The sequence below is a fragment of the Mycolicibacter sp. MU0083 genome, assembly GCF_963378075.1.
GTDB lineage: Bacteria > Actinomycetota > Actinomycetes > Mycobacteriales > Mycobacteriaceae > Mycobacterium > Mycobacterium kokjensenii.
This window is the reverse complement of record NZ_OY726394.1, coordinates 687886-743945: the sequence shown is the minus strand read 5'-3', so window position 1 is coordinate 743945 and position 56060 is coordinate 687886. Positions and strand designations below refer to the sequence as shown.

The 56060-nt window shown below is 68.6% G+C and carries 59 protein-coding genes (2 of these 59 only partly in view); 15 read left to right on the top strand and 44 right to left on the bottom strand.

What is annotated here, in order from left to right; translation table 11 throughout:
- Positions 1-195 carry the 5' portion of an enoyl-CoA hydratase/isomerase family protein gene (locus tag RCP38_RS03495; RefSeq protein ID WP_308475633.1) on the bottom strand. The gene continues 762 nt to the left of window position 1, outside the view, so only the first 195 of its 957 coding nucleotides appear in the window; the start codon lies at positions 193-195; its stop codon lies beyond the left edge, outside the window.
- Positions 196-300: 105 nt separating this feature from the next.
- Here RCP38_RS03495 and RCP38_RS03490 point away from each other — a divergent pair, with 105 nt between their 5' ends.
- Together RCP38_RS03490 and RCP38_RS03485 are read left to right on the top strand one after the other, a co-directional pair.
- Positions 301-1818 carry a class I adenylate-forming enzyme family protein gene (locus RCP38_RS03490; RefSeq protein WP_308475632.1) on the top strand — a complete coding sequence of 506 codons (1518 nt, stop codon included), beginning with the start codon at positions 301-303 and terminating at the stop codon, positions 1816-1818.
- Positions 1815-2117 (top strand): hypothetical protein, encoded by a 303-nt coding sequence (locus RCP38_RS03485; protein ID WP_308475631.1) that lies wholly within the window; start codon positions 1815-1817, stop codon positions 2115-2117. The genes RCP38_RS03490 and RCP38_RS03485 overlap by 4 nt, the downstream gene beginning before the upstream one ends.
- 6 nt (positions 2118-2123) lie before the next feature.
- Here the strand turns inward: RCP38_RS03485 and RCP38_RS03480 are convergent, their stop codons facing one another.
- From RCP38_RS03480 to RCP38_RS03405, 16 genes are all read right to left on the bottom strand, one after another.
- On the bottom strand, positions 2124-2786 hold the full coding sequence (locus RCP38_RS03480; protein ID WP_308475630.1) for a fatty-acid--CoA ligase: 663 nt from the start codon (positions 2784-2786) through the stop codon (positions 2124-2126).
- A gap of 26 nt (positions 2787-2812) precedes the next feature.
- Positions 2813-3328 (bottom strand): hypothetical protein, encoded by a 516-nt coding sequence (locus RCP38_RS03475; RefSeq protein ID WP_308477040.1) that lies wholly within the window; start codon positions 3326-3328, stop codon positions 2813-2815.
- Between the two features lie 20 nt (positions 3329-3348).
- Positions 3349-3963, bottom strand: a complete 615-nt coding sequence (locus RCP38_RS03470; RefSeq protein ID WP_308475629.1) for a TetR/AcrR family transcriptional regulator — start codon at positions 3961-3963, stop codon at positions 3349-3351.
- A gap of 104 nt (positions 3964-4067) precedes the next feature.
- A complete protein-coding gene (locus RCP38_RS03465) occupies positions 4068-5216 on the bottom strand; it encodes an acyl-CoA dehydrogenase family protein (protein WP_308475628.1) in 1149 nt (382 codons plus the stop codon).
- Between the two features lie 29 nt (positions 5217-5245).
- Entirely contained in the window at positions 5246-6391 is a 1146-nt protein-coding gene (locus tag RCP38_RS03460; protein WP_308475627.1) for a thiolase family protein, read from the bottom strand.
- 4 nt (positions 6392-6395) lie between these two features.
- On the bottom strand, positions 6396-7199 hold the full coding sequence (locus RCP38_RS03455) for an enoyl-CoA hydratase/isomerase family protein (protein WP_308475626.1): 804 nt from the start codon (positions 7197-7199) through the stop codon (positions 6396-6398).
- On the bottom strand, positions 7196-8422 hold the full coding sequence (locus RCP38_RS03450) for a CaiB/BaiF CoA transferase family protein (protein ID WP_308475625.1): 1227 nt from the start codon (positions 8420-8422) through the stop codon (positions 7196-7198). Before RCP38_RS03450 ends, RCP38_RS03455 begins: the two co-directional genes overlap by 4 nt.
- Positions 8422-9180: an SDR family NAD(P)-dependent oxidoreductase gene (locus tag RCP38_RS03445; RefSeq protein ID WP_308475624.1), complete on the bottom strand. Its 759-nt coding sequence runs from the start codon at positions 9178-9180 to the stop codon at positions 8422-8424. The genes RCP38_RS03450 and RCP38_RS03445 overlap by 1 nt, the downstream gene beginning before the upstream one ends.
- Positions 9180-10370 (bottom strand): acyl-CoA dehydrogenase family protein, encoded by a 1191-nt coding sequence (locus tag RCP38_RS03440; RefSeq protein ID WP_308475623.1) that lies wholly within the window; start codon positions 10368-10370, stop codon positions 9180-9182. Before RCP38_RS03440 ends, RCP38_RS03445 begins: the two co-directional genes overlap by 1 nt.
- 62 nt (positions 10371-10432) lie before the next feature.
- On the bottom strand, positions 10433-12139 hold the full coding sequence (locus RCP38_RS03435; protein ID WP_308475622.1) for a thiamine pyrophosphate-binding protein: 1707 nt from the start codon (positions 12137-12139) through the stop codon (positions 10433-10435).
- Positions 12140-12163: 24 nt separating this feature from the next.
- Positions 12164-13171 carry an acyl-CoA dehydrogenase family protein gene (locus RCP38_RS03430; RefSeq protein ID WP_308475621.1) on the bottom strand — a complete coding sequence of 336 codons (1008 nt, stop codon included), beginning with the start codon at positions 13169-13171 and terminating at the stop codon, positions 12164-12166.
- Positions 13168-14340: an acyl-CoA dehydrogenase family protein gene (locus RCP38_RS03425; protein WP_308475620.1), complete on the bottom strand. Its 1173-nt coding sequence runs from the start codon at positions 14338-14340 to the stop codon at positions 13168-13170. Before RCP38_RS03425 ends, RCP38_RS03430 begins: the two co-directional genes overlap by 4 nt.
- The gene (locus tag RCP38_RS03420) at positions 14337-15119 is read right to left on the bottom strand and encodes an enoyl-CoA hydratase/isomerase family protein (protein WP_308475619.1); all 783 of its coding nucleotides are present in this window, start codon (positions 15117-15119) and stop codon (positions 14337-14339) included. The genes RCP38_RS03425 and RCP38_RS03420 overlap by 4 nt, the downstream gene beginning before the upstream one ends.
- Positions 15116-16033, bottom strand: coding sequence for an acyl-CoA dehydrogenase family protein (locus tag RCP38_RS03415; RefSeq protein WP_308475618.1), 918 nt, complete (start codon positions 16031-16033; stop codon positions 15116-15118). Before RCP38_RS03415 ends, RCP38_RS03420 begins: the two co-directional genes overlap by 4 nt.
- Positions 16030-17202, bottom strand: coding sequence for an acyl-CoA dehydrogenase family protein (locus RCP38_RS03410; protein ID WP_308475617.1), 1173 nt, complete (start codon positions 17200-17202; stop codon positions 16030-16032). The genes RCP38_RS03415 and RCP38_RS03410 overlap by 4 nt, the downstream gene beginning before the upstream one ends.
- Complete coding sequence (locus RCP38_RS03405) at positions 17199-18335, bottom strand: CaiB/BaiF CoA transferase family protein (RefSeq protein ID WP_308477039.1); 1137 nt, start codon at positions 18333-18335, stop codon at positions 17199-17201. Before RCP38_RS03405 ends, RCP38_RS03410 begins: the two co-directional genes overlap by 4 nt.
- Before the next feature lie 185 nt (positions 18336-18520).
- Between RCP38_RS03405 and RCP38_RS03400 the strand changes: the two genes are divergently transcribed.
- The 5 genes from RCP38_RS03400 to RCP38_RS03380 are packed head-to-tail and all read left to right on the top strand — an operon-like array spanning position 18521 to position 24658.
- Positions 18521-20137: an SMP-30/gluconolactonase/LRE family protein gene (locus RCP38_RS03400; RefSeq protein WP_308475616.1), complete on the top strand. Its 1617-nt coding sequence runs from the start codon at positions 18521-18523 to the stop codon at positions 20135-20137.
- Positions 20134-20871: a GntR family transcriptional regulator gene (locus RCP38_RS03395; protein WP_308475615.1), complete on the top strand. Its 738-nt coding sequence runs from the start codon at positions 20134-20136 to the stop codon at positions 20869-20871. The genes RCP38_RS03400 and RCP38_RS03395 overlap by 4 nt, the downstream gene beginning before the upstream one ends.
- Entirely contained in the window at positions 20868-22409 is a 1542-nt protein-coding gene (locus RCP38_RS03390; protein ID WP_308475614.1) for an AMP-binding protein, read from the top strand. Before RCP38_RS03395 ends, RCP38_RS03390 begins: the two co-directional genes overlap by 4 nt.
- A gap of 3 nt (positions 22410-22412) precedes the next feature.
- Positions 22413-23198: an SDR family NAD(P)-dependent oxidoreductase gene (locus RCP38_RS03385; protein WP_308475613.1), complete on the top strand. Its 786-nt coding sequence runs from the start codon at positions 22413-22415 to the stop codon at positions 23196-23198.
- Complete coding sequence (locus RCP38_RS03380; RefSeq protein WP_308475612.1) at positions 23195-24658, top strand: AMP-binding protein; 1464 nt, start codon at positions 23195-23197, stop codon at positions 24656-24658. Before RCP38_RS03385 ends, RCP38_RS03380 begins: the two co-directional genes overlap by 4 nt.
- An 18-nt stretch (positions 24659-24676) precedes the next feature.
- On the opposite strand, the gene RCP38_RS03375 is transcribed toward RCP38_RS03380, so the two are convergent.
- The 3 genes from RCP38_RS03375 to RCP38_RS03365 are packed head-to-tail and all read right to left on the bottom strand — an operon-like array spanning position 24677 to position 27952.
- Positions 24677-25927 (bottom strand): HNH endonuclease signature motif containing protein, encoded by a 1251-nt coding sequence (locus RCP38_RS03375; RefSeq protein WP_308475611.1) that lies wholly within the window; start codon positions 25925-25927, stop codon positions 24677-24679.
- A gap of 55 nt (positions 25928-25982) precedes the next feature.
- Entirely contained in the window at positions 25983-26765 is a 783-nt protein-coding gene (locus RCP38_RS03370) for an enoyl-CoA hydratase (protein ID WP_308475610.1), read from the bottom strand.
- Between the two features lie 11 nt (positions 26766-26776).
- Positions 26777-27952 carry an acyl-CoA dehydrogenase family protein gene (locus RCP38_RS03365; RefSeq protein ID WP_308477038.1) on the bottom strand — a complete coding sequence of 392 codons (1176 nt, stop codon included), beginning with the start codon at positions 27950-27952 and terminating at the stop codon, positions 26777-26779.
- A gap of 185 nt (positions 27953-28137) precedes the next feature.
- On the opposite strand from RCP38_RS03365, the gene RCP38_RS03360 reads away from it, so the two are divergent.
- From RCP38_RS03360 to RCP38_RS03350, 3 genes are all read left to right on the top strand, one after another.
- On the top strand, positions 28138-28788 hold the full coding sequence (locus tag RCP38_RS03360; protein WP_308475609.1) for a TetR/AcrR family transcriptional regulator: 651 nt from the start codon (positions 28138-28140) through the stop codon (positions 28786-28788).
- Positions 28789-29017: 229 nt separating this feature from the next.
- Complete coding sequence (locus RCP38_RS03355; RefSeq protein ID WP_308475608.1) at positions 29018-29434, top strand: Zn-ribbon domain-containing OB-fold protein; 417 nt, start codon at positions 29018-29020, stop codon at positions 29432-29434.
- A gap of 13 nt (positions 29435-29447) precedes the next feature.
- Complete coding sequence (locus RCP38_RS03350; protein ID WP_308475607.1) at positions 29448-30602, top strand: thiolase family protein; 1155 nt, start codon at positions 29448-29450, stop codon at positions 30600-30602.
- Positions 30603-30610: 8 nt separating this feature from the next.
- Here RCP38_RS03350 and RCP38_RS03345 read toward each other — a convergent pair whose 3' ends face one another.
- Complete coding sequence (locus tag RCP38_RS03345; protein ID WP_308475606.1) at positions 30611-30787, bottom strand: hypothetical protein; 177 nt, start codon at positions 30785-30787, stop codon at positions 30611-30613.
- Between the two features lie 36 nt (positions 30788-30823).
- Here RCP38_RS03345 and RCP38_RS03340 point away from each other — a divergent pair, with 36 nt between their 5' ends.
- Positions 30824-31249 (top strand): hypothetical protein, encoded by a 426-nt coding sequence (locus tag RCP38_RS03340; RefSeq protein ID WP_308475605.1) that lies wholly within the window; start codon positions 30824-30826, stop codon positions 31247-31249.
- Between the two features lie 29 nt (positions 31250-31278).
- Here the strand turns inward: RCP38_RS03340 and RCP38_RS03335 are convergent, their stop codons facing one another.
- From RCP38_RS03335 to RCP38_RS03300, 8 genes are all read right to left on the bottom strand, one after another.
- Positions 31279-32304 (bottom strand): CaiB/BaiF CoA transferase family protein, encoded by a 1026-nt coding sequence (locus RCP38_RS03335; protein WP_308475604.1) that lies wholly within the window; start codon positions 32302-32304, stop codon positions 31279-31281.
- Positions 32305-33258: an LLM class F420-dependent oxidoreductase gene (locus tag RCP38_RS03330; RefSeq protein WP_308475603.1), complete on the bottom strand. Its 954-nt coding sequence runs from the start codon at positions 33256-33258 to the stop codon at positions 32305-32307.
- A complete protein-coding gene (locus tag RCP38_RS03325; RefSeq protein ID WP_308475602.1) occupies positions 33258-33674 on the bottom strand; it encodes a cobalamin B12-binding domain-containing protein in 417 nt (138 codons plus the stop codon). The genes RCP38_RS03330 and RCP38_RS03325 overlap by 1 nt, the downstream gene beginning before the upstream one ends.
- Positions 33674-35251, bottom strand: coding sequence for a methylmalonyl-CoA mutase family protein (locus RCP38_RS03320; protein ID WP_308475601.1), 1578 nt, complete (start codon positions 35249-35251; stop codon positions 33674-33676). Before RCP38_RS03320 ends, RCP38_RS03325 begins: the two co-directional genes overlap by 1 nt.
- A gap of 74 nt (positions 35252-35325) precedes the next feature.
- The gene (locus RCP38_RS03315) at positions 35326-36180 is read right to left on the bottom strand and encodes an MlaE family ABC transporter permease (RefSeq protein WP_308475600.1); all 855 of its coding nucleotides are present in this window, start codon (positions 36178-36180) and stop codon (positions 35326-35328) included.
- Between the two features lie 3 nt (positions 36181-36183).
- Positions 36184-36990 (bottom strand): MlaE family ABC transporter permease, encoded by an 807-nt coding sequence (locus RCP38_RS03310; protein ID WP_308475599.1) that lies wholly within the window; start codon positions 36988-36990, stop codon positions 36184-36186.
- A 124-nt stretch (positions 36991-37114) separates the two neighbouring features.
- Positions 37115-37948 carry an enoyl-CoA hydratase/isomerase family protein gene (locus RCP38_RS03305; RefSeq protein WP_308475598.1) on the bottom strand — a complete coding sequence of 278 codons (834 nt, stop codon included), beginning with the start codon at positions 37946-37948 and terminating at the stop codon, positions 37115-37117.
- A gap of 43 nt (positions 37949-37991) precedes the next feature.
- Entirely contained in the window at positions 37992-39080 is a 1089-nt protein-coding gene (locus tag RCP38_RS03300) for a phosphotransferase family protein (RefSeq protein WP_308475597.1), read from the bottom strand.
- A gap of 121 nt (positions 39081-39201) precedes the next feature.
- Between RCP38_RS03300 and RCP38_RS03295 the strand changes: the two genes are divergently transcribed.
- Together RCP38_RS03295 and RCP38_RS03290 are read left to right on the top strand one after the other, a co-directional pair.
- On the top strand, positions 39202-40698 hold the full coding sequence (locus RCP38_RS03295) for an acyl-CoA carboxylase subunit beta (RefSeq protein WP_308475596.1): 1497 nt from the start codon (positions 39202-39204) through the stop codon (positions 40696-40698).
- The gene (locus RCP38_RS03290; RefSeq protein ID WP_308475595.1) at positions 40698-41087 is read left to right on the top strand and encodes a lipocalin-like domain-containing protein; all 390 of its coding nucleotides are present in this window, start codon (positions 40698-40700) and stop codon (positions 41085-41087) included. Before RCP38_RS03295 ends, RCP38_RS03290 begins: the two co-directional genes overlap by 1 nt.
- Here RCP38_RS03290 and RCP38_RS03285 read toward each other — a convergent pair.
- The 12 genes from RCP38_RS03285 to RCP38_RS03230 all read right to left on the bottom strand — a co-directional run bounded on the left by RCP38_RS03285 (position 41074) and on the right by RCP38_RS03230 (position 53348).
- The gene (locus RCP38_RS03285) at positions 41074-42042 is read right to left on the bottom strand and encodes an NADPH:quinone oxidoreductase family protein (protein ID WP_308475594.1); all 969 of its coding nucleotides are present in this window, start codon (positions 42040-42042) and stop codon (positions 41074-41076) included. The two genes, RCP38_RS03290 and RCP38_RS03285, sit on opposite strands and share 14 nt — an antisense overlap.
- Complete coding sequence (locus RCP38_RS03280) at positions 42042-42668, bottom strand: TetR/AcrR family transcriptional regulator (protein WP_308475593.1); 627 nt, start codon at positions 42666-42668, stop codon at positions 42042-42044. The genes RCP38_RS03285 and RCP38_RS03280 overlap by 1 nt, the downstream gene beginning before the upstream one ends.
- A 33-nt stretch (positions 42669-42701) precedes the next feature.
- Positions 42702-44000 (bottom strand): acyl-CoA dehydrogenase family protein, encoded by a 1299-nt coding sequence (locus RCP38_RS03275; protein ID WP_308475592.1) that lies wholly within the window; start codon positions 43998-44000, stop codon positions 42702-42704.
- Between the two features lie 24 nt (positions 44001-44024).
- Positions 44025-44786: an SDR family NAD(P)-dependent oxidoreductase gene (locus RCP38_RS03270; RefSeq protein WP_308475591.1), complete on the bottom strand. Its 762-nt coding sequence runs from the start codon at positions 44784-44786 to the stop codon at positions 44025-44027.
- A gap of 1 nt (position 44787) precedes the next feature.
- Positions 44788-45834 (bottom strand): phosphotransferase family protein, encoded by a 1047-nt coding sequence (locus tag RCP38_RS03265; RefSeq protein ID WP_308475590.1) that lies wholly within the window; start codon positions 45832-45834, stop codon positions 44788-44790.
- A 150-nt stretch (positions 45835-45984) separates the two neighbouring features.
- Positions 45985-47166, bottom strand: coding sequence for an NAD(P)/FAD-dependent oxidoreductase (locus RCP38_RS03260; RefSeq protein ID WP_308475589.1), 1182 nt, complete (start codon positions 47164-47166; stop codon positions 45985-45987).
- Between the two features lie 31 nt (positions 47167-47197).
- The gene (locus tag RCP38_RS03255) at positions 47198-48028 is read right to left on the bottom strand and encodes a mycofactocin-coupled SDR family oxidoreductase (RefSeq protein ID WP_308475588.1); all 831 of its coding nucleotides are present in this window, start codon (positions 48026-48028) and stop codon (positions 47198-47200) included.
- Between the two features lie 108 nt (positions 48029-48136).
- Complete coding sequence (tuf, locus tag RCP38_RS03250; RefSeq protein ID WP_308475587.1) at positions 48137-49327, bottom strand: elongation factor Tu; 1191 nt, start codon at positions 49325-49327, stop codon at positions 48137-48139.
- A gap of 92 nt (positions 49328-49419) precedes the next feature.
- Positions 49420-51522 (bottom strand): elongation factor G, encoded by a 2103-nt coding sequence (gene fusA / locus RCP38_RS03245; protein WP_308475586.1) that lies wholly within the window; start codon positions 51520-51522, stop codon positions 49420-49422.
- Positions 51523-51597: 75 nt separating this feature from the next.
- On the bottom strand, positions 51598-52068 hold the full coding sequence (rpsG, locus tag RCP38_RS03240) for a 30S ribosomal protein S7 (RefSeq protein WP_064997884.1): 471 nt from the start codon (positions 52066-52068) through the stop codon (positions 51598-51600).
- On the bottom strand, positions 52068-52442 hold the full coding sequence (gene rpsL, locus RCP38_RS03235) for a 30S ribosomal protein S12 (RefSeq protein ID WP_007767794.1): 375 nt from the start codon (positions 52440-52442) through the stop codon (positions 52068-52070). The genes rpsG and rpsL overlap by 1 nt, the downstream gene beginning before the upstream one ends.
- Positions 52443-52718: 276 nt before the next feature.
- Positions 52719-53348, bottom strand: a complete 630-nt coding sequence (locus RCP38_RS03230) for a TetR/AcrR family transcriptional regulator (RefSeq protein ID WP_308475585.1) — start codon at positions 53346-53348, stop codon at positions 52719-52721.
- A gap of 145 nt (positions 53349-53493) precedes the next feature.
- On the opposite strand from RCP38_RS03230, the gene RCP38_RS03225 reads away from it, so the two are divergent.
- Together RCP38_RS03225 and RCP38_RS03220 are read left to right on the top strand one after the other, a co-directional pair.
- Positions 53494-53859 carry a DUF3060 domain-containing protein gene (locus RCP38_RS03225; protein ID WP_308475584.1) on the top strand — a complete coding sequence of 122 codons (366 nt, stop codon included), beginning with the start codon at positions 53494-53496 and terminating at the stop codon, positions 53857-53859.
- Positions 53856-54266, top strand: coding sequence for a DUF3060 domain-containing protein (locus tag RCP38_RS03220; RefSeq protein ID WP_308475583.1), 411 nt, complete (start codon positions 53856-53858; stop codon positions 54264-54266). The genes RCP38_RS03225 and RCP38_RS03220 overlap by 4 nt, the downstream gene beginning before the upstream one ends.
- Positions 54267-54299: 33 nt before the next feature.
- Here the strand turns inward: RCP38_RS03220 and RCP38_RS03215 are convergent, their stop codons facing one another.
- The 3 genes in view from RCP38_RS03215 to RCP38_RS03205 are tightly spaced (at most 32 nt apart) and all read right to left on the bottom strand, a layout consistent with a single transcriptional unit that may run on beyond the window.
- Positions 54300-55064 carry a crotonase/enoyl-CoA hydratase family protein gene (locus RCP38_RS03215; protein ID WP_308475582.1) on the bottom strand — a complete coding sequence of 255 codons (765 nt, stop codon included), beginning with the start codon at positions 55062-55064 and terminating at the stop codon, positions 54300-54302.
- On the bottom strand, positions 55061-55774 hold the full coding sequence (locus RCP38_RS03210; RefSeq protein ID WP_308475581.1) for a PaaX family transcriptional regulator C-terminal domain-containing protein: 714 nt from the start codon (positions 55772-55774) through the stop codon (positions 55061-55063). The genes RCP38_RS03215 and RCP38_RS03210 overlap by 4 nt, the downstream gene beginning before the upstream one ends.
- 32 nt (positions 55775-55806) lie before the next feature.
- Positions 55807-56060: the 3' end of a crotonase/enoyl-CoA hydratase family protein gene (locus RCP38_RS03205; RefSeq protein ID WP_308475580.1), read on the bottom strand. The gene runs 682 nt beyond the window's last position; 254 of the gene's 936 nt are visible here — the last part of the coding sequence; its start codon lies off the right edge, out of view; the stop codon is at positions 55807-55809.

Below are 56060 nucleotides of genomic sequence, written 5' to 3'. Positions count from 1 at the left end.
CGCGTCGGGTACCGAGGCGACGGTGATCACCCGGGGATCGGTGGTGTCGGTCTCGGTGAGGGTGCAGGTGACTCGTGACAGCAGGTGCCGGGCGTGCGCGGTGTCGAACCGGGTTCCGGTCGCGATGACGATCCCGGCGCCGGGTACCGCGGCGGCGGGAGAATCGGGATCGTCGAGGTCGACCGTGGCGATCATGTCGCCCGTCAGCGTACCCAGCGGCGGATTCGCCGCGGCCCGCACGATAGCGAAACTACCGGAAAATGATAATGTCGTTCTCATGTCGGTTTTGAGGGCGCAACGGTGAGTATCTCGCTGCTGTTGGAGATGGCGGTCTCCGCCGACCCGGACCGGGTCGCGGTGGTCTCCGAGACGGCGCGCTACACCACCACCGAACTCAACGCCCTGGCCGACGCCGGGGCGGGAGTCATCGAGGAGACCGGCGCGGGCAGCGTGGCCTACGTCGGGATGGGCGGCGACATGCTGCCGTTGCTGTTGTTCTCCTCGGCACGCGCCGGGCGGGCCTTCGCACCGCTGAACTACCGGCTCAGCGGCCAGGCGCTGCGGGAGCTGATCGAGCGCCTACCCCAGCCGCTGGTGGTGGTCGACAAGGAGTACCGCGATGTCGTCGGCGACATCGGGGTCGCGGTCGTCGACTCCGAGGACTTCTGCGCCCGCGCCCGGACCACCGCCCCGGCGGTGCAGTGGCCGGACCCCGACGACGTGGCGGTGGTGCTGTTCACCTCCGGCACCACGTCCAAGCCCAAAGCCGTTGAGCTGACCCACAACAACCTGACCAGCTACGTGACCGGCACCGTCGAGTTCGGTTCCGCCGACCCGAGCGATGCCGCGTTGATCTGCGTGCCGCCGTACCACATCGCCGGTGTCGGTGCGGCGCTGAGCAACCTCTACGCCGGCCGCAAGATGGTCTATCTGCGCCGGTTCAGTCCCTCGGAATGGATCCGGCTGGTCACCACCGAGTCGGTCACCACCGCCACCGTGGTCCCGACCATGCTGGAGCGCATCGTCTCCGAACTCGAGGCCCGCCCGACCCCGCTGCCGAGCCTGCGCAACCTGGCCTACGGCGGCTCCAAGGTGGCGCTGCCGCTGGTGCGCCGGGCGCTGGATCTGCTGCCGGAGGTGGGTTTCGTCAACGCCTACGGCTTGACCGAGACCAGTTCGACGGTCGCGGTGCTGACCCCCGACGACCACCGGGACGCCTATGCCTCCGACGACGAGGCCGTGCGCAAGCGGCTGGGGTCGGTCGGCCGCCCGGTGCCGGGCATCGAGGCCGAGATCCGTGACGACGAGGGCCGGGTGCTGGAGCCGGGGCAGCCCGGTGAGTTGTATGTGCGCGGCGAGCAGGTGTCGGGCAAGTACACCGGTATCGGATCGGTGCTCGACGCGAACGGCTGGTTCCCCACCCGCGACCTGGCGGTGCTCGACGACGAGGGCTATCTGTTCATCGTCGGGCGCTCCGACGACACCATCATCCGGGGCGGGGAGAACATCGCCCCCGCCGAGATCGAGGACGTGCTGGTCGAGCACCCGGAGGTCCGTGAGGTCGCCGTGGTCGGCGCGCCGGATCCGGAGTGGGGGCAGATCATCGTCGCGTGCGTGGTGCCGGCGCCCGGTGCGTCGCCGGATCCCGCCGTGTTGCGCGAGTATGTTCGGGAGCAGTTGCGTGGATCGCGCACCCCGGACCGGATCGTCTTCCGGTCGGAGTTGCCGACCACCCCGACCGGCAAAGTGCTCCGCCGCGAGCTGGTCGCTGAACTCGACGAAGAACTGCAAACCGTGAATGCCGAAGGGGCGCAATGATCAAGTCCGGTACCCGTCTGAAGAGCCAGGTGTGCGACACCCAGGTCATCGTCGTCAAGACCTCCGACAGCCTCGATGACCTGCGGGCCGGCGGCGCCCCGATGGTGCCGTTGGACTCCGAGGCCGCCGGCGACGCCGTGCTGGATCCGGAGTTCTCCGCCGGTGCGGTGATGGGCAAGCGTTACGTCGACGACGCCGGCGCCGAGGTGCTGGTGACCAAGGCCGGCGCCGGGACGCTCAGTGTCGGCACCGTGCCGCTGAGCATCAAGGAAGCCAAGCCGCTGCCGGCCAGCGACTAACCGGAGTCAGCTCGCCGGTTCGCCGGCGGGTTCGGGTTCGGGTTCGTCGTCGATGCGCATCAGGTGCGCCAGCCGGCCGACGAACACCGGTGGGTAGATCCCGACGCCGGCCCTGGTGATCCAGTCGGAGGCGAACGCGGGTTCGTCGATCCAGCGACCGGCACCGGTCTCCTCGGTGGCCTCTTGGAGCATGAACACCTCGCCCGGGTTGTCGAAGGCCTGGAAGATCAGCACCTTGCGGATGCCCGCTGCGACGAAGTGCTCCTCGGTGGCATGCACGTGGGCGCGCAGCGCCCGGGTGTCGGCGACTTCGGCGACCGCGGCCACCACGACCGCCGGCGGTTGGGTGGGGTCATGGTCGGCCAGGTCGATGCGCTCCACGAGTTCCCCGGCGAACACCGCGGGGATGTCGCTGACGCCGACGGCGTCGAACCAGGCCATGAACGCCTCGTCGCGCAGGATGTCGACCACCGGCTGCTCGGCGTGCAGCGCCATGACCGCCAGCACCCGGCCCGGATCGACCGTCGAGGTGTAGACCAGTACCCGGTGGGCACCCAGGTGGGCCATGGCCTCGCGGGACCGCTGCAGCACCGGCCAGACCCTGGCCGGGTCCGGCACCCGGTAGTCGGTCACCAGCACCAGGGAGCGTGCCAGCGGATCGGCCGTCATGTCGGTCGTGGTGTCGCCGGCCCGCTTCAGCTGGCCGGGCTCAGGTCGGCGGCTACCGAGGTACCCGCGGCCGGTCCACACCGGAACGTCTCGATGTGGGCGTCCCAGGCCTGCGAGGCGGTCGGGTCGATGCCGGCGGCCCGCAGGGCCTGCGCCTTGAAGGCGCGGGCGGCGGCGCTGAGCCGGTGATGGCGGGCGTCGACGTCGCTGTGCAGTTCGGCGGGCACGTCACCCCAGAGCGTCACCTCGGTCTCGCTGTGCTCGAGGGCGTCGATAACGCCCTGGCGGATCCGGGCGTGGCCGTCGAACATCTCCGAACAGACCGCGATGGTCTGCGGGTGCGGCCAGTGCTCCCACTGGGTGAGCACCGAGGCCAGGTCGAGCACCTTGGCCCCCAGGATCTGCAACGGTCGGGTGTCCTCGGCACCGTCGATCATCACGGTGACATCCCAGCCCGCGGTGGCGCGGTCGTAGAGCCATCCGCCGGCGGCCATCACCACGTCGACGACGCTGCGCCCGACGATGTCGAACCGGTAGCGCATGTCCTGCTCCCCCGCCTCGCTCACAGCTGCGCGCCCTCCACCTGCGGCGCGAAGTCGCGAGCCAGCGTTTCCGCGTACCCCTCGAACACTTCGGTCAGGGGAATTGATGGATCCAGCAGCCATGACATCTCCATTCCATTGATAAAGGCGATAATCTCCGCGGCCTTGGCGGTCGCGTTGATGTCTGTGCGGTACCGGCCGTCGTCCATGCCGCGCCGGATCAGGTCGGCGACGATCTCCAGCGCGGCGCGGTACCGGTTCAGCATCCGGTCGTGCAGCGGCGCTTCGGGCAGTACGTTCTCGGCGAGCAACACGGTGAAGGTGCCGACCAGTTCGGGTGCGCGGGTGAACCGCTGGGCCACCCGCTGGATCTCCTCGATGAGGTCACCGCTGCGGTCGGCGTGGATGTCGTCGTCGGCGTCCCGGGCGTCGAGCACGGCGTGCAGCAGGTGCTCCTTGGACGCGAAGTGGTGCAGCAGTCCGGCGGCGCTGACGCCGGCGTTGCGCGCGATCTGCGCCAGCGAGGTGTTGCGCCAGCCGTTGCGCGACAGCAGGTGTTCGGCCGCCAACAGAATCCGCTGCCTGCGGTCCTCGCCTTTGGCGAGGAGTGTGGCGTACGGCCGGGGTGAGGTCACCGGACTCCTTCGATCAACCAACCAAGTGAACACACAGTAGGTTGGTTAGGGCTGTTGTGACAAGGGTCTCATCGAAGAATTTTTCGTTACGGCTTCACAAAGCCTTACAGACCGAGCGACTTGGCGATGATCATCTTCATGACTTCGCTGGTCCCGGCATAGATCCGGGCCACCCGGGCGTCGGTGTACAGCCGCGCGATCGGGTACTCCATCATGTATCCGTAACCGCCGAACAACTGCAGGCAACGGTCGATGACCCTCGCCTGCATCTCGGTGCAGAACAGTTTGGTGCGGGCGGCGTCGGCAGCCGAGAGCACACCCTCGACGTGCTCGGCGACCGCCTTGTCGAGCAGGCACTGGGCGGCCTCGATCTCGGTGGAGACCGCCGCGAGTTCGAACTTGGTGTTCTGGAACGACGCGACCGGCGAACCGAACACGTTGCGTTCTTTGACGTAGTCGATGGTGGCCAGCAGCGCCGACCGGGCCTGGGCGACCGACCCGACCGCCACCGTGAGCCGCTCCTGGGCCAGGTTGTGCCCCAGATACCGGAAGGCCTCCCCCTCCTCGCCGAGCCGGTTGGCCACCGGGACGCGGACGTCGGTGAAGGACAACTCGGCGGTGTCCTGGACCTTGCAGCCCATCTTGTCCAGTTCGCGGCCCCGCTCGAATCCGGGCATACCGTCCTCGACCACCAGCAGGGTCAACCCGGCCCGCCGGTTGTCGGGGTCGGTGGAGGTGCGGGCCACCACGATCACCAGGTCGGCCTGGATGCCGCCGGTGATGAACGTCTTGGCCCCGTTGAGGACGTAGTGATCGCCGTCGCGCACCGCGGTGGTGCGCATCCCGGCCAGGTCCGATCCGGTGCCGGGTTCGGTCATCGCGATCGCGGTCAGCAGCTTGCCCGCGGCCATCCCGGGGAACCAGCGCGCCCGCTGTTCGTCGTTGGTGTAGTGCAGGAAGTACGGCAGGATCACCTCGAGTTGGGTCCGCACCGTGGACAGCGTGACCAGGGCGCGCGCCGCTTCCTCCTGCAGCACCACGTTGTAGCGGTAGTCGTCGGTGCCGCCACCGCCGTACTCCTCGGGGATCGCCACGCCGAGCATCCCGAGTGAACCGAGGTGCTCGAAGACCTCCCGCGGCATCCGGCCGGCCTTCTCCCAGCCGGGGTATTCGGGCACCACGTGCTTCTCGATGAAGTCACGGGCCAGTTCCCGGAACGCTTCGTGGTCGTCGGTGAACAGATCGCGGCGCATGTCGCTGTCTCCCTAGCGGTGCGGTCGGGTCAACCGACCAGTTCGACGATGGTGGCGTTGGCGGTGCCGCCGCCCTCGCACATGGTCTGCAGGCCGTAGCGAATCCCGTTGTCGCGCATGTGGTGGATCATCCGCGTCATCAGCACCGCCCCCGATGCCCCGAGCGGGTGCCCCAGGGCGATCGCCCCGCCGAGCGGGTTGAGCCGCGCGGGGTCGGCACCGGTGTCGGCCAGCCACGCCATCGGCACCGGCGCGAACGCCTCGTTGACCTCGAAGACCCCGATGTCGTCGATGCCCAGTCCGGCACGCTTGAGCACCTTGGCGGTGGCCGGGATCGGCCCGGTGAGCATCAGCACCGGGTCGGCACCGGTCACCGCGCCGGCAGTGTAGCGCACCAGCGGGGTCAGCCCGCGGCGGGCGGCCTCCTCCTCGCTCATCACCAAAAGCGCTGCGGCGCCGTCGGAGATCTGCGAGGCGTTGCCGGCGTGGATCATGCCGTCGTCGCGGAACGATGGCTTGAGCCCGGCCAGCTTCTCCACGGTGGTGCCTCGGCGGATGCCCTCGTCGGCGTCCACCACGCCGCCCTCGGTGGCCACCGGCACGATCTGGTCGCGGAACGCCCCGGCGTCCTGGGCGGCGGCGGCCCGGGAGTGCGAACGCGCGGAATAGTCATCGACCTGCGTGCGGTCGAAACCCCACTGTTCGCAGATCATCTCGGCGCCGATGCCCTGGTTGAACACGAAACCGTCATAGCGGGCAAGGGCTTTGGGTCCGTAGGGTTCCCCGGTGGCGCGGGCCGCCCCCAACGGCACCCGGCTCATCACCTCCACCCCACCGGCGACCACCACGTCCTGTTGACCCGACATCACCGCCTGCACGGCGAAATCCAGCGCCTGCTGGCTGGAGCCGCAGGCCCGGTTGACCGTGGTGGCCGGGACGTGCTCGGGCCAGCCGGCGGCCAGCACCGCGTACCGGCCCACGTTGGAGGACTGGTCGCCGACCTGTGAGACGCAGCCCCAGATCACGTCGTCGACGCCGTCGGGGTCGGTGCCGGTGCGCTCCATCAGTTCGTTGAGCACGATCGCGGACAGGTCCGCGGCGTGCTCGCCGGCCAGTCCGCCGTTGCGCTTGCCGACGGGGGTGCGGACGGCCCCGACGATCACCGTTGCTCGCATCTGTCTACTCCGATCTCGTTGTCTTCGGCGGCCATCCGCCGGTGAAGCGCGGCGCGCGTTTCTCGGCGAACGCCGCGTAGGCCTCGGCGGCATCGGTGCCGGCGAAATTGACGATCTGGGCCCGTGATTCGTTGGCCAGCGCTTCGGCGAAGGTGGCATCGACGCCCTGGTTGAGCAGTCCCTTGGTCTGCGCGAGCGCCCGCGGCGGGCCGGCGGCCAAGCGTGCGGCGAGGTCGTCGACGAAGCCGTCGATCTCCCCGGCGCCCACCACCCAGGTCACCAGGTTCAGCGCCTGGGCTTCGGCGGCGTCGATGGTCTCGGCGAGCAGGGCCAGCCGCTTGGCCTGTTGCAGGCCGACCAGTTTGGGCAGCAGCCAGGAGCCGGCCAGATCGATGGAGAGCCCGCGTTTGGAGAAGATCTGGCAGAACGTCGATTCCGGGGTGGCGACCACCAGGTCGCAGCCCAACGCCAGGTTCCAGCCGGCCCCTACCGCGACGCCGGCCACCTTCGCAATGGTCGGGATGGTCAGCTCGTGCAGAGCCAGCGCCACATCGGAGAGCCGCCGCAGCTTCTCCACCGGGTGCACCTCGTCGGGCGTGCCGATGTCGGCGCCGGAGCAGAATGCGCCGCCGGCGCCGGTGATCACCAGTGCCCGCAGGTCGGGGTCGTCGGCGGCGGCCCGCAGTGCGTCGCGCAGTTGGCGCCACAGCACCGGGTTGATCGCGTTCTTGCGGGCGGGCCGGTTCAGGGTCAGGGTCCGCACCCCGTCGCGGTCGGTGCGCAGCAGCACCGGTTCGTCGGCGGTCATCGGTGTCCGGCCTTCCCGACCGCGCCCTGTCCGTGCAGGGCGGCGATCTCGGTGTCGGTGAAACCCAGCTCGCCCAGCACGGTGTCGGTGTGCGCGCCCAGGCCGGGGACCGCCCCCATCGGTGGGGTGTAGCCGGAGATCACCGGCGGCGGGAGCAGCGACGGGATCGGGCCGTTCGGGGTGTCGATGGTGTCCCACCGGTCCCGCTCGGACAGCTGCGGATGCGCCAGCACATCGCTGGGGGTGTTGTAGCGGGCGTTGCCGATCCCGGCGGCATCGGCGGCATCCTGGATGTGCGCCAGGGTGTTCTGCGCGCACCAGGCGGCGATCGCCTCGTCCAGGACGGCCCGGTTGACCACCCGGTCGGCGTTGCCGGTGAAGCGCGGGTCGTCGGCGAGGTCGTTGCGGCCCAACAGTTCCCGGGCCAGCCGCTGCCATTCCCGGTCGTTGGTGGTGCCCAGCACCACGGTGTGCCCGTCGCCGGTCGGGTAGGCGCCGTAGGGGGCCACCGCCGGGGAGCTCATGCCCAGCGGCTGCTGGTCGATGCCGGAGTGCCGGGCGTAGGTCAGGTGGTAGCCCATCATCTCGGCCATGGTGTCGAACAGGCTGACGGTCACCGACGGCGCGGGCGAATCGGCTTGTGCATCAGCGCTTCTGCGCTCCACCAGCAGTGCCATGATCGACAGCGCCGCATACAGACCGGTGGTGACGTCGGCCATCGGCGGGCCGGGTTTGGCCGGGGCGCCGGGATTTCCGGTCACCGAGCACACCCCGGATTCGGCCTGCACCAGCAGGTCGTAGGCCCGTTTGTGCGATAGCGGGCCGCCGGCGCCGTAGCCGTCGATCTCGACGGCGATCACGTTCGGGTGCCGGACGGCCATCTGCTCGACCGACAGCCCCAGTCGGGCGGTGGCGCCGGGCGCGAGGTTGGACACCAGCACGTCGGCGCGGTCCAGCAACCGGTGCAGCACGTCGCGGCCGGCGTCGCTCTTCAGATCCAGGGTCAGCGATTCCTTGCCCCGGTTGCACCAGACGAAGTGTGCGGCCTGGCCCTCGACGACGTCGTCGTAGTAGCGGGCGAAGTCGCCGCCGTCGGGGTTCTCCACCTTGATCACCCGGGCTCCGAAATCGGCCAGGGCGCGGGTACACATCGGTGCCGAGACCGCCTGTTCCAGGGCCACCACGGTGACACCGGCCAACGGCGCGCTCTGCCGCGCCGCCATCACATCACCATGCCGCCGTCGACCGGCAGTACCTGCCCGGTGACGTACGAGGCGGCATCGGAGGCCATGAACACGAACGCGCCGGCGACCTCGGCCGGCTCGGCCCAGCGTTTCATCGGGATGCGGTTCATCATGTTGGCCGCAAATTTCTCATTGGTGCGGATCGTCTCGGTCATCGGGGTGGCCGCCAGCGGCGCCAGCGCGTTGACGCAGATCCGCTTGGTGGCCAGTTCGCGGGCCAGCGATTTGGTGAAGCCGATCAGCGCCGCTTTGGCGGCCGAGTAGTTGACCTGCCCGAGTGTGCCGGTCAGCCCGGCCGCCGAGGTGACGTTGACGATGCGCCCGGTGCCGTCGGTGGGGACATAGGGCAGCACGGCCTGGGTGCAGTTGAAGGCGCCGACGGTGTGTACGTCGAGCAGCAGTCGCATCGACTCCTCGGTGAGTTTGTCGAACATCGCCGGGCGGGTGACGCCGGCGTTGTTGATCAGGATGTGGATCTTGCCGTCGGCGAGTTCGGCGGCCGCCGCGGCAGCGGCGTCGGCCGAGCCGCGGTCGGTGACGTCGAGTCCCGCCGAGGCCGCCCGGTGCCCGGCCGCGGTGAGCTGTGCCGCGACCGCCGCGGCCGCGTCCGGGTCGACGTCGGTGACCAGTACCGCCGCCCCGGCCTGCGCCAGTGCGGCCGCCACCGCCGAACCGATGCCGCCGGCCGCACCGGTCACCACCGCAGCGCGCCCGCTCAGATCGAAGTAGCCGGCCATCAGTAGCTCTTCGGGAGGCCGAGGACGTTCGCACCGAGGAAGTTCAAGATCATCTCCTGGCTGACCGGGGCGATCTTCATCAACCTCGACTCCCGGAAGAACCGGGAGATGTTGTACTCCTCCGAATAGCCCATCCCGCCGTGGGTCTGCAACGCCCGGTCGGCGGCGCCGAAACCCGCATCCGCACACAGGTATTTGGCCATGTTGGCTTCCCGGCCGCAGGACTTGCCGTTGTCGTAGAGCCAGGTGGCCTTGCGCAGGATCAGCTCGGCGGCATCCAGCCGCGCCAGCGAGTCGGCCAGCGGGAACTGGATGCCCTGGTTCATGCCGATCGGCCGGTCGAAGACCACCCGCTCGTTGGCGTATTTGACGGCGCGGTCCAGTGCGACCCGGCCGATGCCGAGCGCCTCGGCGGCGATCAACATCCGTTCCGGGTTGAGCCCGTGCAGGATGTAGTTAAAGCCCTTGCCCTCTTCGCCGATCCGGTGTTCGGCCGGGATCCGCAGATCGTCGATGAACACCTCGTTGGAGGAGACCGCGTTGCGGCCCATCTTGGTGATCGGGCGGATGTCGACGTGGTCGCGGTCGATGTCGGTGAGGAACAGCGTGAGTCCCTCGGTGGGCTTGCCGCCGCGCTTCTCCACGTCGTCGCGGGATTCGGTGCGGGTCAGCAGCAGGATCTTCTCGGACTCCAGTGCTTTGGAGATCCACACCTTGCGGCCGTTGACGACGTAGTCGCTGCCATCGCGTTTGGCGAAGGTGGTGATCCGGGACGTGTCGAGTCCGGCGGTGGGTTCGGTGACGCCGAAGCAGACGTGCAGGTCGCCGCTGACGATGCGGGGCAGGGTCTCCGCCTTCATCTCGTCGGAGCCGAAGACCACCACCGGCTGCATGCCGAAGATCGACATGTGAATCGAGCTGGCGGCGTTCATGCCGCCGCCGGAGCGCGCCACTTCCTCGGCCAGGATGGTGGCCTCGGTGATGCCCAGGCCGTGGCCGCCGTACTCCTCGGGGATGGTCATGCCCAGCCAGCCGCCGCCGGCGATGGCGTCGTAGAACTCCTGCGGGAATTCGTGCGCCTGGTCCTTGGCCATCCAGTAGTGGTCGTCGAACTTGGACGCCAACTCGGCGACCGACTGCCGGATCAGTTGCTGGTCCTCGGTCAGCCCGAAGTTCATTCCGCCGGACATGGTTTCCTCCAGTCCATCACCTCATGCACGCGATTAGTCGGAAACGAGAATAACATTCTCGTTTACTGGGTTCCCTCGGCGTACCAGGTGCGGAATTCGTCGTAGTTGGGCATCTCCTCGGAGTTGGCCTTCGGGTCGATGGCCACGTGGATGACCGCGGTCCCGCCGGCGGCGAAGGCCCGCTCGATGGCCGGCCCGATCTGCGCTTCGTCGTCGACGTACTCGCCGCGGGCGCCCATGCCCTCGGCGATCTTGTCGAACCGCACGTTCTTGCCCCAGTGCACGCCGGGCTGCGGGGACGGCTGGTCGAAGGTGCGCTTGTACACCCCGACCTCCAGGCCCCACTGGTGGTCCACGCCCACCACGCAGACCAGCGGCAGACCCAGTCGGGCGGCGGTCTCCAGCTCGCCGATGTGGAACAGGAAGGCCGAGTCGCTGGTCAGCAGCATCACCGGCCGCTTGCCGCCCTCGGCCACCGAGGCGCCGACGGCGTAGGGCAGCCCGGTGCCCAGGTGACCGAAGTTCTGGTTCCACATCACGTCGTGCGGCTTGGCCTGCGAATAGGTCCACTGGAAGATGACCGTCGCGCCGCCGTCACGGACCATGATGCCGTCGGCGGGGAATGCTTTGGTGGCCTCGACGACGTAGCGCGCCGGGTGCACCGGGCTGCGCCCGGACGGCGCGGTGTCGGCGAGTTCGGCCAGCTGGTCGGCGTCCTGTTTGACCCACCGGTCCAGGTCCACCGATGCGGCACGCGGGCTGCCCTTGAGCGCTTCGACCAGCTGCGGGACGATGCCGCGCAGATCGCCGACGAGCGGCACATCGATCGGCCGGTTCACCCCGATCGCCAGCGGGTCCTGCTCGACGTAGATCCACTTGCGGTCGGCGTTGCGGTCCGCCCAGTGCCGGGTGGTGCCGTAGTGCACCGGTTCGCCGAGTTCGGTGCCCAGCGCCACGCAGACATCCGAGCCGGCGACCGCTTCGACGGCCGCGGTGGAGAACCCGTAGGGGAAGGTGCGGTCTTCCAGGCCGGGGATGAACGCGGTGCCGCCGGAGGTCTGGATCACCGGGCAGGCCATCAGCTCGGCCAGTTCGGCGACCGCGGCCGCGCTGCGCGAGGTGTGTACGCCGTGGCCGACCAGCAGGATCGGGCTGGCCGCGTTGCGGATGAGCTCGGCGGCCTGTGCGACCTCGGCGGCACCGGCACGCTGGTTGACCAACCGGTAGCGGTGCGGTTCGGCCGGGGCGGCGACGTCGAGTTCTTCGAGGATGACGTGCGACGGGTACTCGATGTAGGCCGGGCCCGGGGTGCCGGACATGGCCCGGCGGATCGCCTCGTGCACGATCTCGTCGGTCTGGTCGGCGTACTCGATCGAGGCGCTGTATTTGACCGACGGCGTGAAGAGTTCTTCCTGGCGGACGAACTGGATGCGGCCGCGTCGCACCCGGCGTTCGGTGATGCGGGCCCGCTGGCCGCCGAGGAAGATCACCGGGGAGTTCTCCACCTTGGCGCACATCATCGCCCCGGCGATGTTGGCCACACCCGGCCCCAGCGTGCCGATGCACAGCCCGGGACGGCCGGTCATCCGCGAGGCGGCCTCGGCCATGAATCCGGCGCTCTCCTCGTGGTGCGGCGCCACCACCGACCAGCCGCGCTGCTCGGCCTCGACGAACATGTGCACGAAGTTGGGGTCGGGGATGCCGAAGATCGTGTTGACGCCCTCGGCCTCGAACAGTTCCAGGATCCGGCGGTAAACAGGTACACCCATAGTCGAAACTCCTTGTTGTGCTTTCTAATAGCGTTGCGAAAGACGTCGGCGGTGCGCTGCCGGTGACCCGAACAGCGACCGATTGAAGCTGGCGCGCTTGAGATAGACGTGGATGCCGCTCTCCCACGTGTAGCCGATGCCACCGTGCAGTTGCAGTGCCTTGCCGACCACGTCGACCGCTGCTGCGCAGGTGTAGGACTTGGCCATGGCCACCGCGGTATCGGCGTCGGCGTCGGCGCACACCAGGGCGGCGACCGCGTCGTGCACCAGGGTGCGGGCCACCGTGATGCGCACCAGCATGTCGGCGCAGGCGTGTTTGACGGCCTGAAACGAGCCGATGGCCCGGCCGAACTGTTCGCGGGTGCCCGCGTAGGCCACCGTCTTGTCCAGCATCGCTTCGGCCAGCCCCAGGCTGTCGCAGGCCACCGCGATGGCCGCCCGGTTCGACACGGATTGCCCTCCGCCGGCGCATCGCAGCACCGCGTCGGCGGCCACCGGGACCGCGGCGGCGGACACGGTGGCGACCCGGCGGGTCTCGTCGAGTACCGGTTGCGGTGTGACGGCCAGTCCGTCGGCGATCACCACCACCTCGGCGCCGGTCGCATCGGTGGCCATCACCAGCAGCCGGTCGGCGCCGTCGGCGTCCGGCACGAATTCGGCGTGCCCGCTCAGCCGTCGTTCGGCGTCGACGGTGAACGCTCCCCCGAGCACCGGGGTCACCCGGGCGCTGCCGGCGGCGACGTCGGCCAGCAGTCCGTCGCGCACCTCGCCGTCTGGCAGCCCGTTGAGCACCCCGACCGCCAGTACCGCACTACCCAGGTAGGAGGTGGCCGCGGCGGCGCGGCCCAGTTCGGTGCAGATCAGCGCGGTCTCGGCGAAAGTCGCACCGGCCCCGCCGAGCGCGTCGGTAACCTCCAACCCGACCCAGCCGGCCTCGACCAGCGTCGCCCAGTCGACCCGATCGCGGGCCAGCACGTCGGCGGCAACCGCCCGCAGGTCGTCGTGCAGTTCGGTGAAATCGATTGCGGTCATGGCATGCTCGGCTCTCTGGGCAGTCCGAGCCCGCGTTCTCCGATGATGCTGCGCTGGATCTCACTGGACCCGCCGGGAATGGTCCACTCCCAGGAGCCGACGAAGTCCAGCACCCAGGAGCCGGATTCCCACCCGCTGGACAGCGGCTTGGTCAGCACGGTGTGGGCGTCGAGCCCGCCGATCTCCGCACCGAAGTCGGTGAGCCGCTGCAGCAGTTCGCTGTAGTAGAGCTTGACGATCGAGGCGTCCGCAGGCCCGGCGGTGCCGGCTTCGGCGCCCTGCACCAGGTTGCGGCACATGCTGCGCAGCGCGGTGATCTCGATCTCCAGTTGCGCCAGCCGGTCGGCCACCACCGGGTCGTCGGTGGGGGCGGCCTGCTTGAGCCAGCGGAATCCCGCGCAGCCCAACCGTTCTGCCAGCTCCAGCATGGTCAGACCGCGTTCGGCGCCGAGGGTGGCCTGGGCGACCTGCCAGCCGGTGTTCTCCGCGCCGATCAGGTTCTGCGCCGGGATCAGCACGTCGTCGAGGAAGATCTCGCAGAAGTGCTGGTCGCCGACGGCGTTGCGGATCGGGCGCACCTGCACCCCGGGGGTGGCCATGTCCAGCAGGAAATAGGAGATGCCTTTGCGTTTGGGGGCGTCCGGGTCGGTGCGGGCCAGCAGCAGGCACCACTGGGCGTGCGCGGCGCCGCTGGCCCACAGCTTCTGCCCGTTCACCACATAGCCGTCCCCCACCCGGCGCGCGGTGGTGCGCAGCGACGCCAGGTCGGAGCCGGCTTCCGGCTCGGAGAAACCCTGCACCCAGATCTCGCCGTCGAGGATCGCCGGCAGATGCCGTCGGCGCTGCTCCTCGGTGCCGGCCGCCAGCAGCGTGGCCGCCGCATGGTGGATGCCGACGAACGCCAGCACCAGCCGCGGCGCGTCGTGCGCGGCGAGTTCCTGATACAGCACCGCCTGGTCGGCCACCGACATGCCGCCGCCCCATTCGGCCGGCCAGTGCGGGACCGCGAATCCGGCGCTGTGCAGGGTGGCGAACCAGTCGCGCTGGAAGGCGACGAATTCGGCCTCGCCGACGCCGGTCTGGGCGCGGCGCCAGTCGGTGGGAATGTTGTCGGCGCACCACCGGCGGACGTGGGCGCGGAAGTCGGAGGTCGCACGCGTGTCGATCATCGCCGGTTGGCCCGTTCGTGAAAGGCCAGCAGCCGCTGCCGATGTTCGTCGGATTTCATCGTGGCGACCTCGGCGGCGAAGCCGGCCTGCAGCGGACCGCCCAGCACCTGCGACAGATACATGTTGACCACCCGTTTGGTGCCCTGCAGGGCTTCCGGTGGTTGGGCGGCGAGTCGCTGCGCCAGCTGCTGTGCCTGCGGCAGCAGCTCGTCGGGGGCCACCGCACGGCTGGCCAGACCGAGTTCGACGGCGGTGGCGGCGTCGATGCGGTCGCCGGTGTAGAGGTATTCGCGGGACCGCAGGATCGGGGTGAGCAGCGGCCACAGTGCGGCGCCGCCGTCGCCGGCCACCAGCCCGACCGCGACGTGCGGGTCGGCCAGGTAGGCGGTCTGCGAGATCAGCACGATGTCGCTGAGCACCGCCACGCTGGCGCCCAACCCGACGGCGGGCCCGTTGACGGCGGCGATGATCGGCAGCGGGAACCGCAGCATCTCCTCGACGATCTGCGCGCCTTCGCGGATGGACTCGTCGCGGGCGGCTTCGTCGTCCAGGAAGGTGGTGATCCAGTTCAGGTCGCCGCCGGCGGAGAACGCCCGCCCCGCGCCGGTGAGCACCACCACCCGAATCTGCTTGTCGGCGGCCAGTTGCCGCCACACGTTGGCCAATCCCCAGTGCAGGGCGGCGTTGACACTGTTGAGTTCGTCGGGCCGGTTGATGGTGACGGTGCGGACCGGGCCGTCACCGGTCACCGTGATCTCCGGCGGCAGGTCGTAGTTCATGCGTACAGTCCCGTCAGTCCGGTGTGCCCGACGCGGCGGGCCAGCAGGTCGCGGGTGGCCGACAAGCCGTACGGCAGGCGGCGCAGCGGCTGGCTGTAGCGCGACAGCCAGGACAGTGCGGTCTCGTCGCAGAATCCGACGGCACCGTGCAGTTGGTGGCAGATCCGGAACACCACCTCGGCGGCTTCCAGCGCCGCCATCCGCAGTGCCAGCGCGTCGTCGGCGGCTTCGGGGCGCCCGGTCGCGATGCTCCACAGCGTGTAGGTGGCCAGCATGTCCAGCCCGGCGCGTTCCACCTCGGCGTCGGTGAGCTGGAACTGCACGCCCTGGAACGTCGAGAGCGCCTGACCGAACTGTTCGCGCAGCCGCACATGGGCGATGGTGAGATCCATGGCCCGGTCCAGCATTCCGAGCAGTGTCCAGCTCGGCAGGGTCAGTGCCAGCGCGATGTCACCGGCACCGTCGCGGTCGAGTTCGGCCAGCTCCAGGCCGGCCACCAGGGCGGGCCGGGGCTCCGAGAGTCCGAGCACCGTGCTGCGCGTGCCGGACACGGTGACGGTCGCCCAGCGCTTGGACAGCCCCGCCACCGGACCCGCCGGCGCGTGGTCGGCGACCACGATCAATCCGTCGACGTCCAGATCCGCCGGCGTGGAAAGGCATTCGGCGACCGGGTACGGCAGCGCCCAGTAGCCGGCGGCGCGGCACAGCGCGGCGGCGGCCTCGAGTTCGTCGGCGTCGGTGCGGGGGGCGAGCTCGAAGGCTCCCAGTTCACGCAGCAGCGGGCCGATCAGGTCTTCGCGTCCGGCCGGGTCGGCGTCGGCGCGCAGCACCAGTTCGTCACCGCCGGCACCTTCGAACGCCCGCACCGCTTCGCGTCCGTATTCCTGCGCTTCATCGCCGAGTTCGAGGTTCATCGCGGCGCCGCCAGCAGGGCGCGGGACAGCAGGATGCGCTGCATCTCGATGCTGCCCGAGGACACCGTGGCCGCCTGCGAGTAGCGCCAGTGGTCGTCGACCTCGGCGCGAAACCATTGCGCCGAGGGCTCGTCGGGGGCTTCGGCGGCCAGCTCCATCAGCACTTCGGCACTCTCCTGATCCAGCCGGGTCACCGCGATCCGGTAGGCGGCGGCGTCGCCGGGGGTGATCCGGCCGCCGGCTTGCAGGGCCACCACCCGGTAGGCCATCAGCCGGGCGCGCCGGCAGTGCGTGAGCATCCGCACCCAGCGGGCGGTCAGCTCACCGGGTAGGTCGTCCCAGCGCGCGCCGAGGGCGTTCGGCGCGGCGGCCAGCAGGCGTTCGCAGCGCGCATAGCGGGCGATGCCCACCCGTTCGAAGGCCATCACGTCGGCCACGATCGACCAGCCGGCGTCGAGTTCGCCGAGCAGGTCGGCGTCGGTGACGCGCAGGTCGTCGAAGAACACCTCGTTGAGGTGGTGCGGGCCCATCATGGTGCCCAACGGCCGCACGGTGATGGCCGGATCGTCCATCGGGACCAGGAAGATGCTCAGGCCCTGCTGTTTTCTGGTGACGGCCCCTTCGCCGATTTTGGTGGTGCGCACCAGCAGGAAGCACCACTGCGCCATGGTGGCGTAGGAGGTCCAGATCTTCTGGCCGTTGATGACCCAGCCGTCTGCGCCGTCGCGGCGGGCGGTGGTCCGCAGCGACGCCAGGTCCGAGCCGGATTCGGGCTCGGAGAAGCCCTGGCACCAGATCACCTCGCCGGCCGCGATCGGCGGCAGGTGCCGGCGCTGCTGTTCTTCGGTGCCGTGCCGCATGATGATCGGCCCGACCCAGTTCACCCCCATGTACTGTGCGCCACGCGGTTCGTGGTGCGCCCACATCTCCTCGCGCACCACGGTCTGCTCCCACACCGAGGCGGCCGCACCGCCGAACTCCTGCGGCCAGGACATGCACAGCAGATCCTGTTCGGCCAGCACCCGGCAGAACCGTTGGGCGGCAGCAAGATCGTCGGGATCGTCGGTGAACGCGCCCGGGAATCTCTCGGGCAGTTCCGCGGTGATCAGCTCCCGCAACCGGGCGCGTAGTTCGCCGGCGCGAGCACCCATGTCGAAGTCGAGACTCATGCGCTGTCCCGTCCCAGGCCGAGTTCGTCGAGCACCGCCGAGGTGTGCTCACCGAGTTCGGGTGCGCCGCCGGCCACCCGGCCCGGGGTCGCCGACAACCAGGTCGGCACGCCGGGGAAGCGGACCGGCCCGTGCGCGGTGTCCACCGTCTCGAACAGTCCGACCGCGTTGAGGTGCGGGTCGTCGAAGAGCGCGCCCGGGGTGTTCAGCGGGGCGGCGGGGATCTCCAGTTCCTCGAAGAGCGCCAGCCACTGCGCGGTGGTGCGTTCCTTCATGGTCTGGGCGACCAGCCCGTAGATGGTGTCGATCTGTTGGGCGCGCTGCGCCAGGGTGGCGTACTGCTCGGAAGCCCACTCCGGTTGTACCGCACCGATGAAGGCGTTCCAGTGCTTGTCGTTGTAGATCAGGGCGGCGATCTGGCCGTCGCTGGTCTCATAGGGCCGGCGGTTGGGTGCCACGGTGCGCGGGTAGACCGCCGGTCCGCGCGGCGGGTCGAACAGCGCGCCGTTGGCGTGTTCGACGAGCATGAACGAGGCCATGGTCTCGAACATGGCGACCTCGACCTCTTGGCCCTGACCGGTGCGTTCGCGGTGGAACAGCGCCATCATCGTGGCGTAGAGCGCGGTCAGTCCGGCGATCTTGTCGGCCATGATGGTGCCCACGTAGTCGGCGCGTCCGGTGAGTTGCTCCTGGACCGCGGGAAGTCCGCATTCGGCCTGGATGGTGTCGTCATAGGCGGGCCGGTCGGCGGCCGGGCCGCGACGGGAGTAGCCGTAGCAGTTGGTGTAGACGATGCCCGGGTTGAGTGCGGCCACCTCGGGGTAGCCCAGGCCCAGTTTGGCGATCGCCTTGGCGCGCATGGAGTGGATGAACACGTCCGCCCCGCCGATCAGCGCGGTGATCGCGGCGCGGCCCTCGGGCGTGCGCAGGTCCAGCACCACGCTGCGTTTGCCGCGGTTGACGTTGACGAACACCCCGCTCATGTCCGGTGCGGGGCCGGCCGAGATGTAACGGGTGGCATCGCCTTCGGGCGGTTCGACTTTGATGACGTCGGCGCCCATGTCGGCCATGATCTGCGTGCAGTACGGGCCCATCACCATGGTCGTCAGGTCGACCACCCGGATGCCGCTCAGCGGCCCGGGGGCCGGGGCTTCCGCGTCGGTCCTGGCACCGACCGCCATCATTTGTTCGGACAAAATACTCCGTTCTGCGTATTGCAGAACACTATTCCGCAGCACTTATTCGTGCGTCAAGGCCGAGGCGACGCATCGGCGACGGCTATTGTCTGGACTAACCGCGCTTGATAGCGTCCGGAGTCATGACTGATGTCGTGGCACTCCCCCGCGAGGTGGCCGGCGCCGCCTCGATCGCGCCCGGCTGGCGGTTGGACCGGGTCACCGAACCGAGCCGGCTGTTCGGCGCCAACGGCCTGCGCACCGGCCCGGACGGCCGGGTCTACGTCGCGCAGGTGACCGGCAGCCAGATCAGCGCCCTGGACGTGGCCAGCGGTGAACTGGCCGTCGTCAGCGCCCGCGGCGGGGACGTGGTGGCACCCGACGATGTGGCGTTCGACGCCGACGGCACGCTGTACGCCACCGAGGTGATGGACGCCCGGGTCAGCGCGCTGGACGCCTCCGGCCGCAGCCGGGTGCTGCGCGACGACCTGCCGTGCGCCAACGGCATCACCGTGTATCAGGATCGACTGTTCGTCGGCGAATGCCGCGACGGCGGGCGGTTGATGGAACTGGACCGGGCCACCGGCGCGCAGCGCATCCTGGCCGAGAACCTGCCGTCGCCCAACGCGATGGAGGTCGGTCCGGACGGCTTGCTGTACTTCCCGGTGATGACCGCCAACGAGATCTGGCGGATCGACCCGCTGGCCGCCGACGCCACCCCGCAGCGGGTCGCCGGCGATCTGGGCGTGCCGGACTCGGTGAAGTTCGGCGCCGACGGTTTCATCGTCTCCACCCAGGCCGCCAGCGGCCAGGTGCTGCGCATCGACCCGCGCAGCGGCGCCGCGACCGTGCTCGCACAGCTGACACCCGGCCTGGACAACTGCACCTTCGCCGACGGCCGGTTATTCGTCTCCAACTTCACCGGGGAGATCACCGAGGTCGGGGCCGGCGGTGCCACCACGACGGTGCTGCCCGGCGGGCTGAACTGGCCGCTGGATCTGACCGTGGACGCCACCGGCACCCTCTACGTCGCCGACGGCACCTACTTCTACGCGGTGCGCGACGGCGGTCGGCTGGAGACGCAGGGCATGCTGTTCAGCCCCGGCTATCCGGGTTTCATCCGGGGCGTGACCGCGGTGGGTCCGGGCGAGTTCGTCGTCGCCACCTCCGGCGGTCAGGTCAGCCGCTACCTGCCGGCACAGGCCACGATGGAGGTGCTCGCCGACGGTTTCGACCAGCTCTACGGGGTGGTCGCGGGGCCCGCCGGGGTGGCGGTCACCGAATTCGGCACCGGGCGGGTGCTGGGCCTGCGCGACGGCGCGGTGCAGGTGCTGGCCGGCGGCCTGGCCGGTCCGGTGGGGATCGTCTCGGACATCGGGGCCGGCGACGGTTCCTATCTGGTGGCCGAATCCGGGGCCGGCCGGGTGGTGCGGATCGGCGGATCGGGCGTATCGCCGGTGGCGGAGGGATTCGTTCGGCCGCAAGGCATTCTGCTGGACGGCCGGACCCTCTACGTCGTGGATGCCGGCACCCGGCGGGTGCTGGCCGTGAACCTGGAATCCGGTGTGCGGCAGGAGATCGCCGGCGGGCTACCGATCGGGCCGCCGCCGGGGGTAACCCCCAAACCCCTGCGCGGGATGCCGCCGTTCTCCGGACCGCAGGGCCCGTTCGCCGGGATCGCCCGCGGCCACGACGGCACCCTGTTCGTCTCGGCCGACGGCGACGGCAGCGTGTTGGCCCTGCACCCGGTCGGACCGTGACCGACCACCGCTACCTGCGGGTCGCGCGGGTACTGCGCAAGGAGATCGCCGACGGGGTCTACCCGGTCGGCTCGCAGTTGCCCACCGAACACGAACTGTGCGATCGGTTCGAGGTCAGCCGCTACACGGTCCGCGAGGCGCTGCGCCGGCTGCGGGAGGACAACCTGGTGGTCTCCCGCCCGCGTGCGGGCACCGTGGTGATCCCGCGGACCGCGACCAACTGCTACGCCCAGGACGTGGTGTCGATCGACGATCTGGTGGCCTTCGCCGCCGGCGCCCAGTTCCAGATCGAATCCAACGCCATGGTCACCCTCGACGCCCAGGACGCCGCCCGCACCGGACTGCCGGTGGGCACCGAATGGCTGGCGGTGCGCGGCAGTCGTCGTACCGCCGGGCAGGACGCGCCGATCTGCCGCACCGAGTACTACATCAACCGGGCGTTCGCCGGCGTCGGCCGCCTGCTGGCACGGCACTCCGGCCCGATCTTCCCGCTCATCGAGGACGTGTTCGGGGTCAGCGTGATCGAGGTACGCCAGCACATCCGGGCGGTGATCGTCGGCGCGGAACTGGCGACGGCACTGGCCGTCGAGCCGGGCACCGCCGGATTGCAGATGCAACGCAGCTACACCACCTCCGAGGGCGAGATCGCGCAGGTGACGGTGAACACCCATGCCGGCGACGACTACCGGTATTCGATGACACTGCACCGGGTGACGGGAACATCCCGGCCGTGAACACCCTGGCCGATGCCCTGGCCCGCGCCGTCGCCCGCGACCCCGAGCGGGTGCTTGTGGTCGACGGCGATATCCGGCTGACCTGCCGGGAGCTGTCCGACCGCGCGGCAGCACTGGCGCAGGCGATGCTGACCCGGATGCGGCCGGGCAGTGTGGTGTCGTTCATGCTGCCGAACTGGCATGAGGCCGCGGTGGTATATCTGGCCGCGACGCGGGCCGGGATGGTGGTCAACCCGATCCTGCCGTCGCTGCGCGACGCGGAGCTGACGTTCATCCTCGCCGACTCGGCCAGCCGAATGCTGTTCGTACCGGGCGAGTTCCGCGGCCACGACTATGCCGGAATGCTGACCCGGGTGTGTGCGGGTCTGGCCGATCCGCCCGAGGTCGTGGTGGTGCGTGGGCCCGGGACCGCACACACCGACTACCGCGCCCTGCTGGACGCCGAGTCGCCCGCCGCGGCGTCGCCGACGCTGGACCCCGACGCAGTCCGGCTGCTGCTGTACACCTCCGGCACCACCGGCCATCCCAAAGGTGTTCTGCACAGCCATCGTTCGATCGACGCGCTGATCGGCCAACTCGGGCAGCACTGGCTGATCGAACCGGGTGACCGGTTTCTGGTGCCCTCCCCCATCGCCCATATCGGCGGCTCGATCTACGCATTCGAGGCGCCGCTGTTGCTGGGCACCACCGCGGTGCTGATGGACACCTGGAAGGCCGATGCCGCGGTGGCGCTGATGCGCGCCGAACACTGCACACATCTGGCGGGGGCGACCCCGTTCCTGGCCCAGTTGCTGGCCGCCGCCCGCACGGCCGGCACCGACCTGCCGGACCTGAAAGTCTTCATCTGCGGCGGGGCATCCGTGCCGGCGTCGTTGATCCGCGAGGCCGCCGACTATTTCCGGTCCGCCGTCGTCACCCGGGTGTACGGGTCCAGCGAGGTGCCGGTCACCACGGTCGGCTGCCTGGACCCACAGGATCTTGCGCACGCCGCGGAGACCGACGGCCGGGCCGGGATCGCCGAGATCAAGCTGGTGCCCCACTCCGGTGCCCCGCCGGGCGAGGGCGAGATCTTCGTCCGCGGCCCGCAGATGCTGCTGGGGTACCTGCGCGCCGAGGACGCGCGCGACTGCTTCGACGCCGACGGCTACTTCGCCACCGGAGATCTGGGACGGTGGGTCGACGACGACTATCTGCTGGTCACCGGTCGGGTCAAGGACGTAATCATCCGCAACGGGGAGAACATCTCCGCCCGTGAGGTCGAGGACATCTTGATCACGCACCCGCAGATCGCCGAGGTCGCGGTGGTCGGGATCCCCGATGCGCGTACCGGGGAGCGGGCCTGCGCGGTGATCGTGCCGGCCGGCGACGCCGCCCCCGGCGTGGACGACCTGCGCGCCCTGTTGAGCTCGCACGGGGTGGCACGGTTCAAAGCCCCCGAGCAGGTGCTGATCTGGGCGACGCTGCCCAAGAACGACGCCGGCAAGGTGGTCAAACAGCGGATCCGGGCGGAGCTGTCCCGGGCGAAGGTAGGTGAGTAGACCATGCAGGTGGCGATCGTGACCGGTGCCAGTAGCGGGATCGGATTCGGTTGTGCGACAAAGCTGGCCGAGGCGGGGATGGCGGTCGTGGCCACCGGACGCGACGAGGATCGGCTGGCCGGGTTGGTGTCTGCACTGGTCGATTCCGGGACCGACCCGGACCGGATCGCGACCGTGGCCGTCGACCTGACCGACACGGCTGCTCCGCAACGCATCGTCGACGCCGCGCTGTCGCGCTGGGGCCGGGTGGATTTCCTGGTCAACAACGCCGGTATCGGTAGCCCCAAGCCGCTGCACGAGACCGACGACGAGAGCCTCGATTATTTCCTGAACGTGATGCTGCGGGCGCCGTTCCGGTTGGCACGCGATGTGCTGCCGCACATGGCACCGGGTTCGGCGATCATCAACATCACCTCCACGTTCGCGGTGGTGGGTGGGCTGCGCGGCGGCGCGTACTCGGCGGCCAAGGGCGGGCTGACCGCGCTGACCACGCACATCGCCTGCCAGTACGGCGCCCAGGGCATCCGCTGCAATGCGGTGGCGCCCGGGGTGACGGTGACCCCGATGGTCGAACAACGCTTGACCGACAGTCGATTCCGCAAGATCAACACCGAGATGACGCCCTATCCCCGGCTGGGCCGGGTGGACGACATCGCCGGCACGGTGGCGTTCCTGTGCTCGGAGGCGGGCTCGTTCATCAACGGCCAGACGATCGTCGTCGACGGCGGTTGGAGTTCGACGAAGTACCTTTCGGAGTTCGCACTGGAATCGGACTGGGTGCAGCCGTGAATCTGTTCACGCTGCTGGATCAGGCCGCGGCCCGGTTCGGCGACCGCGGCGCGGTGTATCACGGGGAACGGTTACTGCACACCTGGATCCAGCTGGCGGATCGGGCACGGCGGCTGGCCACCTCCCTGCGGGAGTCGGTACCGCCCGGTGCGCGGATCGCGATCGCCAGCGAGAACCGGCCCGAGATCATCGAGTTGATGTTCGCCACCTGGGCGGCGGACTGTGTCGTCGTGCCGCTCAACTACAAGCTGCACCCGCGGGAGATGGCCCAGATCGTCGACGACGCCGGGGCGGCGCTGATCTTCGCCTCACCGAAGCTGGCACCCGGCCTGGCCGATCTCGGCGTTCGGATCGAAACCCTGGACAGCACCGGGTATCTGGCGCGCTTCACCTGTCCGCCCGCCGCAGATCCCGACCCGGCCCCGTCCCGGCCGGCGTGGCTGTTCTACACCAGCGGCACCACCGGGCGTTCCAAGGGCGCCATGCTGTCCCACCGCAACCTGGCGGCGATGACGTTGGCACACCTGGCCGATCTCGATGACCCGGACGCCGACTGCAGCCTGATCCACGGTGCCCCGATGTCGCACGGATCGGGGCTCTACATCGCGCCGTATGTGCTGCGCGGGGCCCGGCAGGTGGTGCCGGCCTCCAACGCTTTCGACGCCTCGGAGTTCCTCGACCTGTGCGAGCACCACCCGGGCGCCTCCGCGTTTCTGGCGCCGACCATGGTGGCTCGACTGGTGGCGACCGGGCGGGGGCGCCCGGCCAACCTGCGTTCGATCATCTACGGCGGCGGCCCGATGTATCTCGGGGATCTCAAGCGGGCGATGGCCGCGTTCGGGCCGGTGTTCGCTCAGCTCTACGGGCAGGGTGAGGCGCCGATGACGATCACCGGCATGAGTCGCGCCGACCATGCCGGCGACGACGCGGTGTTGGGGTCGGTCGGCTGGCCGCGGTCCGGCGTCGAGGTCGCGGTGCTGCGCGACGACGGCAGCCGCGCTCCGGTCGGCGAGGTCGGCGAGATCGTCTGTCGTGGCGATGTGGTGATGAGCGGCTACTGGAACAACCCGACCGCCACCGCCGAGGCGCTGCGCGACGGCTGGCTGTTCACCGGCGACAAGGGCGCATTCGACGAACGCGGATTCTTGACCCTGCGGGATCGCTCCAAGGACGTGGTGATCAGCGGCGGCAGCAACATCTATCCGCGTGAGGTCGAAGAGGCGCTGCTGAGCCATCCCGGGGTCGTCGAGGCGGGTGTGGTGGGCGCGCCGGATGCCGAGTGGGGCGAGATCGTGGTGGCCTTCGTCGTCGGGCAGGCGTCGGCCGCCGAACTGGATGCGCACCTGCTGGAGCGCATCGCGCGGTTCAAACGGCCGAAGCGCTACGAGTTCGTCGATGCGTTGCCGAAGAACAGCTACGGCAAAGTGCTCAAGCGGGAGTTGCGGGAACGGCTCGGTTGAACCGCGGGCACCGGCTGCCTAGTTGACTGTGGGTGGGGGTTGGGGTTGGAAGGGTGGGTACCACCACCAGTCGGCTCTTTCGCCGGTGGGGCCGGGGTAGGGCGGGACTGCCGGGGGTGGGGTGGTGGGTGTTCGGGCCAAAGATCCCGGTTGTAGGGGGTGGCCGTTGTCGTCGGTGACGGTGAGGTGGTCGGCGGGGCCGGTGATGGTGATCAGGCCGCGGTGGTGTTGGCGGTGGTGGTAGGGGCAGACCAGGACCAGGTTGGACAGGTCGGTGGGGCCGCCGTCTTCCCAGTGGACGATGTGGTGGGCGTGCAGGCCGGCGGTGGCTCCGCAGCCGGGGATCACGCAGGTGCGGTCACGGTGTTCCAGGGCGCGGCGTAGTCGCCGGCCCACGGTGCGGGTGTTGCGGCCGGCGCCGATGACGCGGCCGTGGCGTTGGAACCAGACTTCGCAGGTGGCATCGCAGGTCAGGTACTGCCGCTCGGGATCGGAGAGCAGCGGGCCCAGGTGCAGGCCGGCCAGGTGGGTGTCGGCGTCGACGTGCACGACGACGGTGGTGCGTTGGCCGTGGGGGCGGCGCCTGGCTTCGGTGTCCCAACCGCTTTCGATCAACCGCAGGAAGGCGTCGATGGTGGTGGGCATCGGGGGGTGCTGCCCGGTGCTGTCCGCACCGGCGTCGAGGTCGTGTTTCCAGGTGGTGATCAGGGCGTCGCGGTGGGACTGCAGGGCGGCGTCGAGCATGGCCGATTCGGGGTGCGGCAATCGGATGCGCCAGGTGTCGTATTCGGTGTCACTGGTTTTGCTGATCGCCGGTGTGGGGTCGGGTGTGGGGCCGGGGTCGGGGCGGGGTTCGGGTTTGATCGCGGTGCGCAGTTGGGAGACGGTGGCCACCGAGGCGAGTTCGGCGTAGTGGTCGTCGGAGCCGTCGGCGGCGCGTTCGGCGATGACTGCGACCTGGTCCAGGGACAGGCGTCCTTCGCGTAGCTCGTGGGTGCAGCGGGGGAACTCCGGTGTGCGGTGTGCCACGGCGGCGATCGCGTGGGCGTTGCCCGGTGAGCTGCCGGTCTTCCAGGCCACCAGGGCGGCAATCGAGCGGGCTCCGGTGGCGCCCCACAGGCCGTCGTGGTCGATCTCGGCGACGATGTCGACGATGCGGCCATCGATGGCATTGCGCTGCCCACACAACTGCGACAGTTCCTCGAACAACGCGTCAAGACGTTCGGCGGGAGACGCTTTCGCGTTAGCCGAAGTCGCTATCGAGGACATACTCAGAGCATGCCACCGGGGTACGACAAGTTTTGGCGTCGTGCAGTGGGCAGCCCTACTTGACCTGGCCCTTCATCTCATCGAGGTTGACCAGGATCGGCCAGCCGCACACCGACAGCGCGTTGCCGTGGCCGGTCTCGTGGATGTCGAACGCGGACTGGATCGCCGAGTGGAAACCTTGGACGTCCATGGTCTGGTTCACCGCGCGCTTGGCCTGGCGCAGCGCGAAGGACGGCATGGTGGCGATGTGCTCGGCGAGCGCCCGGGTCTCGGTGTCCAGCTCGTCGCGCGGCACCACCCGGTTGACCATGCCGGTCTGCTCGGCCTCCTGTGCTGTCATGGCGCGGCCGGTGAACAGCATCTCCTTAGCCTTGCGGTGGCCCAGTTCCCAGGTGTGCCCGTGGTATTCGACTCCGCCGATGCCCATCAACGCGACCGGGTCGGAGAACTGGGCGTCATCCGCGGCGATGATCAGGTCGCACGGCCAGCACAGCATCAGTCCGCCGGAGATGCAGCGGCCCTGCACCGCGGCGATCGAAGGCTTGGGCACATTGCGCCAGCGCAGCGTGTACTCCAGGTAGCGCTTGCATTCGTGCTTGTAGATGAACTCCAGGGTGATCTTGTCCGGGACCGGGCCGCCGCCCTTGATGTCGTGACCGGCCGAGAAGTGTTTGCCGTTGGCGCGCAACACGATGACGGCGACGTCATCGTCATCGGCGGCGCGGGTCCAGGCGGCGTCGAGTTCGTCGAGCAGTTCGGTGTTCTGGGCGTTGGCGGCCTCGGGGCGGTTCAGGGTGATGGTCGCGATCTTGTCGGCGACCTCGTATTCGATGTACATGGGCGTCCTTATCAGTTGCGGGGCAAGCCGAGCAGTCGCTGGGCGATGATGTTGCGTTGGATCTCAGACGTGCCGCCGGCGATGGTGCCGGCGAAGGTGCGCACATAGCGGTCGAACCAGCTGCCGGCGTGGGCGTCGAGGTTCATCGCCACATACGGTGCCGTGGTCATCGGATGCGCCAGGCCGGCCGGGCCGACGGCGTCCAGGGCGCGTTCGGATGCGGACTGCACCGCTTCGGAACCGAGCAGTTTGAGCACCGACAGCGCGGGCACGTCCTCGGCACCGCGGGAGGCGCGGGCCAGCGCGATCGAACCGAGCAGGCGCAGCGCGGTCACGTCCATGGCCAGCGTCGCGTAGGCGTCGCGGTCCAGTTCGGTGTCGGGACGGAAATCCTCGAGCAGGTCGTCGAGCCGGTCGGCGAAGCTGAGCCACAGCATGTTCCGCTCATGCCCCAGCGAACCGTTGGCCACCCGCCAGCCGTCGTTGAGGTCGCCGACGAGGTTCTCCGCCGGCACCCGCACATCGGTGAAGAAGACCTCGTTGAAATCCAGGTCGGTCCGGTCGCAGGCCGAGGCGAACGGGCGACGCTGGACACCGGGCAGGTCGGTGGGGATCAGCAGCACGCTGATGCCGCGGTGTTTCGGTGCGTCGGGATCGGTGCGCACGAAGGCCAGCAGCACGTCGGCGTCATGCGCCCCGGAGGTCCAGACCTTCTGTCCGTTGACCACGAAATGGTCGCCGTCCCGGTCCGCGCGGGTACGCAGCGACGCCAGGTCGGACCCCGCCGAGGGTTCGCTCATGCCCAGCGCGGCGGTGATCTCGGCCCGCAGGATCGGCACCGCCCAGCGCTGCTGCTGCTCGGGGGAGCCGAAGGAGATCAGCGAGGCGGCGATGATGCCGACCCCTTGCGGGTTGAAGCTGTGGTAGATCCGCCGCTTGGCCAACTCGACCTGGTGGACGTACTGCTGCAGCAGGGTGGCGTTGCGGCCGCCGAATTCGGGTGGATTGCCGGGCAGCAGCCAGCCGTTGTCGAACAGCAGGCGCTGCCAGTCCCGGGCCCACGGCGGGATCGACGCCGTCGACCGCGGGCGCTCGACCATCTCGGCGTCGGCGGGCAGGTTGGCATCGAGGAAGGCGACGAACTCGCGCCGGAACGCCTCGACGTCGGCGTCGAAGGTCAGTTGCACGCCGACCTCCGGATACCGCGATTCGCCGCGCCACCGATCATTGACGAGAAGCATCTTCTCATCTTTGGGAAGTTACCATCTTCCACATTGGGACGGCAGTCGCTCGTGAGCCGACGCAGTTGCGGTCCGGTTCTCCGGTAGGGTGCATTCGTGTTCTCCCAAAAAGGCAACCGTCGGAGCCGCTGGTGAGTAACCCGGAAGAAGAGCCCGTCTGGAAGCAGCGGGCGGTCGAGCGGTCGATCAAGACCGCACGATTGCGGGCCGCCCAGCGCGTTCAGCGCTTTCTGGACGCAGCCCAGGCCATCATCATCGAAAAGGGCAGCACCGACTTCACCGTTCAAGAGGTCGTCGAGCGTTCCCGGCAGTCGCTGCGCAGCTTCTACCTGCAGTTCAACGGCAAGCATGAACTGTTGTTGGCACTGTTCGAGGACGCGCTGGTGCGCACCTCCGACCAGATCCGCGCGGCCACCGAGGGCCAGACCCAACCGCTGGAGCGCCTCAAGGTGGCCGTCGAGTTGCTCTTCGAGCTCTCCCGGCCGGACCCGTCGGCCAAGCGCCCGCTGTTCACCGACTTCGCGCCGCGCCTGCTGGTGTCGCACCCCACCGAGGTCCGGGTGGCGTTCACGCCACTGTTGACGCTGCTCACCGAGTTGATGGAGGCCGCCGACGAGGCCGGCGAGCTGCGTAAGGGCGTCAACGCCCGCCGGATGGCGGCGATGACCATGCAGACCGTGATGTTCGTCGCGCAGTCCAGCGCCGAGTCCGAGGACCCGGCAGCTCACCCCATCACCGCAGATGAGGTGTGGGACTTCTGCGCCCACGGCCTGGCCAAGTAGCCCCTTAGCCCCTTAGCTCTTAGCCCCTTAGCCCCTTAGCGCGAGCGTGCGTGTTTGCACACGACACGCCGCGCAAAACTGGCATTCTGCGCACCCTCGCGCACCCGGCATGCCCCTCCCCCGAACGCGCTCACCGCGCCCACCGCTTCCCTTGGAGTACGCACGTATGCTCTAATCGAGAATGTGATTTCCACTTTCTGTGCGCCTTCTTCCCGGGCGGGGGTCGCCGATGCGTAAGCCCCTCGACCCCACCGTCACCAACTGGCCCGACGAGAACCTCGCCCTGATCGGCAGCCAATGCTCGGACTGCCAGTTCACGGTCTGGCCCCGCCAGGACTACTGCCCGCGCTGCAGTGGCGCGAAGATGCAGGACCAGCTGCTGCCCCGCCAGGGCACCCTGACCGCGTGGACCACCCAGGGCTTCGTGCCGAAGCTGCCCTACGCCGGCGGCGAGACCGCCGAAGGCTTCGCCCCCTACGGAGTCGGGCTGGTCCGGCTCGGTGACGTGGTCCAGGTGGAGGCCCGCCTGACCGAATCCGACCCGGAGAAGCTGCAGTTCGGGATGGACGTCGAGCTGACCATGGTGCCGTTCTACGTCGACGACGACGGGACCGAGATTCTCACCTGGGCATTCCAGCCCGTCTAAGGAGACCCAAAACATGACGGTAGCGAACAACGATGTGGCGATCATCGGCGTCGGGCTGCACCCCTTCGGCCGATTCGACAAGTCCGCGATGCAGATGGGCGCCGAGGCCATCCAGATGGCGCTGGCCGACGCCGGGGCGCAGTGGCAGGACATCCAGTTCGGGGTCGGCGGCAGCTATGAGATCTCCAACCCCGACGCGGTGACGCGACTGGTCGGACTCACCGGCATCCCGTTCACCAACGTGTTCAACGCGTGCGCCACCGCGGCCACCGCCACCCAGGTGTGCGCGGACAACATCCGGTCGGGCAAATACGAGATCGGCATCGCGATCGGCATGGACAAGCACCCCCGCGGCGCGTTCACCGACGACCCGGCCAAGCTGGCGCTGCCGGCCTGGTACGCCGAGAACGGCCAGTTCGTCACCACGAAGTTCTTCGGGATGAAGGCCAACCGCTACATCCACGACCACGGCATCTCGCAGCGCACGCTGGCCAAGGTCGCCGCAAAGAACTTCCGCAACGGTGCGTTGAACCCCAACGCATTCCGGCGCAAGCCGATGTCGGAGGACGCCATCCTCGAATCGCCCGCGCTGAACTATCCGTTGACCCAGTTCATGTTCTGCGCGCCCGACGAGGGTGCCGCGGCGGTGATCATGTGCCGCGCCGACATCGCGCACCGTTTCACCGGTAAGCCGGTGTATCTGAAGGCCACCGAGATCCGCACGCGCCGCTTCGGCGCCTACGAGGTGCACGCCACCTCCGCCCCGATCGAGGAGGATGTGGCGCCGACGGTGTACGCCGCCCGCGCCGCCTTCGAGCAGGCCGGCATCTCGCCCGAGGACGTCGACGTGGCGCAGTTGCAGGACACCGACGCCGGTGCCGAGGTCATCCACATGGCCGAGTGCGGGTTCTGCGCCGACGGCGACCAGGAGAAGCTGCTGGCCGACGGGGCCACCGAAATCGGTGGCAGCCTTCCGATCAACACCGACGGCGGGCTGATCGCCAACGGCGAGCCGATCGGCGCCTCTGGCCTGCGGCAGTTGCACGAACTGGTGCGCCAGCTGCGCGGCGAGGCCGGTGAGCGCCAGGTCCCGGGTAACCCGAAGGTGGGCTTCGCGCAGGTCTACGGCGCGCCGGGTACGGCGTCGGCCAGCATCGTCACGGTCTGAGCCACCGGTCACGGTATTGGGTGCGCGATGTCATGCGCACCCAATACCGTAGCGGCATAGCGGTTTCGATCCAGATCGATGACGTGGCCGGCAATCGCAGCCTGCACATGACAGCCGATGAAGTGACGGCGGCTATCCGCGGCGGATGAGTGGCTGTCCTCGCCGACCGCGTCCGTGCAGTCCATCGAACTTTCGGTGTTCCGCCTTATCCTCGAACAACGATGACCACAACAGACGACCAAGCCGACTCCCTCGTCGGAGCGCTGAGCAAGGCGCGGATTCCGGTAGAGAACCACCATCTGATTGAGCGAGTGACCACGGCCGCCGGGATATCTGAGTATCAAGCGGTGATCGGTGGCGACAAGCCGTACGTGCGCGCCATACGGCGAAACGGCCTGCCCGATCTGCACATCTACTACGGGTACACGAATGGCTTTCTATCCGAGGATGAAGTCATCCGCTTCGCCGGTAGCGGCGCCGGCCGCGGCCCCAGTTCGCGGAAGGGAACCTGGTACCTGCTGCATCCGACAAATCAGGTGCGCACCGGGGCCAAACGATCTGACGATGTCCGACGCGAAGCGAAAACCTGTCCCACCTGTTATATGGCGTTACCGCTCACCGGCATCTGCGACGAATGCGGCCCGTGAACCGCAACGTGCACGTCTGACGGAAGCCCTCAGTCGTCCAACTCCGGCGGCGGCTCATACACCGGCTCATACCCCGCGACCCGGATCGCGCTGCCCACCAACCGGAAATCTCCTGCGGTGACGACCATTTCGGGATGTTCCTTCAAGGCTTCCGGCAGGGTGCGCACCGCGGCAGCCGGAATACCCAGCGGCCGCAGCCGTCGTTCCCAGCCTGCCGCGGTGTCAGATGCCAGCGCGGCGGTCACCACCTCGAGCACCTCGTCACGTCGCTCAGCGCGCTGCGCCATCGTCTCGAAGCCGGAGATGCCGGCCTCACCGGCGAAGGCCTTCCAGAACCCGTCATGGGTGACGAACAACGCCAGATAGCCTTGGGAGGTCGGGAAGAGCTGCGCGGGAACGTAATAGGAGTGCGCCCCGTTGGGGTAGCGCTGCGGCTCCACACCGTCGTTGAGATACGCCGACGCCCGATAGTTGAGCTGCGAGAGCATCACATCCAGAAGTGACACCTCCACCTGCCCGCCGCGGCCGCTGACGATCTGCGCCAGCAACCCCAGCGCCGCGGTCAGCCCGGTGGAGTTGTCCGCCGAGGAATACCCCGGCAGCGTCGGCGGGCCGTCCGGATCCCCGGTCATGGCCGCGATCCCGGTGGCGGCCTGGATCACGTAGTCGAAGGCCGGTTCGTCGCCACCGTCGAGACCGAATCCGGTCAACGCGACACAGACGATCTTCTCGTTGTGCCGCTTCAGCGCGTCATAGGTGAGACCGAGCCGGCGGATCACCGACGGTTTCATGTTCACCAGCAGCGCATGGGATTCCGCGACCAGCTCCCCCAGCCGCGCCTGGCCGTCCGCAGACGTCAGATCCAGCCGGATGCTCTTCTTGTTGCGGTTGAGGCTGGCGAAATAGCTCGGCCCCACCTGCCGGGAGATCTCGCCACCGGGCGGTTCGATCTTGATGACCTCCGCGCCGAGGTCGGCCAGCAGCATGGTGGCGTACGGGCCGGCCAGCATCACCCCGACTTCGAGGATGCGGATCCCGGCGAGCGGTCCGCTCACCTAGACCGCCTTGGCGAGTTCGGCGATCACCTCGCGGGTGCGGTACTTCGAGGCGATCAGCTCGTCGCGGGTATCCCCGATCGGCAGCAGCCGCACCGACAGGTCGGTCACCCCGGCGTCGGCGAACTGCTTGAACCGCTTGAGGATCGACTCCTCGTCGCCGGCCGCGCACAGGTCGCCGACATCGCGGGCCGACCCGCGGTCCAGCAGTCGCTGGTAGTTCGGCGAGGTCTCGGCCTCGGCCAGGATGCGGTTGGCGCGGTCCTTCGCGGCCTCGATCTCGGAGTTGGCGCACAGCGTGACCGGAATGCCGGCCACGATCCGCGGTGCGGGCTTGCCCGCCTCGGCGGCGGCCTTGTTGATCTTGGGCGCGATGTGCTCGCCGATCGCCTTCTCATCGGCCATCCACAGCGAGGTGCCGTCGGCGTGCTCGCCGGCGATCTGCAGCATCACCGGGCCGAGCGCGGCCACCAGCACCGGCATCTTGGTGTCGGCGCCCAGCGCGGTCGGGTTGTGCACGGTGAAGTGGTCGTTCTCCACGTCCACCGGTCCCGGACCGGCCAGCGCCGCGTTGAGCACCTCGAGATAGTCGCGGGTGTAGGAGGCCGGCTTGTCGTAGGGCAGCCCGAGCATGTCCCGGATGATCCAGTGGTGCGACGGCCCGACGCCCAGCGCCAGTCGGCCACCGGAGATGGCGTGCACCGAAAGTGCCTGGCGGGCAAGAGCGATCGGATGCTGGGCCTGCAGCGGAACCACCGCGGTGCCGAGTTCGATCCGGGTGCTGTGCGACGCCATCAGCGCGACCATGCTCAGCAGGTCGAAGTCGTCGGGCACCTGCGGCATCCACGCGGTGGCCAGCCCCGCGGAATCGGCCCACTCGATGTCGGAGATCAGCTTCTTGACCTTGCGCGCCATGTCGCCGCGCTCGGCACCGATCATCACTCCAAGCCGCACTAGACCGCCTCCGCTTTCTCGATCGCCTGACGAACCCCGGTCACCAGATCCTCCAGCGGCGTACCGGTCGGAAAGACCGCCGCCGCACCGGCTTCCAGAAGTTTGGGGACGTCGCCCTGCGGGATGGTGCCGCCGACCACCACCGCGATGTCGCCGCCGTCGGCGGCACGCAGCGCCTCGACGATGCGCCGGGTCAGTGCGACGTGCGCGCCGGACAGGATGCTCAGCCCCACCACGGCGACGTCTTCCTGCAGGGCGGTGGAGACGATGTCCTCGACGCGTTGGCGGATGCCGGTGTAGATGACCTCGAAGCCGGCGTCACGCAGGGTGCGGGCGACGATCTTGGCGCCGCGATCGTGGCCGTCCAGGCCGGGCTTGGCCACCAGGACACGGGCCGGGCTAACAGAAGCAGTCATCAGTACACCACCGGTTGCTGGAACTCGCCCCAGACGTTCTTCAGCGCCGTGACCATCTCACCCACCGTGCAGTAGGCGTTGGCGCAGTCGATCAGGGGATGCATGAGGTTGGCGTCGCCCTCGGCGGCGCGCGACAGTGCCGCCAGCGTGGCGGCGACGTCGTCGGCGTTGCGTTCGGCCTTGACCCGGGCCAGCCGCTTGAGCTGGGTGTCGCGGCCTTCGGCGTCGAGTTCGTAGGTGGCGATCTCCGGGGCCGGTTCGTCGGAGGTGAACTTGTTGACGCCGACGATCGGGCGCTCGCCGGACTCGATCTCGTGGTGGATCTTGAACGCCTCGTCGGCGATCAGGCCCTGCAGGTAGCCGTCCTCGATGGCGCGCACCATGCCGCCGTGGTTCTCCAGGTCGGTCATGATCTCGATGATGCGTTCTTCGGTGGCGTCGGTGAGCGCCTCGACGAAGTAGGACCCGCCGAGCGGGTCGGCCACCCGGGTCACCCCGGTCTCGTAGGCCAGGATCTGCTGGGTGCGCAGTGCCAGCGTCGCGGATTCCTCGCTGGGCAGGGCGAACGGCTCGTCCCAGGCGGCGGTGAACATCGACTGCACCCCGCCGAGCACCGCGGCCATCGACTCGTAGGCGACCCGCACCAGGTTGTTCTGGGCCTGCGGGGCGAACAGCGACGCACCGCCGGCCACGCAGCCGAACCGGAACATCGACGCCTTGTCGCTGGAGGCGCCGTAGCGTTCCCGCACGATGGTGGCCCAGCGGCGTCGGCCGGCCCGGTACTTGGCGACCTCTTCGAAGAAGTCGCCGTGGGTGTAGAAGAAGAACGAGACCTGCGGGGCGAACTTCTCGATGCTCATCCGGCCGCGTTCCACCACGGTGTCGCAGTAGGTGACGCCGTCGGCGAGGGTGAAGGCCATCTCCTGCACGGCGTTGGCGCCGGCGTCGCGGAAGTGCGCGCCGGCCACCGAGATCGCGTTGAACCGGGGCACTTCGGCGGCGCAGAACTCGATGGTGTCGGCGATCAGTCGCAGCGACGGCTCCGGCGGCCAGATCCAGGTGCCGCGGGAGGCGTACTCCTTGAGGATGTCGTTCTGGATGGTGCCGGTGAGCTTGTCCCGCGATACGCCGGCGCGCTCGGCGGCGGCCACGTAGAAGGCCAGCAGGATGGCGGCGGTGCCGTTGATGGTGAAGCTGGTGCTGATCTTGTCCAGCGGGATCTTGTCGAACAGGATCTCGGCGTCGGCGAGCGTGTCGATGGCCACCCCGACCCGGCCGACCTCCTCGCCCACCTCGGGGTCGTCGGAGTCGTAGCCGCACTGGGTGGGCAGGTCCAGGGCCACCGACAGGCCGGTGCCGCCCTGACTCAGCAGGTACTGGTAGCGCCGGTTGGACTCCTCGGCGGTGCCGAAGCCGGAGTACTGCCGAAACGTCCACAACCGGCCGCGGTAGCCGGAGGCGAAGTTGCCGCGGGTGAACGGGTACTCGCCGGGCGCCGGCGGCTCTTCACGCCGGTCGTCGGGTCCGTACACCGCTTTCAGCGGGATCCCGGAGGAAGTCTGCACTGGCTCGCTCATCGATGGATACGGTACTTGCAATAAATGAGAATGCCAATACCACTATCGAGAACAGGTCGGATGCATCCGCAGAACTACCCGGCGAGGTTGAAGTTTCCGCTGGCCCCGTACACCGACAGCGAGACCAACAGCGTCACCGAGACCACCACGATCAGCGAGGTCCGCACCGCGTTACCCACCGCGACACCCACCCCGGCCGGCCCGCCGGCGGCGAAATAGCCGAAGTAGGTGTGGATCAGCAGGATCGTGATCGCCATCAGGAACGCCTGCAGGAACGACCACAGCAGATCGATGGGGTTGAGGAACGTCCGGAAGTAGTGGTCGTAGAGGCCCGCGGACTGCCCGAACAGGAAGACCGTGGTAAACCGGCTCGCGACGAACGACAGGATCACCGCGATGGCGTACAGCGGCACGATCGCGACCAGCCCGGCCACGATCCGGGTGCTGACCAGGTAGGCGATCGGCCGGATGGCCATCGACTCCAGTGCGTCGATCTCCTCGTTGATCCGCATGGCGCCCAGCTGCGCGGTGACACCGGCACCGAAGGTCGCCGCCAGGCCGATCCCGGCCACCACCGGGGCCGAGATGCGCACGTTGATGAATGCCGCCAGGAATCCGGTCAGCGCCTCGATGCCGATGTTGCCCAGCGAGCTGTAGCCCTGCACGGCCAGCGTGCCGCCGGCGGCCAGGGTCAAGAAGCCGACGATCACCACGGTGCCGCCGATCATCGCCAGGGTTCCGGTGCCCATGCTGATCTCGGCGATCAGTCGGATGACCTCGCGGCGGTAGTGGGCGAACGCGAACGGCGTGGTGGCGATCGCCTTGCCGTAGAAGATGGTGTGGTCGCCGACGCGGCCCATCGCCGCGATCGGCCGCCGGATCTCTTGGGCGACGCGCGGGTAGACCGCCTGCAGTCCTCGTAGTGCCATGGCTCAGCGCGCCGTCATCTTGATGCCGATCGCGGTGACCACCACGTTGACCACGAACAGCGCCATGAACGCGTACACCACGGTCTCGTTGACCGCGTTGCCGACGGCTTTGGCGCCGCCGCCGGAGACCGTCAGGCCCCGGTAGCAGGCGACCATGCCGGCGATCAGCCCGAACAGGGCCGCCTTGATGCAGGAGATGATCAGCTCGGGCACTCCGGTCAACAGGGTGATCCCGGCGGCGAACGCGCCGGGGTTGACGTCTTGGACGAAGACGGAGAAGACGTAGCCACCGAGGATGCCGATGATCACCACCAGGCTGTTGAGCAGCAACGCCACCAGTCCGGCGGCCAGCATCCGGGGTGTCACCAGCCGTTGTATCGGGTTGATGCCGAGGACTTCCATCGCGTCGATCTCTTCGCGGATGGTGCGCGATCCCAGGTCGGCGCACATCGCGGTGGCGCCGGCGCCGGCCACGATCAGCACGGTCACCATCGGGCCGACCTGGGTGACCGCCCCGAACGCCGCGCCGGCGCCGGACAGGTCGGCCGCGCCGAGTTCACGCAGCAGGATGTTCAGGATGAAGCTGACCAGCACGGTGAAGGGAATGGCCACCAGCAGGGTGGGCGCCAGTGAGACCCGGGCGACGAACCAGGACTGCTCGATGAACTCGCGGCCCTGAAACGGGCGCTGGAACAAGAACTTGACGGCGTCCACCGACATCGAGAAGAGTCCGCCGACCGCCTCCATCGGGCCGGCCAGTCGCGCGGTCGCCGCTTGCGGAGACCAGCGGATCAATTCCTTGATCGCCATAACGGCAGGCTCCTCCCGAGTCAGTGCCTGCGAATCCTATCCGATTCGTGGATTCTGCGATACCTGATTCTAGTTTTCTTGCACACCCATTCTCATCTGGTGCAAGCATCGGGACGAACCGTTCTCACAACCGGCCGTCGATCCGCAGATCCGGGTGCACCCACTCCGGTGACCTGCGCTCTTTGAACGCGCGGAACCCCTCGACGGCCTCCGGTTTGCCCAGGCTCGCGCTCATCCCGATCCGGTCGAACAGACCCAGGTAGGCGTCCAGACTCGACTTCACCACCGTGCGGGCGTCCGGTGCGGTGCGGCAGCACTGCGCCAGCACCTCGCGGGCGGCGTCGGCCAGTTCTTCGTGCGGGACCACCCGTGCCACCATGCCCCATTCGAGGGCTTCTTGTGCCCCGAATGTGCGGCCGGTGAACATCAGATCCCGGGTCCGCACCGGGCCGATCACCCGCGCCAGCATCTGGCTGTAGTAGGTGTCGGCGATACCGCGGTAGAGCTCCGGAACGCGGAACGTGGCGCGGTCGCTGACCACGGCGATGTCGCTGCACAGCGCAATCTGCAGCCCGCCGCCCTGGCACAGCCCGTTGACCGCGGAGACCACCGGTTTGATCGAGGTGCGCAGGGTCTCGAACGGGGTGGCGTCCATGCCCAGCGCGGCGCCGAAGGTCAGCCAGTTGTCCGCGCCGCCGCCGCCCATGTCGCCGCCGGGGGCGAAGACGTCGCCGGTGCCGGTGATCAGCAACCCGGCCAGATCCGGATCCTGATTGACCCGGCCCACCGCGTATCGGATGCCGAAGTACATCGCGGGCGTCATCGCATTGCGGGCCTCGGGGCGATCGAGCGTGCAGACCGCGATCGGCCCCTCACGCTTGAACGTCAGGTACGGCGTCCCGAGCCAGTCGCCTTCGGGCGGCCGCGGCGAGGCCTGCTCCTGTGATTGCGCGTCCATCAAGACCCAGACCTCTCCTTCCGCGGCGCGTGCGCACCGGATCTCAACCGGTCAGTTCGCCGACCAGCTCCAGCGTGCCCAGATCCCGGATGGCCTGACAACCACGCCGCAACATCGTGACGAACATGTCATCGCCGCGATCGGTGCCGGCGGCGAACACCAGGCCCAGCGCACAGATCAACGGCACCTGCAGCATGCCGAACCGGTAGTCCTGCCAACAGGTTTCCCGGTCGTATCCGGTGACACCGTGGCCCAGCAGTGCGCTGTGATAGTCGGCGACCAGGTCGGCTTCGATCTCTTTGCGCAGCTCGGAGGCCAGGCTGGTGCCGGTGAAGAAGGCCAGGTCCCGGGCCGCCAGCCCGACGCCCAGGGTCTGCCAGTCCACCACCCAGATCCGGTCGGCGTCGGGGCTGAACAGCATGTTGTCCAGCCGGTAGTCACCGTGGATCAGCGCGAACCGGCCCAGCGGCGCCGACACCCACGGGGTGATGACGTCCAGGGCGGCGGTCAGCGTCGCGCAGTCGTCGTCGCCGAGTTGGGCGCCGAGTCGCTGCACGGTCTGCTCGGCGCACATCCGGGCGATGTCGCCCATGCCCTTGGCGCCGGCCTCGTCGAGCTGGGTCATCGCCAGACCGGAGAACGTCAGCCACCGCTCGTCGCACCAGGTGGGTGCGTGCAGTCCGGCCAGGGCGGTCGCCGCCAGCCGGGCCTGGCGTTCGCCGCAGCCGGCGATCTGATCGCCCTGCACCGCGGGCGCCTGATCGGAGAGCAACAACGCGTACTGAGTTGCGTCGTCGGTGATCTCGCAGTGGAAGCACTGCGGGATCGGAATCTTCACCCCGTCGGCGACCGTGGCGTAGAAGGCACACTCACTGCGGTACCCCAGCACCACCCGGTCCCGGACCGAGTCGTCGCCCGCAGGGAGTTTGATCACGAAGCTGTCGGGCAGGCCGTCGGGGTTGTCGGCGTAGCGCGCCGCCACCCGGTAGGTGGCTCCGGTCTGGCCGGTGCCGACCGGAACGACGTCGACCGAGGCCACCTGCACCGGGCCACCTCGTGCGCTCAACACCGCACTCAACCACTCGCGCGTGACGTCCTGCGGATGCCGCGGGATCGGGCCTGCCGAAGTCACCGAGCACCCACCGTCGCAACGGAACTGACACACCGGACCGATCCCGGGCAGCCGCCTCCAGCCATGCCGAGAGACGTTACAGTAAGAATTTCAGTATGGTCAACGAAAGAGGTCGCCGCAGATGACGAACGCCCGGGACTGGCAGGAAACGCTGGAGGATCTGAACCAGCGGCGACAGCACACGTGGGCCATGGGCGGCCCCGAGCGGGTCGCCAAACACCACGCCAAGGGCAAGCTCGACGCCCGCGCCCGGATCGCGCACCTGCTGGACCCGGGCAGCTTCCGCGAACTGGGCACCATGGTCGGCGGGCAGATCGCCGCCGACGGCATCGTGACCGGCTCGGGGCTGATCGACGGCAACCCGGTGATGGTGGGCGCCGAGGACTTCACCACGCTGGCCGGCAGCATCGGTCCCGGCGGCAACGCCAAGCGCTACCGGATCGCCGAGCTGGCCCTGCGCGACAAGATCCCGATGGTGATGTTGTTGGAGGGCGCCGGATTCCGGCCCACCGGTGAGCATTACGGACGCACCCCGACCGACCTGCTGATGCAGGCGCAGTGCTCCGGCAAGGTGCCGACCGTCGCCGCGGTGCTCGGCCCGTCGGCCGGCCACGGCGCACTGGTCGGCCCGGTCTGCGATTTCCGGATCATGAGCCCGCACGGCGCGATCTTCACCGCGGGCCCGCCGGTGGTCAAAGAGTCCACCGGCGAGACCATCTCCAAAGAGGACCTGGGCGGCCCCGAGGTCGCCCTGACCAGCGGCGTGGTGCACAACTTCGGCGCCGACGACGCAGCGGTGCTCGACGACATCCGCCGGTACCTGTCTTATTTCCCGTCCAGTGCGTGGTCGTATCCGAGTGCGCTGGACAGCGACGACGACAGCGAGTCCCGGCCCACCCCGGAACTGCTCGACATCGTCTCGCGCGACAACCGCCGGGTCTACGACATGCGGCAGGTGCTCGACGTGATCTTCGACCGGCCGGACTGGTTCGAGGTGCAGCCGCGGTTCGGCAAGGCGATCATCTGCGCGCTGGCCCATCTGGGTGGGCATCCGGTGGCGGTGGTGGCCAACCAGCCGCAGGTGCTGGCCGGTTCGATCGACACCGACGCCGCCGACAAGGCCGCGCACTTCATCACGGTGGCCGATTCGTTCCACCTGCCGATCGTGTTCCTGGCCGACAACCCGGGCATGCTGCCCGGTAGCCGTTCCGAGCAGGCCGGGGTGCTGCGGGCCGGGGCGCGGATGTTCGCCGCGCAGACCGCGGCGACCACGCTGAAGCTGCACCTGACGCTGCGCAAGGCCTACGGTTTCGGGTCGATGGTGATGTCGCTGCTGGGATTCGACTCGCAGGTCGCCACGTTCGCCTACCCGGGTGCGACGATGGGCGCGATGAGTGCGGCCGCGTTGAGCGCCGCTTCGCACGCCGAGGAGGACTTGGCGGCCAAGCTGCGCGACACCGAGTTGCAGGCGTCGTATCACTCCGCGCACCAGCTCGGCTTCGATGAGCTCATCGATCCGCGGGAGACCCGCGATGTGCTGCTCTCCGCACTGCACCGCGGCCTGCGCAGCCGGCAGGCGGCCGCCGAGCCGGTGCAACGCACGGTCATCATGCCCTGATGGGTACCTTGCGTGAGGCATTGCTGGGCGGCTGGGAGCTGGTGTCGATGGAGTCCCGCGACGTCTCGACGGGCGCGGTGACGCACCCGTTGGGCACCGCCCCGCGCGGGCTGATCCTCTACACCGCCGACGGGTACATGTCGGCACAGCTGACCGGCGACGCCGACGCGCCGATGCCGGGCTACATCGCCTACGGCGGCCCGTTCGACGTCGACGAGGACACCGCAACGGTGCATCACCGGGTCAGCATGTCGATCCTGCCGGAGCTGCTGAAGACACCTCAGCTGCGGCGGGCCCGGGTCGACGGTGACCGGCTGACGTTGTCGGCGAGGAACACCGATGCCGGGGTGACCAGCGACAACACCCTGGTGTGGGTCAGACGTCGATGATGACCTTGCCGACGGCCTTGCGGTCGGCGACGTAGCGCAGCGCCGCCGCGGTCTCGGCGAGCGGGAAACGCGCCCCGATGTAGGGGCTGACGGTTCCGTCGGCGAACAGTTGCTGCAGCTCGGCCAGGTCGCGTTCGTTCTCGGCCGGGAAATCGTCGGCGAAGGTGCGGATCTCCATGCCCTGCACGGTGATGCCCTTGAGCATCACCAGGTTCAGCGGGATCGCCGGGATGGAGCCGGCGGCATAACCCAGGGTGATGAACCGGCCGCCGCGGGCCAGGCTGCGCAGTGCCGGTTCGGCATAGGTCCCGCCGACCGGGTCGAGCACCGCCTGCGCACCGTCGCCGGTGATCTCGCGGATCCGGGTCTTGAGGTCCTCGCGGTCGTAGTCCACCGTCGCCGCCGCACCGCGTTCGCGGCACACCTCGAGCTTGTCGGGACTGGAGGCCGCGGCAAGGACTTTCGCGCCCATCGCCACCGCCAGGTCGACCGCGGCCAGCCCGACGCCGCCGGCGGCGCCCAGCACCACCACCCAGTCGCCCGCGCGGACCTGGGCGACCGAACGCAGCGCGTGATAGGCGGTGCGGTAGGTGACGCCGAAACCGGCGGCCGCGGCGTAGTCGATGCCGTCGGGGATGGCGTTGACCGCCGCGGCGGGCACCAGGGCCTGCTCGGCGAAGCCGCCGACGAACGAGGTGCCGACCACCCGGTCGCCGACCTGAAACGGCGCCCCGTCCCCGACCGCGATCACGTCACCGGCCAACTCGCTGCCCGGCGTGAACGGCGCCGGGATCTTCAGCTGGTACTTGCCGTCGATCAACAGCACGTCGGGAAAGTTGACCGCCGCCGCGCGCACCCGCACCACCAGGGTGCCCGGCGCCGGCGTCGGGTCCGGAAGTTCTTTCAGGACCAGGTCCTCCGGCGGGCCGTACTGCTCGCAGACGATGGCGCGCATCAGGCCGCCCCCAGCCCGCGTAGGCAGAACGTCACCAGGTGATCCACATCGGCGCGGTGGGGCCGCCGGCCGGTGTTGAGGTAGGCACGCATGACCGTCAACGTAGCGCCGAACACCAGATCGGCATCCCGGCGGGGGTCGTCACCGCCGAGCGCGGCGATCGGTTCGGTGAGCAGATCACGCATCGGGGCCAGGATGTCGTCATCGGACAGTCGCCGGTCGGCGCTGACCGCCAGCTGGGTGCTGGCGGCGCGGCTCAGGCTCAGCAGGTGCGGTTCGGACAGCTGTGCCAGCGCGCCGCGAATCCAGCGGGCGACCTTGTCCTGTGGCGTGGACTCCTTGGACAGCTGATGCTCCAGGTAGGACACCACGATCCCCACGCCGCGCTCCATCACCGCCAGGATCACGTCGTCCTTGCCGGCGAAATAGCGGTAGAACGCCTTGTTCGAGGTGCCGGCCTCGGCGACGATGTCGGACACCCGGGGCGGTTCGGGGGCGCTGCGCTGCAGCACGGTGACGGCTGCGGCCAGGATGCGCTCCACCTCGGCGGTGGCTTCGCGTTGCCGGTCGTCGAGCGCGCGGTGCACCGCGGCGGCGACTCTGTTAATGGCGCCCCTCCTCCTCATCACTTCGTTCTGCATCGTCGGCGGCGCGGGTGGTCATGGCAGCGCGGGGATCCGGTCGAGTCGGTCACCGTATTTGGCACGGGCGGCTTCGATGCGGGTCTCCATGAACTCGCTGGGCCATTCCGGGTCTTCGGCCTCGTAGTCCTTGAGCAGCAGTTTGGCCAGGTTCACCTTGTGGGCTTCGGTGGGGCCGTCGGCCAGGCCCAGCGCCACCCCGCCGAGCAGCACGTTGGTCAGCGGCAACTGTTCGGTCAGGCCCATCGCGCCGTGCACCTGGATGGCGCGCATCCCGATCGACTTGAGCACCTGTGATGCCAGGATCTTGCAGACGCCGATCTCGGCGCGGGCGGCCTTCTCATCGCCGGAGTCGATCAGCCATGCGGCGTGCAGCACGGTGAGCCGGAACGGGATCAGCTCGGCATAGGAGTCGGCGATGAAGGCCTGCACCAGTTGCTTATCGGCCAGCGAACTGCCCTGGGTGAAACGGCTTTTGGCGCGCCGGGCCATCATGTCGATGGCCCGCTGGGCCACCCCGATCGAGCGCATGGCGTGATGCAGGCGCCCGCCCGCCAACCGGCTCTGCAGGATCAGGAAGCCCTGCCCGGGTTCGCCGAGGATGGCGTCGGCCGGCACCCGCACATTGTCGTAGCGCACCAGCGAATGACCGGCCTCGTGCGGGTGCGAGCCCACCAGGTGATGGGTGGCTTCGATCTCCAGGCCGGGGGTGCCGGCCGGGATCAGGAAGGTCGACGCGCCGCGGTGCACCGGCACGTCCGGGTCGGTGATCGCCACCACGATGAAGAACGAGGCGACCGAGGCGTTGGAGGAGAAGTACTTCCGCCCGGTGATCACCCAGTCATCCCCGTCGCGCACGGCTTTGGTGGTGAACACCCGCGGGTCGGATCCGCCCTGCGGTTCGGTCATCGAGAAGCAGGAGAAGATCTCCCCGGACAGCAGCCCGGCCAGGTAGGTGTCCTTCTGCTCGGTGGTGCCGAAGCGGGCCAGGATCTCGGCGTTGCCGGTGTCGGGGGCCTGGGTGCCGAACACGATCGACGCCCAGGTGGAGCGGCCCAGGATCTCGTTGATCAGGGTCAGCTTGACCGCCCCGAATCCCTGGCCGCCCAATTCGGGGCCGAGGTGCGGTGCCCACAGGCCCTGGTCGCGGACCTGCTGTTTGAGCGGGTCGACGATGCGACGGCGCTCGTCGTTGAGCGGCAGGAATTCGCAGCCGGGGAACAGCACCTCCAACGGTTCGACCTCGTCGCGGACGAAGTTCCGGATCCAGTCGAGCTTGGCTTCGAATTCGGGTTCGGTGGAGAAGTCCCATGCCATGGTCGTGTTCCTTTCAGGTCCGGGCTAGGCGCTTCCGCCGTCGACCCGCACGATCGATCCGGTGGTGAAACTGGAGGCGTCCGACATCAAAAACAGTGCGGCGCCGATGATCTCCGGGGGATTGCCGGCCCGCTGCAGGTCGGCTTGGCCGAACGGGTTGTCGGCTTCGGTGAAGTTCCAGGCCTTGGAAATGTCGGTCAGGAACGGGCCCGGCATCAAGGTGTTGACCCGTACCGTCGGCCCGAATGCCTGCGCCAGTGCTTCGGTCATCACGTTCAGGCCGGCTTTGGAGGCGGCGTAGGGGATGAACGACGGGTGCGGGCGGATCGAGCCGTGGGTGCTGACGTTGATGATCGAGCCCCGCCCGGCGGCCACCATCCGCTCCCCGATCAGCGCCGACAACCGAAACGGCCCTTTGAGATTGAGGTTGACCACGGCGTCGAACATCTTCTCGGTGACGTCGGTCTGCTTGTCGTAGACCGGGGACATGCCCGCGTTGTTGACCAGCACGTCGACCCGGCCGAAGCGCTGGTAGGCCGCCTCGGCCAGGCCGTCGAGTTGGTCCCAGCGGCCGACGTGCACGGCGTAGGGCATGGCGGTGCGTCCGGTCTCGGCTTCGATCTCGGCGGCGGTGGCCTGGCAGGCCTCGAGTTTGCGGCTGGCGATCAGTACGTCGGCGCCGCACCGGGCGGCCGCGAACGCCATCTCCCGGCCCAGGCCGCGACTGCCGCCGGTCACCAGCACCACCCGGTCGGTCAGGTCGAACAGCGTGTCGGCGTAACCCATCTCAGGCCCCCTTCGTGGGCAGCGAGCGCGCGAGATCGGCGGCCGCGGCGATCAACTGCGGGATCATCGGACCCATCGCGGCGGCGATCTTCGGGTCGACCTTATCGCCGGTGACCGAGGCGGCGTAGGTCTTCTCCAGCACGATCCCGAGCTTCCAGTTGGCCAGCACCAGGTAGTAGTCGATGTTCTCCGTGGACAGCCCGCTGACCTGCTCGTAGCGTTCCAGCAGCTCCGAGCGGGTCGGCATGCCGTTGAGGTCGGCGTAATAGCCTTGCGTGCGCGGGTTTTCGCCGTCATAGCCCAGCAGCGCCCAGGCCAGGTCCAGCAGGGGGTCGCCGATGGTGGTCATCTCCCAGTCGATGATCGCGACCAGTTTCGCCGGGGCGCCGTGGCCGTACATGACGTTGGCGAACTGGTAGTCGCCGTGCATGATGCCCGGGGTGTAGTGCGCCGGCCGGTTGCGGCGCAGCCAGTCCGCGGCGTCGTCCAGGCCGGGCAGTTCGCGCACCTTGTAGCTGTCCAGGAAGGCCAGCCACCGGTCGACCTGCCGCTCGTGGAATCCGTCCGGGCGGCCGAATCCTTCCAGCCCCTGGGCCCGCCAGTCCACCCGGCCCAGCCGGGCGGCGCCCTCGACGAGTTCGAAGGCCAGGCCGCGGCGGGCCTGCAGGTCGGTGTCGAACGGCGCCGGCCAGGCGTTGCCGGTCGAGTTCCAGCCCTGCACCTCGGCCATCACGTAGAACGGTGCACCGAGGAGTTCGCCGGTGTCGTCGGCGGCGATCAACTGCGCGTGCGGGACGTCGGTGCCCGACAGTGCGCGCACCAGTCGGATCTCGCGGCGCAGTCCGTCGATGCGGGCGGCGTCGGCCCGCGCCCCGGGCATCCGCAGCACCATGGTGGCGTCGCCGCGGCGCAGCCGGTAGAGGGTGTTCTGCGAGCCGCCGGTCAACGACTCCAGGACCGGCCGTTCGCCGTGGCCGGGGGCATCGTTGGCGTCGAGCCAGCGGCCCAGGGCGGCCTCGTCGGGACGGGGACCGTGCGCTTCACCCATTGCCTGCACCTTTCGATCTCTGAATGGAGAATAGCGTTCTCCATGTAGAGATCGAGAGGTTTCGACGGATTCACCGGGGACGAGCGTGCGTGGTTGTACACCGAACGCGGCGTGTCGCTGAGCAGACACGCCCGCTCACGGCACGAACGGCTACGGGGCGAGGACCTCGGCGATCGGGGCGCCGGCGATGATCTTGGCGCGCGCGCCCATCACCTTGCCGGGGCGACCCGCGCCGACCACACCGGCCAACGCCCCGTTGCGCTCGTAGTAGGCCAGGAACTTGTGCCCGTCGTCCTCGACGAGGTGCACGGTGTCGGTGGGCTCCGGCTCGCCCAGGCATTGGATCTTCACGTCGTACTGGTCGCTCCAGAAGTACGACGGCACCGCCACGTCGTGCAGGGACTCCTTGCCCAGCAACGTCGGGACCATCACCCGCACCTGCGTGACGACGTTGCTCCAGTGCTCGACGCGCACCTGGTGCCCGTCGCGACCGCGCCAGAACGCCACGTCACCGACCGACCACACGTTGGCCGCACTGGTGCGCCCGGCGGCGTCGCACAGCACCCCGTTGTCCAGGTCGATGCCGCAGCCGTCCAGCCATTCGGTGGCCGGCCGCGAGCCGACGCCGAGCACCACCAGATCGGCGGCCAGTTCGGTGCCGTCGGAGAGCACCACGGTCTCCACCCGCCCGCTGCCGCGGACCTCGGCGACGCCGATTCCACTGCGGACGTCGACACCGTTGGCCCGGTGCAGCCGGGCCACCAGCTCGCCGATCTGCTCGCCCAGCACCGACGCCAGCGGGGTCGGCTGCGGTTCGACCAGCACCACCTCCACGCCCAGCTTGCGCAGGCTGGCGGCCGCCTCGCAGCCGATGAAGCCGGCGCCGATCACCACCGCGCGGCCCGCCGCGGCGGCGTCGGCGCGCAGCGCCAGGCTGTCGTCGAAGGACCGCACCACCCGGATGCCGTCGAGGTCGCCGAAGCTGGGGATGCGTCGCGGCACCAGGCCGGTGGCGATCACCAGATGGTCGTAGCCGAGCACGGTGCCGTCGGCCAGCGTCACGGTCTGCGCCGCGGTGTCGACGCCGCGGGCGCCGCAACCCAGCCGCAGGGTGATGTCGTGCTCGGCGTAGAACTCCGGCGGCTCCAGCGTGGTCTCGTCCCGCTCGCCGCGCAGCACCTCTTTGGTCAGCGGCGGCCGGTCATAGGGCGGGCGGGTCTCGTCGGAGACGATCGTGATCGGTCCCGAGTACTCTTCGCGCCGCAATTCCTCCGCCGTGCGCACAGCCGCCAGGCCGCCGCCGACAATGACGATCCCCTTGTCGGGCACCACGATCCCCCTGATTTCTTCCGGCCGGGGGCGATCAGTACTTGAGCGCGCCCTTGTCGACCTGGATCTGGACTCCCGTCAGGATTCCAGAACCCGCACCCGCCAACCAAACCACGACGTCGGAGACCTGGTCAGTGGTCATGAAGTTCTGCGGGTGCAGCGGCATCGGGGGGAAGGAATTGATGTAATCCGGCCGCTCGGTGAAGATCTGGGCCATCAGGTGCGGCTCGATCATCGGGGTGTCCACCGAGTATGGGTGGATCGAGTTGACCCGGATGCCGTGCGCACCGACCTCCAGCGCCAGCGTGTTGGTCAGGCCCACCAGGCCGTGCTTGCTGGCCGCGTAGTGCCCGTTGCCGGGGGTGGCCTTCAGGCCGGCCGAGGAGCTGACGATCACGATCGACCCGCCGTTGCCGGCCTCGATCATGTGCGGCACCGCCGCCCGGATGGTGCGCCAGGTACCGGTCAGGTTCACGTCGATGACGGTGTTCCACTGCTCGTCGGTGAGCTCCCAGAGCCGGCCCCAGCTCAGCACGCCGGCGTTGGCCACCACCACATCGAGGCGGCCGAACTGCTCGACGCCGTCGTCGACCAGTTGGCGCAACGCCGCGTCGTCGCGGACGTCGACCGGCCGGGCAAGCACCTTGCGGCCGTGCGCCTCGACACCGGCCACCATTTCGGCGAATTCCTCGGGGGTCGCGGCCGGATAGGTGATGCAATCCGACGCCGGAGCGCAGATGTCGGCGGCGATGATGTCGCAACCGGCAGCCGCCAATCGGATGGCATGCGAACGGCCCTGGCCGCGCGCCGCACCCGTGACGAATGCCACCTTGCCCTGCAGATTGTGATTCTGACTCTCGCTCACCCGACGAGGCTAGCAGTTGGATTTGGAACGTGTTCTAGGTGGCCGGTCCGGCGCACGCAAAAAGCCCCCGACGCACCAGGCGCCGGGGGCTTTTGGGTAAAGCTTGACCTACTTGTTGATCTTGGTAACGCGGCCGGCGCCGACGGTACGACCACCCTCACGGATGGCGAACCGCAGACCCTCGTCCATGGCGATCGGCTGGATCAGCTTCACGCTCATCTCGGTGTTGTCACCGGGCATCACCATCTCGGTACCCTCCGGCAGGGTCACCACACCGGTCACGTCGGTGGTGCGGAAGTAGAACTGCGGACGGTAGTTGTTGAAGAACGGCGTGTGGCGGCCGCCCTCGTCCTTGGACAGGATGTAGACGCTGCCCTCGAACTCGGTGTGCGGGGTGGTGGTGCCGGGCTTGACCACAACCTGGCCACGCTCGACGTCCTCACGCTTGATACCGCGGATCAGCAGACCGACGTTGTCACCGGCCTGGCCCTGGTCGAGCAGCTTGCGGAACATCTCGACACCGGTGACCGTGGTCTTGGTGGTCTCCGGGCGGATGCCGACGATCTCGACCTCTTCGTTGACGTTGATCACGCCACGCTCGATACGACCGGTCACCACGGTGCCACGACCGGTGATGGTGAACACGTCCTCGACCGGCATCAGGAACGGCTTGTCGGTCTCACGCACCGGGTCCGGGATGGAGTCGTCGACGGCCTGCATCAGGTCCTCGACGGACTTGACCCACTTCGGGTCACCCTCGAGCGCCTTGAGCGCCGAGATCGGGATGACCGGGGCGTCCTCGTCGAAGTCCTGCGAAGCCAGCAGCTCCCGGACCTCCATCTCGACGAGCTCGAGGAGCTCCTCGTCGTCGACCATGTCGGCCTTGTTCAGCGCCACCAGGATGTAGGGGACGCCGACCTGACGGGCCAGCAGCACGTGCTCGCGGGTCTGCGGCATCGGGCCGTCGGTGGCGGCGACCACCAGGATGGCGCCGTCCATCTGGGCCGCACCGGTGATCATGTTCTTGATGTAGTCGGCGTGACCCGGGGCGTCGACGTGCGCGTAGTGGCGCTTGTCGGTCTGGTACTCCACGTGGGAGATGTTGATCGTGATACCGCGCTGACGCTCTTCGGGTGCGTTGTCGATCTGGTCGAATGCACGCGATTCGTTCAGGTCCGGGAACTTGTCGTGCAGAACCTTGGTGATCGCTGCAGTCGTGGTGGTCTTGCCGTGGTCAACGTGACCGATGGTCCCGATGTTGACGTGCGGCTTCGTCCGCTCGAACTTCGCCTTCGCCACTTCTATGTCCTCCTAGGACTGTTGGTGCTGGGTTACAGCAGGATTGATCTTTTTTGGTTTGTGCCACCGTAGCGGCACGGGCGCGAAGCTACTTACTCGCCCGTTGCCTTCGCGATAATCTCCTTCGCCACCTGCGCCGGCACTTCGGCGTAGGAGTCGAACACCATGGAGTAGTTCGCCCGGCCCTGGGTCTTCGACCGCAGGTCTCCGACGTAGCCGAACATCTCCGACAGCGGCACCTGCGCCTTGACGACACGCGCACCGCTGCGCTCCTCCATGGCCTGGATCTGACCACGGCGGGAGTTCAGGTCGCCGATCACGTCGCCCATGTAGTCCTCGGGCGTGGTGACCTCGACGGCCATGATCGGTTCCAGGATCACCGGCTGAGCGGCCGCGGCGGCCTTCTTCAGCGCCTGCGATCCGGCAACCTTGAACGCCATCTCGGAGGAGTCGACGTCGTGGTACTGACCATCGGTCAGGGTGACCTTGATATTGACCAGCGGGTAGCCGGCCAGCACGCCGTACTGCATGGCGTCCTGGGCGCCGGCGTCGACCGCGGGGATGTACTCGCGGGGGACGCGGCCACCGGTGACCTTGTTCTCGAACTCGTAGGTCGCTCCGTCTTCACCGGTGAACGGCTCGACGTCGATGAGGACCTTGGCGAACTGGCCCGAGCCACCCGTCTGCTTCTTGTGGGTGTACTCGACCTTCTCGACCTTCTTGCGGATGGTCTCCTTGTAGGCCACCTGCGGCTTGCCGACGTTGGCCTCGACCTTGAACTCGCGGCGCATGCGGTCCACCAGGATGTCCAGGTGCAGCTCGCCCATGCCGCCGATCACGGTCTGGCCGGTCTCCTGGTCGAGGTGAACCTTGAAGGTCGGGTCCTCTTCGGCCAGCTTCTGGATGGCCAGGCCCAGCTTCTCCTGGTCGCTCTTGGTCTTGGGCTCGATGGCCACCTCGATGACCGGCGCCGGGAACGTCATCGACTCCAGCACGATCTGCTTGTTCGGGTCGCAGAGCGTGTCACCGGTGGTGGTGTCCTTCAGGCCGATCACCGCATAGATGTGGCCGGCGGAGACCGTGTCGACCGGGTTCTCCTTGTTGGAGTGCATCTGGAACAGCTTGCCCAGCCGCTCCTTCTTGCCCTTGGTCGAGTTGACCACCTGCGCACCGGAGTCGACCTTGCCCGAGTACACCCGGACGTAGGTCAGCTTGCCGAAGAACGGGTGCACCGCGATCTTGAACGCCAGCGCCGAGAACGGCTCGTCGATGCTGGGCTTGCGGCTGATGATCTCGTCTTCCTTGCCGGGCACGTGGCCCTGCACGGACTCGACGTCCAGCGGCGACGGCAGGTAGTCGATCACCGCGTCCAGCATCGGCTGGACACCCTTGTTCTTGAACGCGCTGCCGCACAGCACCGGGTACAGCTCGGAGGTGACCGTCAGCTTGCGGATGCCGCCCTTGATCTCCTCGACCGAGAGCTCCTCACCGCCGAGGTACTTCTCCAGCAGTGCCTCGTCGGTCTCGGCGACGGTCTCCAGCAGCGCGGTCCGGTATTCGGCGGCCTTGTCGGCCAGGTCGGCCGGGATCTCGATGGTCTCGTAGGACTCACCGAGCTTGGTGTCGCCGCGCCACACCTTGGCGTTCATCTCGACCAGGTCGACGATGCCCTCGAAGTCGTTCTCGGCACCGATCGGCAGCTGGATCACCAGCGGACGCGCACCGAGACGCTCCTCGATGGTGCGCACGGTGAAGTAGAAGTCCGCACCGAGCTTGTCCATCTTGTTGACGAAGCAGATCCGGGGCACGTCGTACTTGTCGGCCTGCCGCCACACCTGCTCGGACTGCGGCTCCACGCCCTCTTTGCCGTCGAAGACGGCGACCGCACCGTCGAGCACCCGCAGCGAGCGCTCCACCTCGACGGTGAAGTCGACGTGACCCGGGGTGTCGATGATGTTGATCTGGTTCTGGTTCCAGAAACAGGTCACCGCGGCGGAGGTGATGGTGATGCCGCGCTCCTGCTCCTGCTCCATCCAGTCGGTGGTGGACGCACCGTCGTGCGTCTCACCGAGCTTGTAGTTGACGCCGGTGTAGAACAGGATGCGCTCGGTCGTCGTGGTCTTACCGGCATCGATGTGCGCCATGATGCCGATGTTGCGGACCTTGTTCAGGTCGGTTAGCACATCCTGTGCCACAGCAGTCTTCCCACTCTTAGTCGTTACTTCAATTGCTGGTTGTCGCTGGGTACCCGGCAGATTCGCCGGGCGGGATCACCAGCGGTAGTGCGCGAACGCCCGGTTGGCCTCGGCCATCTTGTGGGTGTCTTCGCGCCGCTTCACGGCGGCACCCAGACCGTTGCTGGCGTCCAGGATCTCGTTGGCCAGGCGCTCGATCATGGTCTTCTCCCGGCGGGCCCGCGAGAAGCTCACGAGCCAGCGCAGCGCCAGCGTGGTGGAGCGCTCGGCGCGCACCTCGACCGGCACCTGGTAGGTGGCACCACCGACGCGGCGGCTGCGGACCTCGAGGGCCGGCTTGACGTTGTCCATGGCGCGCTTGAGCGTCACGACGGGGTCGGTGCCGGTCTTCTCGCGGGCCTGCTCCAGGGCGCCGTAGACGATGCGCTCGGCCAGCGACTTCTTACCGTCCAGCAGCACCTTGTTGACCAGCTGGGTGACCAGCTGCGATCCGTAGACCGGGTCGTTGACCAGCGGACGCTTGGGTGCGGGGCCCTTGCGCGGCATTAGCTCTTCTCCTTCTTGGCGCCGTAGCGGCTGCGGGCCTGCTTGCGGTTCTTGACTCCCTGGGTGTCCAGCGAGCCGCGGATGATCTTGTAGCGCACACCGGGCAGGTCCTTCACACGGCCGCCACGCACCAGCACCATCGAGTGCTCCTGCAGGTTGTGACCCTCACCCGGGATGTAGGCGGTCACCTCCACCTGGCTGGTCAGCTTGACGCGGGCCACCTTGCGAAGCGCCGAGTTCGGCTTCTTCGGAGTGGTGGTGTACACGCGGGTGCACACGCCCCGACGCTGCGGGCTGCCCTTGAGGGCCGCGGTCTTAACCTTGGCGACCTTGTCGCGGCGACCCTTGCGGACCAGCTGCTGAATGGTTGGCATCTACCGGCTTCCTGTATCGCTGTTCAAAACTCTCGTAAAACCTGCTCTGCGCCCCACCGCTTACCCCGCGGTCGGGCGTGTCGCATGCACCGCTTCGGATTTCTCCGCTGCATAATGGACACGCGAATTAGGCCAGGCGCGCGCGTTATGTCACCAAACGCGCCTCGGTGGCCAGGCACGAGCTACCACAATACCCGCCCGGACTCCGGCAGGTCAAAGCGCGACGACGCGGCCACTTCCACGCCCGTCATCACCCCGCGCATCGCCGCCGAGCGACTACCCGGTGCGACTGTCCATCGCCGACGCCAGCCTGCGCACCATGTCGCTGAATACCGAGTCGGTATCCACGTCGTCCATCACACCGGTCATCTCCAGCAGGACGAATCCGTGCATGGCCGCCCAGAACTCCAGGGCCGCGTGAAACGCCCGCTCACCTTCGAGTCCGTAGGACCCCAGGACCTCCATGACCGGTGCGGCGGCGCGGGTCGCCGCCGCGGTGTACTCCGGATCGTCGCCACCCAGCGGCATCCGGGTGAACGCCGAATAGCGACCCGGATGGTGGTGGGCATAACTGCGGTAGGCGCCGGCCATGGCCAACACGGCGTCGTCGCGTTCGCGCCCCTGGCCGACTTGGGTGAGCATCTCCAGGATGTCCTCGATCACCCGCATCCGCATGGCGCGACGCAGATCGCTGAGGCTGTGCACGTGGTTGTACAGCGACGGCCCCTTGGTGCCCAGTTGAGTGGCCAACGCGTTGATGGTCAGGGCGTCCCAGCCCTCGCGATCCAGGAAGTTCAGTGCGGCGTTGACGATTCCGTCGCGGCTCAGCTTGACCTGGCGCGCACCGGATCTGCCGTTGGCGCGCGAGCGACCGCCCGCGGCAGGCGGGTCTGGTCGAGCTGACATGGCTTACGCCTTCCTCAAGTGGTTCGGGCCGGATCGTGAGGTCAGCAAAGAACTCTAATCGACCGATTAGTGGGGGAACCCGGGTACGCGCCAGCGGGCGCGACGTAAGCTTTGCCGAAATCACGTCCGCGAGAGGGGCCCGCAGATGAAATGGACCGCGTTGGCTGCCGTGCTGGTGGGCTTTGCCGCCGGTTCACTGGGGAGCGCCGCGAGCGCGGGGGCCGTTCCCGGTGACATCCACATCTACGGGGTCCACGAGACGCACACGCTGGACTGCGACGGCGGGACGCTGTTCATCAACGGGGTGAACCTGACCGTGCACGCGATGGGCACCTGCTGGGCGGTGACCACCCAGGGTTCGCAGAACACCGTGATCGCCGAGACCATCCTCAACGACGTCACCGTCTACGGCAACGACACCACCGTCTACTACCACAACGGTGACCCGTTGCTGTTCGACCGCGGGCGCGAGCTGGGGATGACCAACCGGCTCCAACGCGTACCGGCGTGAGCCGCGGTCACCGCCTGAGCCTCCGCTCGTTCTCGGCCGCCGGCCTGGCATTGCTGGCGATCGTCGCCGTCGGCTGCCAATCGGAGGCACCGCACCGATCTGCGCGGCTGTCGAAGAACTACGACGGGCGATTCGCCAACACCATCAGCTACGAATCGTTCGGCACCACCGCCGCGGTGGACTGCGCCGACGGCAAGTCGCTGGATGTGGCCGGCTCGAACAACACGTTGACGGTGCGGGGCCGCTGCGAGGCGGTGAGCGTGATGGGCGCCGATAACCGGATCACCGTGGACCACATCGCCAAGAAGTTGACCCTCACCGGTTTTCACAACTCGGTCACCTACCGTGGCGGTGACCCGACGGTCGACGATCGCGGGTCGAGCAACACCGTCGTCGACAAGCGCTGAGCGCGCCGGTCCGGCGGCCCCGGGCGTTACCGCTCAGGCTTTGGCACCGTGTCGGCCGGCCCCGGCGGAGAATCGGCGGGCACCGCTCAACGCCTCGTGCGACACCTGTTCGATGCTCTTGAATTCCTGGTCCATCGCCTGCGATTCGCTCATCCCCCATTGCCGCAGGGCCGACAGCCGGTCGGCGCGCAGACAGCCCTGGGGCAGTTCGGCGAGCTCACCGGCCAGTTGCTCGGCCGCCGCGCGGGCCTGCCCGGTGGGCACCACCCGGTTGGCCAGCCCGATCGCCTGCGCCTCGGCGGCATCCACCGGCCGACCGGTGAGGATCATGTCCATGGCGCGGCTCTGGCCGATCAGCCGGGGCAATCGCACCGTGCCGCCGTCGATGAGCGGCACGCCCCAGCGCCGGCAGAACACGCCGAACACCGCATCGGACTCGACCACCCGCATGTCGCACCAGAGCGCCAACTCCAGTCCGCCGGCCACCGCGTACCCGCTCACCGCGGCGATCACGGGCTTGGACAACATCATTCGCGTCGGCCCCATCGGCCCCGGCCCGCTGCGGTGCGTCTGATTGGCATTCGGCGTACCGAGCGCTTTGAGATCTGCTCCCGCGCAGAAGGTTCCGTGATCTCCCCACAGCACCGCCACCGATGCCGAATCGTCGCGGTCGAATTCATCGAAGGCGCGGTACAGTGCGGCGGCGGTGGGGCCGTCGACGGCGTTGCGGGCGTGCGGGCGGTCCAGGATCACCGTGGTGACCGGACCGCTGCGCTCCACCCGTACCGCGTCGGTCACGTCGCCACCAGCGGCCGGGCCGAATCGCGACGCGAGGTCAGTTCGTCGGCGAATTCCCCGTACCGGCGGCGGATCTGGGAACCCGGCCAGTCCGCGGGCAACAATTCGGGGGGCAGCACCGGATCGCGGCGCAGGTGGCGGACCATCGCCGCGGCGACCATGAACCGGCCCGGCACGTCCTCGGCGTCGGCCATGGCGGTGAGCAATTCGTGGCCGACCCGCGACCATTCGTCCAGATCCCACAGCTTGGCCGCCAGTTCGGCGGGCCGCTCGTCGCGCGCGGTGAGCAGGCGGGTGTGGGCGCTCAGGTCGGGGCCCAACTCGACGTCGATGTTGTCCGGGCGCATCCAGAACCCCTCACGCAGTTCGGCGAAGCGCCGCTCGGACAGGCCCGCGCGCAACGCCGCCCGGGTACGCGCATCGCAGCCGATGCTGGTGATCACCACGGCCAGCCACGCGCCACCCCAGTGCCGGGCCTGCGGGTTCAGTGCGGCATCCTGCCGGCGCTGACGTGCCAGTAGCCGCTCGGAGAGCCCGTAGCCGCTGGCCGAGCGGACCAGGTCCCCGGCGGCGACCAGCCGGGTCAACGCCACCCGCAGAGCGGTCTCCTTGATCTCGAAATCTGCGGTGAGACGGATCAATTCGGCCGCGGTGGCCGAGGCGGGGTGGGCACCCAGGAGTACCGACAACACCACGGAACGGGCTGTCATACGCACTGGTGTGGTTGGCATCGGCTGTAGTCCTAAACTCCGGAGGCCTGTCGGCCGTGGTCCCCGAACGGTTCGTCGCGGTGGCGCACCGCGTCGCGAAACCCGTGTGTCACCGCATCGGCGACGAACGCGTGCCCCTCCGGGGTGTGTCGGGCCACCCCGTCAAACACGGTACTGACCATCCGGCTGGTGGCGACACCCTGTTGCAGTAGCGCGGTGTTGAGCGCGAGTTTGGCCATGATCAGCTGGTTGACCGGCATGGCGGCGATGCGCGCCACCAGGCGTT

Coding starts and splice junctions, on each gene's coding strand:
- RCP38_RS03485 (WP_308475631.1), top strand. CDS start 1,815: ATGATCAAGTCCGGTACCCGTCTGAAGAGCCAGGTGTGCGACACCCAG.
- RCP38_RS03480 (WP_308475630.1), bottom strand. CDS start 2,786: ATGACGGCCGATCCGCTGGCACGCTCCCTGGTGCTGGTGACCGACTAC.
- RCP38_RS03475 (WP_308477040.1), bottom strand. CDS start 3,328: ATGCGCTACCGGTTCGACATCGTCGGGCGCAGCGTCGTCGACGTGGTG.
- RCP38_RS03465 (WP_308475628.1), bottom strand. CDS start 5,216: ATGCGCCGCGATCTGTTCACCGACGACCACGAAGCGTTCCGGGAACTG.
- RCP38_RS03460 (WP_308475627.1), bottom strand. CDS start 6,391: ATGCGAGCAACGGTGATCGTCGGGGCCGTCCGCACCCCCGTCGGCAAG.
- RCP38_RS03455 (WP_308475626.1), bottom strand. CDS start 7,199: ATGACCGCCGACGAACCGGTGCTGCTGCGCACCGACCGCGACGGGGTG.
- RCP38_RS03450 (WP_308475625.1), bottom strand. CDS start 8,422: ATGGCGGCGCGGCAGAGCGCGCCGTTGGCCGGTGTCACCGTGGTGGCC.
- RCP38_RS03445 (WP_308475624.1), bottom strand. CDS start 9,180: ATGGCCGGCTACTTCGATCTGAGCGGGCGCGCTGCGGTGGTGACCGGT.
- RCP38_RS03440 (WP_308475623.1), bottom strand. CDS start 10,370: ATGTCCGGCGGAATGAACTTCGGGCTGACCGAGGACCAGCAACTGATC.
- RCP38_RS03435 (WP_308475622.1), bottom strand. CDS start 12,139: ATGGGTGTACCTGTTTACCGCCGGATCCTGGAACTGTTCGAGGCCGAG.
- RCP38_RS03430 (WP_308475621.1), bottom strand. CDS start 13,171: ATGACCGCAATCGATTTCACCGAACTGCACGACGACCTGCGGGCGGTT.
- RCP38_RS03425 (WP_308475620.1), bottom strand. CDS start 14,340: ATGATCGACACGCGTGCGACCTCCGACTTCCGCGCCCACGTCCGCCGG.
- RCP38_RS03420 (WP_308475619.1), bottom strand. CDS start 15,119: ATGAACTACGACCTGCCGCCGGAGATCACGGTGACCGGTGACGGCCCG.
- RCP38_RS03415 (WP_308475618.1), bottom strand. CDS start 16,033: ATGAACCTCGAACTCGGCGATGAAGCGCAGGAATACGGACGCGAAGCG.
- RCP38_RS03410 (WP_308475617.1), bottom strand. CDS start 17,202: ATGAGTCTCGACTTCGACATGGGTGCTCGCGCCGGCGAACTACGCGCC.
- RCP38_RS03400 (WP_308475616.1), top strand. CDS start 18,521: ATGACTGATGTCGTGGCACTCCCCCGCGAGGTGGCCGGCGCCGCCTCG.
- RCP38_RS03385 (WP_308475613.1), top strand. CDS start 22,413: ATGCAGGTGGCGATCGTGACCGGTGCCAGTAGCGGGATCGGATTCGGT.
- RCP38_RS03375 (WP_308475611.1), bottom strand. CDS start 25,927: ATGTCCTCGATAGCGACTTCGGCTAACGCGAAAGCGTCTCCCGCCGAA.
- RCP38_RS03370 (WP_308475610.1), bottom strand. CDS start 26,765: ATGTACATCGAATACGAGGTCGCCGACAAGATCGCGACCATCACCCTG.
- RCP38_RS03355 (WP_308475608.1), top strand. CDS start 29,018: ATGCGTAAGCCCCTCGACCCCACCGTCACCAACTGGCCCGACGAGAAC.
- RCP38_RS03350 (WP_308475607.1), top strand. CDS start 29,448: ATGACGGTAGCGAACAACGATGTGGCGATCATCGGCGTCGGGCTGCAC.
- RCP38_RS03345 (WP_308475606.1), bottom strand. CDS start 30,787: ATGGACTGCACGGACGCGGTCGGCGAGGACAGCCACTCATCCGCCGCG.
- RCP38_RS03340 (WP_308475605.1), top strand. CDS start 30,824: ATGACCACAACAGACGACCAAGCCGACTCCCTCGTCGGAGCGCTGAGC.
- RCP38_RS03325 (WP_308475602.1), bottom strand. CDS start 33,674: ATGACTGCTTCTGTTAGCCCGGCCCGTGTCCTGGTGGCCAAGCCCGGC.
- RCP38_RS03320 (WP_308475601.1), bottom strand. CDS start 35,251: ATGAGCGAGCCAGTGCAGACTTCCTCCGGGATCCCGCTGAAAGCGGTG.
- RCP38_RS03315 (WP_308475600.1), bottom strand. CDS start 36,180: ATGGCACTACGAGGACTGCAGGCGGTCTACCCGCGCGTCGCCCAAGAG.
- RCP38_RS03310 (WP_308475599.1), bottom strand. CDS start 36,990: ATGGCGATCAAGGAATTGATCCGCTGGTCTCCGCAAGCGGCGACCGCG.
- RCP38_RS03305 (WP_308475598.1), bottom strand. CDS start 37,948: ATGGACGCGCAATCACAGGAGCAGGCCTCGCCGCGGCCGCCCGAAGGC.
- RCP38_RS03295 (WP_308475596.1), top strand. CDS start 39,202: ATGACGAACGCCCGGGACTGGCAGGAAACGCTGGAGGATCTGAACCAG.
- RCP38_RS03290 (WP_308475595.1), top strand. CDS start 40,698: ATGGGTACCTTGCGTGAGGCATTGCTGGGCGGCTGGGAGCTGGTGTCG.
- RCP38_RS03285 (WP_308475594.1), bottom strand. CDS start 42,042: ATGCGCGCCATCGTCTGCGAGCAGTACGGCCCGCCGGAGGACCTGGTC.
- RCP38_RS03280 (WP_308475593.1), bottom strand. CDS start 42,668: ATGAGGAGGAGGGGCGCCATTAACAGAGTCGCCGCCGCGGTGCACCGC.
- RCP38_RS03275 (WP_308475592.1), bottom strand. CDS start 44,000: ATGGCATGGGACTTCTCCACCGAACCCGAATTCGAAGCCAAGCTCGAC.
- RCP38_RS03270 (WP_308475591.1), bottom strand. CDS start 44,786: ATGGGTTACGCCGACACGCTGTTCGACCTGACCGACCGGGTGGTGCTG.
- RCP38_RS03265 (WP_308475590.1), bottom strand. CDS start 45,834: ATGGGTGAAGCGCACGGTCCCCGTCCCGACGAGGCCGCCCTGGGCCGC.
- rpsG (WP_064997884.1), bottom strand. CDS start 52,068: ATGCCGCGCAAGGGCCCCGCACCCAAGCGTCCGCTGGTCAACGACCCG.
- rpsL (WP_007767794.1), bottom strand. CDS start 52,442: ATGCCAACCATTCAGCAGCTGGTCCGCAAGGGTCGCCGCGACAAGGTC.
- RCP38_RS03230 (WP_308475585.1), bottom strand. CDS start 53,348: ATGTCAGCTCGACCAGACCCGCCTGCCGCGGGCGGTCGCTCGCGCGCC.
- RCP38_RS03225 (WP_308475584.1), top strand. CDS start 53,494: ATGAAATGGACCGCGTTGGCTGCCGTGCTGGTGGGCTTTGCCGCCGGT.
- RCP38_RS03210 (WP_308475581.1), bottom strand. CDS start 55,774: ATGACAGCCCGTTCCGTGGTGTTGTCGGTACTCCTGGGTGCCCACCCC.